The following is a 57671-nucleotide window of genomic DNA, read 5'->3' on the forward strand; positions in this document are numbered from 1 at the left end:
TGGGAATTACCGGGTTGCCGGCCAGCGGCCGGCACTATCACACCTCAGCCGCGCGGATCGTCCGGCCGCCGGAACGGAATCACCACGTAGTCCTGGCCTTCGCGCGGCTGCCACAACACCGGCACGCGCTGTGGCGACGGTGGCTCCAGCTCGTCGTCGGCCAGCGGTTCGGCCTCATCCTCTTCGTCTTCCCAACTGTAGCGCTGGCGCGGCGGCAGGGGGTCGGCATTGCGGAACAGCAGCGCGGCAATGATGCCGGCGAAGGCGCCGCCCATGTGCGACTGCCACGACACGCCGTCGGCGTGCGGCAGGACGGTCATCAGCATGCCACCATAGAACAGCATGCCGATCAGGCCGGTGGCGATCGCCGCGCGGTCGCGACGCAGCAGGCCGAGGCTGGCGAGCAGGAACATCAGGCCGTGGGTCACGCCACTGGCGCCCAGGTGCACGCTGCCCGGATTGCCCAGCATCCAGGCACCCAGGCCCGAGCCCAGCCACAGCAGGGGCAGGGCGCGCACGGTGGCTTTTGGATACACGCTGCCGGCCAGGGTGCCGAGGATCAGGATGGCGATGCTGTTGGCGGCGATGTGCTCGACCGAGGCATGCAGCATCGGGCCACCGACCAGGCCGAGCAGGCCCTTGGCTTCCAGCGGCGCTACCGCCCAGGGGCGCCAGTCGAACGTGCCCTGCAGGGCGAACACGGCCACCAGCACCAGCACGGCGGCCAGGCTGGCATTGAACGCCCGCAGGATGCGCGAGCGGTCATTGCGGGGGGCCGGTACGTCGCCGGCGGGCAGGGGCGCGTTGTTGTCCATACCTCAGCAATGGCGGTGGTTGCCGCGAAACCAAGGCCGCCGCGGCGGGAGAGTGGAGACGGCCGGCGGGACAATCCCGCCGGCCGTGCCGTTCAGCGATTCAGGTTCAGGCGTGGCCCGATCCTTCCTTGGGCGGGTACTTCAGGCTCAGCACCACGGTGGCGGCGATGATCACCGCGACCACGCCCAGCGACACCGGGGTCGGGATCTTGAACAGGTCGATGATCATCATCTTGATGCCGATGAAGCCCAGTACCAGCGCCAGGCCGTACGGCAGCAGGTGGAAGCGGTCGGCCATGCCGGCCAGCAGGAAGAACATCGCGCGCAGGCCCAGCACCGCGAACACGTTGGAGGTGAGCACGATGAACGGGTCGGTGGTGATCGCGAAGATCGCCGGGATGCTGTCCACGGCGAAGATCACGTCGGTGACCGCGATCAGGATCAGTACCGCGAACAGCGGGGTGAACCAGCGCACGCCATCGCGCTTCACGCTCAGCGCGTTGCCGGCGTAGTCCGGCAGCAGGCGCAGGTGCTTGCGCATCCAGCGCAGGGCCGGATTGGTCTCAAGATCGGGTTCCTGGCCGGCGGCGAACCACATCTTCCAGCCGGTGAACAGCAGGAAGGCACCGAACACGTAGAGCAGCCAATGGAACTGGCTGATCAGCACGCTACCAGCGAAGATCATGATCGTACGCAGCACGATCGCACCCAGGATGCCGATGATCAGCACCTTCTGGCGCTGCTCCTCCGGCACCGCGAAGTAGCTCATGATCATCAGGAAGACAAAGATGTTGTCGACCGCCAGCGCCTTCTCGACCAGGTAGCCGGTCAGGAATTCGAGGCCGACCTTGTTGGCCACGACCTGGCCGGCGGTCTCATTGAGGTAGTACCAGAGGCCGGCGTTGAACAGCAGGGCCAGCGCGACCCAGCCGATCGACCACCACAGGGCCTCCTTGAAGGTGACCTTGTGCGGTCCACCATGGCGCATCAACACGAGGTCGACCAGCAGGGCGATGACCACCACCGCTGCGAAGCCGCCCCACAACCACACGTTACCGATCGTCTGCATTGGGAATGTCCGTTGGAAAGATGAATGCCAGGCCGGACGGCGAGGATCTGCAACGGAGGATCGGGAGGGGATCCAGGGACAGAGCTTCGCCAGTACGGCGAAGGTCTCGCTCGCAGTTCCAATGGCTGGAACTGCCGTTGCACCGGAGCCTGCGGGCTCGAATTGACGGCGACAACGTCTGGGAGCTACTCCCCTTCTGGCGCCGATTCTGCCGTCTGGCCGGGCCGCCGTCAATTGCCGCGCCCGTGCTGGATTTCCGGCCCCCGCCGCCCCCCGGCTACAATGGGCGGATGAATACCCCCCTTCCGATTGTCCGCCTCAAGAATGCGTGGCGTTCCAGCCACCCGTGGATCTTCCAGAAACTGGTCGAGAAGCCGACCGTCCGGCCCAAGCCCGGCTCCATCGTCGACGTGGTCGGCATCGATGGCGAGTTCATTGGCCGGGGGTTCTACAACGGGCATTCGCGCATTGCCGTGCGCATCCTCGAAACCGACCCGAACGTGCCGGTCGATGCCGGCTGGTTCTCGCGCAAGATCGCCCAGGCGGTGTCGCTGCGCCGTGAGGTGCTGAAGCTCGATGCGGTGTCCGACGCCTGGCGCGTGGTGCACAGCGAAGGCGACGGTCTGTCCGGCCTGGTGGTCGACCGCTATGGCGACCTGGTGGTGGTCGAGTTCTTCGCCGCCGGCATGTTCCGCCACCGCGAGTGGATCTACGACGCCCTGCGCGAGCAGTTCCCGGGCTGCCGCTTCCACAGCTTCGCCGACGAGCACGTGCAGAAGCAGGAAAGCTTCGACTTCCACGGCAATACCACCACCGAAGCAGCGGTGATCACCGAGTACGGCATCAAGTTCCGCGCCGACCCGGCCGGTGCGCACAAGACCGGCTTCTTCGCCGACCAGCGCGAGAACCGCGAGTGGCTGAGCCAGCAGGTGGAAGGCAAGAGCGTGCTCGACCTGTGCTGCAACACCGGCGGTTTTGCGGTGTATGCGGCGGCGCGTGGCGCCTCGGAAGTGGTCGGCATCGACATCGATGAAGACGTCATCCAGATCGCCAAGGGCAATTCGCGCCTGAACAACGTGCGCCCGAAGTTCGTCCAGTCCGACATCTTTCCGTGGCTGCGTGATGCCGCCAACCGCGGCGAGCAGTACGACGTGGTGATCCTGGACCCGGCGAAGATGACCCGTGACCGCGACCAAGTGATCACTGCGCTGAAGAAGTACCTGGACATGAACAAGCTGGCGCTGGGCGTGGTGAAGCCGGGCGGCCTGTTCGCCACGTTCTCCTGCACCGGCCTGGTGGCCGAGGACCAGTTCCTCGACATGCTGCGCCGCGCGGCGTATTTCTCCGGCCGCACGATCCAGATCCTGAAGGTGGCCGGCGCCGGTCCGGACCATCCGTTCATGGCCCACGTGCAGGAATCGCGTTACCTCAAGGCCGTGTTCTGCCGCGTGGTCGACTGACCCGCGGCGCCTGCCCGGCCGGCCATGGGCTGGCCACTGTGGCATCGCCAGGAAAGGCCCATGCGCAAAGCCGACCGCCTGTTCCAGCTGGTCAACCTGATCCGTGTACGCCAGCCGGTGACCGCCGCCGTGCTGGCGGCGGAGCTGGGCCTGTCGGTACGTAGCATCTATCGTTACGTCGATGATCTGTCCGTGGCTGGTATTCCGGTCTACGGCGAGGCGGGTATCGGCTACCGGCTCGATGCGGGATTCGAACTGCCGCCACTGAGCCTGGATGCGGCCGAAGCCGAAGCGCTTCAGCTGGCGGTGGAGATGCTGGCGTGCAGTGGTGGTGGTCATCTGCAGCCAGCGGCACGTTCGCTGCTGCACAAGCTGCAGGCGGCGATGCCCCTGCGCATCGCACCCGCGCGCATCGCCCGCGCGCTGCGGGCCGTGCCGGTGTCGTTGCCCTGCTGGCAGCCGCTGCATGCCGCCATCGCCGACCGCCGCAGCGTCCAACTGCGCTACCGCAGCCTTCGGGGTGACATCAGTCAACGCAGCGTGTTCCCGCTTGGCTTGTTCCACTGGGGGCAGCACTGGACGCTGGGCAGCTGGTGCGCGCTGCGGCAGGACTATCGCGACTTCCGCCTCGACCAGATCGAGGCGATGGACGATGCCGTTGACGTGCCGTTGCCTGCCCGGGTCACGCTCGAAGCCTATCTGCAACATCAGCAACGGGCCTGGGAACAGCGCGCGCACTGACACCCCGGTGGCAGCAGGGCAAGCACAGACTGCCCGCTCATCCACAGTGGAATCCCTCCCATGCACGCACGTACGTCCGTCCTTGAACTGGCCGTGTTCACCGTCAAGCCCGAGGCACGCGCTGACATGCCGATACTGCGCATGCAACTGCGCGCGGTGATCGCACAGTTCCCTGGGTTGATCGATTACCAGCCGTTCTCGCCGATGGACGGTGATGATCGCTTCGTCGATATCGCGCACTGGCAGGACCTTGCCAGTGCACAGGCGGTGGCGCAGGCCTTCGCTGAAGGCGATGCCCGATTCGCGCCGTACATGGCGGCCATCGAGGAACTGCAGCTGATGCAGCACTTCCTGCCGGGCTGACCCCGGTGATGTGGAGCCGAGCCCATGCTCGGCCTCCACGCAGATCAGGCGGGCATGAATCATCTCCACTGCCCGGCGGCAAGCATCCCGCGCATTGCGATGCGTTCGTGAGAATGGCGCCCCATTGTTCAGGTGGCGCGGCCCGGCTCTACAAATCCGCGGGCCGCAGCGCTATGGTCGGGCTCTTCCCAATGCCGGTGAGAGCCCATGCCTTCGTTGCGCCACCTGTCCGTCGTGCTTGCCCTGGCGCTGTGCGCGCCGCTGTCCGCCCACGCCGTTGAGTTCAGCGCGCAGGAGCTGGCCCGTGCCAAGGCGCTGCAACAGCGCCTGGTCACCCTTGACAGCCATCTGGATACGCCGGCCAACTTCGGTCGCAGCGGCTTCGACATCGAGCAGCGCCACGACCGCAACGCGCTTTCGCAGGTGGACTACCCGCGCATGGTCGAAGGCGCGTTGGACGGCGGCTTCTGGGCGATCTACACCGATCAGGGCGATCGCAGCGCAGCGGCCCACCTGGCTGAGCGTGACCATGGCCTGCAGCGACTGATGGAAATCCGCGAGATGCTGGCGGCCAATCCCGAGCGCTTCGCGCTGGCGCTGACCGCCGATGACGCGGCGCGGATCAAGGCCGCCGGCAAGCGCGTGGTCTACATCAGCATGGAAAACGCCAGCCCGCTGGTGGAAGACCCGAGCCTGCTTTCGTTCTACCACCGCGCCGGCCTGCGCCTGCTCAGCACCGTGCACTTCGCCAACAACGAGTTCGCCGATTCCGCCACCGACCCCAAGGGCGCGGAGTGGAAGGGGTTGAGCCCGGCGGGCAAGGATCTGGTGCGGCAGGCGCTGAAGCTGGGCATCGTGATCGACCAGTCGCATGCCTCCGACGCGGTGTTCGACGACCTGCTGGCGATGATGCCGGTACCGTTCGTGCTCTCGCACAGCTCGGCCAAGGCGGTCTACGACCACCCGCGCAATCTGGACGATGCACGCCTGCGCAAGCTGGCCAAGGCCGGCGGCGTGATCCAGGTGAATGCCTATGGCGGCTACCTGATCGACACCGCCAAGACACCGGAGCGCAAGCAGGCCGAGGAAGCGCTGAGCAAGCAGCTGGGTGGCTGGGAAGGGATGGGCATCGAGCAGGGTGTTGCCCTGCTGAAGGCCGAGCAGGAGCTGGACCACGAGCATCCGGTGCGCCATGCCAGCCTGGACGACTTCTTCGCCCACTTCGAGCACATCCTCAAGGTGGTTGGCCCCGAGCATGTGGGCATCGGCCTGGACTGGGATGGCGGCGGTGGCCTGAGCGACCTGCCCGATGTCAGCCAGCTGCCGAAGATCACCGCGTGGCTGCTGCGCAAGGGCTACACCGAGCAGCAGATTGCCGGCATCTGGGGCGGCAACCTGCTGCGGGTGATGCGCCAGGCGCAGGATTACGCGGCAAAACAGGGCGTGTGAAACGCCCTGCGGTAGTGCCGGCCGCTGGCCGGCATTGCCCGTATCAACAGGATCCGGGTTGCCGGCCAGCGGCCGGCACTACCGGTGATCCATTTATTTCGCGATCAGCGCGTGCCGGCGGCTGTACAGGAAGTACAGCACCAGGCCGGCCACGTTCCACAGCAGGAAGTACAGCTGGGTGCGGTGCGGCAGGCTGATGAACAGGTAGATGCAGCCCAGCGCCGCCAGCGGGCCAACCACGAAGGCCAGCGGGGTGCGGAAGGTGCGCTCGCGGTTCGGTTCGCGCAGGCGCAGCACCACCAGGCAGATGCCCACCGCGGTGAACGCGGCCAGGGTACCGGCGTTGGCCAGCGCGGCGATCTCGTCCAGGCGCGCTACACCGGCCAGGGCCGAGACCACCACTGCGGTGAACAGCGTGGTCGCCACCGGCGTGCCGGTACGGGCGTTGACCTTGGACAGCCCGCGCGGCAGCAGGCCGTCGCGGCTCATCACGAAGAAGATGCGGCTCTGGCCGTACAGGAAGGCCAGCAGCACGGTCGGCAGCGCGATGATCGCGATCACGCCGATCACCATCGCCGCGGTCGGGTGGCCCAGCTGGCGCATGATCAGGGCCAGCGGCTCGGCGCTGTGGCCGAACACCGCGTAGCTCATCGCACCTACCGCGGCCAGCGCCACCAGCACGTAGACGATGGTGCAGCCGATCATCGAACCGATGATGCCGATTGACAGGTCGCGGCCCGGGTTCTTGGTTTCCTCGGCGGCGGTGGAGATCGCATCGAAGCCGTAGAAGGCGAAGAAGATGATCGCTGCCGCTGCCATCACGCCGTGTTCGACGCCATCAGGGCCGATCGACTTGGCGAAGCCGTAGGGCATGAACGGCTGCAGGTTGGCGCTGTCGAAAGCGGGCAGGGCGACGGCCACGAAAATGGCCAGCGCGATCAGCTTGAACACCACCAGGATGGCGTTGAGGGTAGCGCTTTCCTTGGTGCCGGCCATCAGCATGCCGGCCACCAGCCAGGTGATGACGATCGCCGGCAGGTTGATCATGCCGCCTTCCACGTGCGGGCCGGCGGCAAGCCAGGCCGGCAGGTGCACATTCCAGCCGAACTGGGTGTGCACCCATTCCAGGAAGCCGACGAAGTAGCCGGACCAGCCCACCGCTACCGTACTCACCACCAGCGAGTACTCCAGGATCAGGCTCCAGCCCACCACCCAGGCGAACACCTCGCCCAGCGCACTGTAGCTGTAGGTGTAGGCGCTGCCGGCGGCCGGCATCATCGTCGACAGCTCGGCGTAGGACAGCGCCGCGCAGGCGCAGACCGCGCCAGCGATGGCAAAGGAGATCAGCACGGCCGGGCCGGCCAGGTTGGCGCCGACGCCGATCAGCGTGTAGATGCCGGTACCGACGATGGCGCCGATGCCCAGCGCGATCAGGTGTGGCCAGCTGAGCGTGGGGATCAGACGCCTGCCGGCTTCGTGGACGGTGACGGAATCTAGGGACTTGCGCCGGAGCAGGGACATGCAGGCCTCGGAAGGGGTGACTAAGAACGACAAGTTCCCGAGTGTGACCGAACGCAGCGCAGCATTACCACTGACGGGGGTCGTGCATGGGTTGAATACGTCAGCGATGGTGGCTCGCCATCAGCTGAAGTGACGAAATCAGCACAATTGCAGGCAAAGATCGAATTCGTCCGAGGTCCCTCCGGTCGGCAGAGCCGATTCAGCGGGCGGCGTCCAGCGCAGTGGGGCCAATGGGTTGGCCCGCTCAACCATTCAGCCCCAGGCGGATACCAAACCCCACCAGGAACAGGCCGGCCACGCGGCGCAGCGCATCGCTGATTCGTGGGTGCTGGATGAGGCGGCGACGGGCCAGGTTGCCGACGCCGATCAGCATCGAGCAATAGGCGATGCTGACCACCAGGATGATGCCGGCCAGTGCCGCGAAGGTGGCGATGCCCTGGTGCGCCTTCGGGTCGATGAACAGCGGCAGGAACGCCATGTAGAACAGGATCGCCTTCGGGTTGAGCAGGCTGACCAGGATGGCCTGCTGGAAGTAGCGGCCCGGCTGCATGCGGATCGGGCCGGCTTCGCCCCCTTCGTGCTTCGGGGTCCGCAGCAGGCTGATGCCGACCCACACCAGATAGGCCGCACCGAGGTACTGCACGGCATGGAACACCAGCGGATTGGCCTTCAGCAGTGCGGCCACGCCGGCCAGGGCCAGCCACATCAGGATCTGGTCGCCGACCAGTAGGCCGACCAATGCGGTGTAGCCGCCACGCACGCCGCCACGGCCGGTGGCGGTCAGCAGGGTGAAGGTACCGGGACCGGGCAGGGCGAGGAACACCAGCACGGCGACCAGAAACGTCCACAGGTCCTGGATGCCCATCCACGGCATGGCGGTGTTCTCTTGTTACGGGGGGCCGCCATTGTCGGCCAGCGCCGCGATTGGCGACAGAGGGCTGGCGGGGCCGCCGGGCATGCCAGACAGCAGCGGTTGCAGGTGCTGGCGCAGCTGCGCGTGCAGCTGCCGCACCGCCGGCGAGAACTGCTTGCGATGCGGGCACACCAGCTGCAGCGGAATGCTGCTGCCAACGCCATCGAGCAGCAGCTGCAGGCGCCCGGCCTGCACATCCTCACGCAGGTCCAGCCAGGATTTGTAGGTGATGCCTTCGCCGGCCACGGCCCAGCGCCGCACCACGTCGGCGTCGTCGCAGACCAGCGGGCCACGCACCGGAATCACACTGCGGCGCCCTTCGACGTCGAATGACCAGCGATCGTAGGCGCGGCCACTGAGCTGGTAGACCAGGCAGTCGTGCTCACGCAGCTCGTCCAGGCGGGTGGGCGTGCCGCGCCGCTGCAGGTACCCGGGCGAGGCCGCGAGCACACGCCGGTTGCCTTCCAGCAGGGGCAGGGCGACGTAGCTGGCGTCGTCGAAGTGGCCGATGCGGATCGCCACGTCGACGGGATCGCGGAACACATCGGCCACTTCGTCGGACAGGCGCAGGTGCAGCCGCAGCCGCGGGTGCGCGGCACGGAACGCGCTCAGCCAGGGCAGCAGCAGGTTGCGGCCGAAGTCCGACGGCGCCGACAGCTGCAGGGTGCCGTGCAGTTCGGTGTCCTCGCCCTGCACGCGCGCCTGGCCCTCGCGCAGGGTGGCCAGCACCTCCTGGGCATACGGCAGGTACAGCGCACCTTCGCCGGTCAGGCGCAGGCTGCGGGTGGTGCGCACGAACAGGCGCAGGTCCAGCTCGCGCTCCAGCCGCGCCACCGCCGCAGCGACCTGGCCGGGCAGCAGATCGGCTTCGCGCGCGGCCTGCGAGAAGCTGCCCAGTGCAGCCGTGCGGACGAACAACTGCAGGTCGTCGAAACGGATCATTTTCATTACTGGAGTGAAAGTCCTGCCCGATTCTGCGCCTTTCTGCAGCGCCGCGCGCGGCGCAACCTGTGTGCTTCTTCCCCACTGGACCGCTGCCATGCGCGCCATTGCCTACACCCAAGCCGGCCTGCCGATCGATGATGCCCAGGCCCTGATCGACATCGAACTGGAGCTGCCGCAGCCCGGCCCGCGCGACCTGCGCGTGGCCGTGCGCGCGGTGGCGGTGAATCCGGTCGACACCAAGGTGCGCCGCAACATGGCTACCGACGGCCCGCGCGTGCTGGGCTGGGATGCGGTCGGCATCGTCGACGCGGTGGGCAGCGAGGTGACCCTGTTCCAGCCCGGCGATGCGGTCTACTACGCCGGCGTGATCGACCGTCCGGGCAGCAATGCCGAGTTCCAGCTGGTGGACGAGCGCAGCGTTGGCCGCAAGCCGGCCAGCCTGGGTGATGCTGCCGCCGCGGCGTTGCCGCTGACCGCGATCACTGCCTGGGAGCTGCTGTTCGACCGCCTGCGCATCGCCGAAGGCGGCGGCGAGGGCCAGACCCTGCTGGTGATCGGCGCTGCCGGTGGCGTCGGATCGATCCTGGTGCAGCTGGCGCGGAAGCTGACGAAGCTGACGGTGATCGGCACCGCCTCGCGTCCGGATACCCAGGACTGGGTGTACGCCATGGGCGCGCACCATGTGATCGACCACAGCCTGCCACTGGCCGAGGGACTGGCGCGGCTGGGCATCAGCGAGGTGCAGCACGTGGCCAGCCTGACCCACACCGACCAGCACTATGCGCAGATCGTCGAGGTGCTGGCGCCGCAGGGCCAGCTGGGGCTGATCGACGACCCGGGACAGCTGGACGTGATGGCCCTCAAGCGCAAGGCGCTGTCGCTGCACTGGGAATCGATGTTCACCCGCCCGCTGTACAAGACCGCGGACATGCAGCGCCAGCACGACCTGTTGAACCGGGTGGCCGAGCTGATCGACGCAGGCGTGCTGCAGACCACGCTGGGTGAGCACTTCGGGCGCATCGACGCGGCCAACCTGCGGCGTGCCCATGCGCTGCTGGAGAGCCATCGCGCCAAGGGCAAGATCGTGCTGGAAGGCTGGTAAGACCGGGTCGTTCCCGCGCCCCTGCCTCAGGCCACGCCGTTGTCGACGTGTTCGGCAAAACCGGGTTGCTGGCGCAGGCGTTCGAACCAGGCCTCCACGTTATGCAGCGTGGGCGTGCTGCCGGGCGTGCTGCGCCAGCGCTGGGTCGACAGTCCGAGCACGATGTCGGCGAGGGTGAACGCGCTGCCGGTGACATGGGCCCGGCCATCCGCCAACTGCGCGTCGAGCACGCCCATCAGGCGATTCCACTGCGCCAGGCTGGCCTCGGCGCGGGCATCATCCGGGTAGTCCGGGTGTTGCCGCACCCGGGCCATGAACACGTGGCGCCAGGCACTGTTGAGGTCGCTGGCCTGCCAGTCCATCCACTGCTCCACCCGCGCACGGGGCTGCGCCGCGGCGGGCAGCAGGTCGTCGCGGCCGGCGCGGGCGGCCAGGTAACGGCAGATGCTGTTGGATTCCCACAGTACGAAACCGCCGTCGCGCAGCACCGGCACCTGCCGGTTCGGGTTGAGCGCGGCCAGCAGCTCCGGCGCCGGTGCGGGATCGTGCTGCAGCGGCAGGTCGAGCCCGGCGCACAGCCACAGCACCTTGCGCACGTTGATCGAGGTCGGCTTTCCGTACAGTTCCAGCATGGCCCGGCGCAGCGTTTGAGACGGTGCCAGCCTACACTTGCCACATGCAAACCGAATTCCTGCTCATCGGCGGCCTTCTATTGGCCGTGCTCATCCTGCAGCTGGTCGCCCTGCTGCGCCGCCCGCCGCATGACCGCCTGGAACAGGCCGTACGCGAGGAGGCCCGCTCCGGGCGCAGCGAACTGCGCGAACAGCTGGATGGCTTCGCCCGCGCGCTGACCGACCTGTCGACCCGCACCGACCAGCGCCTGGATCTGCTGCGCGAAGCGCTCGGCGAAGACGCCCGCAAGGCACGCGCCGAGGCCGCCGACAGCCAGCAGCGTGGCGCGGCACTGATGGGGCAGCGCCTGCAGGAACTGCGCGGCCAGCTGGAAGCCTTTGGCCAGCAGCAGGAGGCACGCATCCACGCCTTCGGCCAGCAGTTGCAGGAGCTCACCGGGCGCACCGATACCCAGCTCGGTGCACTGCGCCAGACCCTTGTGGACGATGCGCGCAAGGGGCGCGAGGAAGGCGCGCAGTCGCAGCAGCGGTTGACCGAAAGCCTGGGCCTGCGCCTGCAGGAACTGACCCAGCGCAATGAACAGCGCATCGCCGAGATGCGCACCACGCTGGAAGAACAGCTGCGCGCGCTGCAGAACGACAATGCGCAGAAGCTGGAACAGATGCGCCACACCGTCGATGAGAAGCTGCAGTCGACGCTGGAAACGCGGCTGGGCAACTCGTTCAAGCTGGTCTCCGAACGGCTGGAGCAGGTGCAGCGCGGCCTCGGCGAGATGCAGCAGCTGGCCACCGGCGTCGGCGACCTCAAGCGCGTGCTGACCAACGTCAAGAACCGCGGCAGCTGGGGCGAAGTGCAGCTGGAAAACATCCTGGAGCAGACATTGACCCAGGAGCAGTACGCGCGGGCGGTGAAGGTGCGTCCGGACAGCGGTGAAATGGTCGACATCGCGGTGCGCCTGCCCGGCCGCAGCAACGACGACACGCCGGTGTGGCTGCCGATCGACTCCAAGTTCCCGCGCGAAGACTACGAACGCCTGCTGGATGCGCAGGAACAGGGCGATGCCGAGGGCGTGCGCCTGCAGGGTATCCAGCTTGAACGTGCGGTGCGCGTGCAGGCCAAGTCGATCTGCGACAAGTACATCGCACCGCCGCATACCACCGACTTCGCGGTGATGTTCCTGCCCACCGAAGGCCTGTATGCAGAGGTGATCCGGCGCCCGGGCCTGGTCGACCTGCTGCAGCGCGAGCATCGCGTGGTGGTGGCCGGGCCGACCACCGTCACCGCGCTGCTCAACAGCCTGCAGATGGGTTTCCGCACGCTGGCCATCGAACAGCGCTCCAGCGAGGTGTGGAGCCTGCTGGGCGCGGTGAAGAGCGAGTTCGGCAAGTTCGCCGGCATCCTCGAGAAGGCCGAAAAGCAGATCACCACCGTCGGCCGCAGCATTGGCGAGGCCAGCCGCAAGACGCGCACCATCGAACGGCGCCTGCGCGGCGTGGAATCGCTGGCTGCCGAACAGGCGCAGTCGCTGCTGGGCGACCTGGCCGAGGGGGACACCGCGGGAGAGGCCGAGGACGAGGGCAGCGACGGCGAGGAGGCCTGAGTCGCGCTGACACGCCGCCTGCATCGTCGGTGCGTATGCTGGCGGCCTGTCCGTTTCGATCAGGTATCGCCATGCGCCTGCGCCTCTGTACCAGTCTTGTCCTGACCGCGCTGCTTGCCGCCTGCAGCAGTGCGCCACCGGCCGTGGGTCCGGCAGGGCAGGCCGGGGCGGCCGCCACGCCCGAAGCCACCGAGGCCTATCGCGAGGCGCGCGACGTCGACTGCCAGGCTGCCGGCGGTACCCTGCAGCGGCTCGGCCGCCTGCAGCGCGAGCAGTGCGTGATTCCCCATGCCGATGCCGGCAAGGCCTGCAGCGGCAAGAGCGACTGCACCGGCCAGTGCCTGGCCGGGGGTGAGGTGGCCGCTGGCAGCACCACCACCGGTACCTGCCAGCGTGATGCCAGCCAGAACTTTGGTTGCCGCCAGCGCATCGAGAACGGCAAGGCGCAGGGCACGATCTGCGTGGACTGACGGAACTGCCGGCTAGCGGCCGGCACTACCGGCATCGCGCGGCGCTATGCTGGTGGGCCATTCCCCGCTGTAGCCGGAGCCCCCGCGTGAGCACTTCGATCCAGGACATTTCCCTCACCACCATCGACGGCCAGCCGTCCTCGCTTGCCGACTACCGGGGCAAGGTGCTGCTGCTGGTCAACGTCGCCTCCAAGTGCGGCCTGACCCCGCAGTACGAAGGCCTGCAGGCGCTGTATGCGGAAAAGCACGCACAGGGCCTGGAAGTGCTGGGCTTCCCCGCCAACAACTTCCTCGGCCAGGAGCCGGGCAGCGAGGCGGAAATCCAGCAGTTCTGCCAGCTCACCTACGATGTCAGCTTCCCGATGTTCTCCAAGATCAGCGTGGCCGGTGACGACACCCACCCGCTGTACCAGCAGCTGACCGCCGCGCAGCCGCAGTCGATCGGTGAAGGCCCGTTGCGCGAGCGCCTGGCCAGCAAGGAAATCCCGATCCATCCGGCACCGGCGGTGCTGTGGAACTTCGAGAAGTTCCTGGTCGGCCGCGACGGCAAGGTGATCGCGCGCTTCGCCCCGGACGTGGCTGCCGACGATGCGCGCCTGCGCGAGGCCATCGAGGCGGCGCTGGCGGCTTGAGGAACGCGTGCCAACCAAGGTTGGCACCTACCCGGAAAGAAACGCCTGCAGGCGCGTATCGCGCCTGCACTCGCGCTTGCGCGGGCACTACGCAGCGGCGAGGATGTCACCGCCGCGCTGCTCGCGGCATGCCGACAGGGGACGCGGCTTGGATCTGCTTACGCTTGAACACTTTGCCGGCTGCGTGGATGAAACCTTCGCCGCCGATCTGGATGGCATGCGGGTTGATTTCGTGCTGGTCGAGGCGCGTGCGCTGCCGGGGGCGCGCGCCGACGCACCACGAGCACCGTTCTCACTTCTGTTCCGCAACGCCGCGCCCATCCTGTTCCCGCAGCAGACCTTTCCCATGCGGCACGCACGGGTGGGCGAGGTCGGCATTTTCCTGGTGCCGATCGCACAGGAGCGCGCGGGCTTCCTCTACCAGGCCGTATTCACCTGATGCCGGCGTGGGCCGGCTACGCCAACGGATTCCAGCGCATCGCAACATGAAGGCTGCTGCCTGACGCGCCACTTGCGGTGAATCCCAGGCGCTCGTAAAGCCGGCGTGCCCCGGGGTTGTGAATCTGCACGTGCAGGCACAGCGCGCGCAGGCGTGCCGCCGATGCCTGCTGCAGGCAACGGATCATCGCGCTGCCGAGTCCGTTGCCCTGGCAGTGCGGCAGCAGGCTGATGTCGATCAGCAGATCATCGGCGCCGGTCGGGTCCAGGTAGACCCGACCGATCGCCTGCTCGTCCTTCTCGACCGCGAGGTAGTGCGCCTGCGGGTGGTGCTGCAGATAGTGCTGGTGCTGGGCCGCGAACTGCTGCGCCAGGAACTGTTGCTTGGCCAGGTCCGGCCATGGCACAGCCTGCAGTTCCTCCTGGCGGGTGCTGGCATACAGCGCCTGCAACCATGGCAGGTCGGCATCACCGAGCGCACGCCAGCGCCATGCCGCTGGCGTGGGTGCTTCGACGCATGGACGGAGCCGTTCCGTCGGGAATGGCGCCAATGCCTGCACCGGGATCATTCGAACTGCGGGAAATTGCCGCGCAGGGCAATGCAGAAGTTCACCGCCAGATACGGTTGCCGGTTCTCATGCGGCTGCCCGCCGCCGGCAGGGCCGAGCAGGGTCGGTGACATCGGCGTGGCCGGTGGCTCTGCGCTGAAAGGCTTGATCGCGTTTGATCCGGGCATCGACAGCGCACCGTTGGCCACGGGCGTGGCGGTGCGCTTGGCGGCGGGCTGCGCGTAGGCCACCAGGTCGTGGCGGTGTGCCGGGAGCATGGCCGTGGTCAACGAGACCGCAGCCTTACCGAAGGTTTCGCCGGTGGTGCGCGGGGTCAACCCCGGCCCACTGCCCTGGTGGGTGGCGCCGCGCGCGACCAGGTTCGGCAACTGGAAGGTGTTCACGCCATCGCCGCCGTACAGGGTGCCCAGCAGCGAGTACAGCGCAGGGTTCTGCCGGATGGGAATCAGCGCTCCGTTGCAGAACGCCCAGTTTGCCGGACTGTAGTTGAAGGCGAACATCTGGATTTCGCCGTAGAAGGGTTCGGTCATGATCGGGTCTCCGCCGGTTGCGAAAGGAAGGTCAGCCGCGTGACGGGAAAATGCCCGACCAGGCGATGCAGTACTGAACGGTCAGGGTCGGCATGCAGTTCTCGTGCGGCAGGCTGCTGCCGGTGGCGGAGACTGCAGCCGAATCCAGCACCATTGCGGTGGCGCCGTTGGTGTCGGTGACGTAGTAGGGTTCGCCGCTGGCCGAGCCCGGGACGGCGGTAGCCGAAGGTACGTCCGCCGTGGCGGCGGCGCTGGTGAGGTTCAGTGGGTGGTTGTGCGCTGGCAGCTGCGGCAGGGTCAGGGTTACCGATTCGGTGCCGCCGGATTGACCGATCACGCGCTGGGTCAATCCCAATCCCTGGCCCTGGTGAACAGGCAGGCGACCACGCAGGTCGGGCAGGCCGAAGGTGTTCCGGCCGTCCCCGCCGTAGGTGGTACCGATCAGGGTAAACAGTGCTTCCTGCCCGGCGACCGGCACAAGGCGGCCGTCGCAGGGAAACCAGCCAACCGGCAGGCGGCTGAATCCGAACATGCGGATCTCGCCGACAAAAGGCGTACTCATCTGTGCGTGCTCCTGGAAAGTAGGGCGGAACGGAGTGCGTTGGTGCCGGCGCGATCAGTCGCGCGGCGGGTACAGTCCGCCCTCGATGCAGATGAAGAAGTTGATGACTCCGAAGGGCTGCATGTTCGCGTGTGCCTGGTTGCTGCCGGACACGCCCACCGACCCGCCGGCCTGCGGCACGGCCGGGCTGGCCTGGGTGGCATACATCTTCGGGTTGCTGGCGGTGCCGGCGAAGGTGGCACCGGTGGGGTTGCGCACGGTGCCGGCGCTGGTCACGCCCAGCACCCCGTGCGTATGCGGCGGCATGTTGCCGACCAGCAGGGTGATCGACTCGGCGCCGGCGGCCGTGCCTACCGGCTGCGCCGGAGGCTGCCAGGCGGAGTCCACCGAGATGCCGGCCGATACCGGCACGCGGCCGCGCAGGTCGGGCAAGGCGAAGGTGGTGCGGCCATCACCGCCATACTGGACCCCCAACAGAGCGAACAGGGCCTGGTTGGCCTGGACCGACATCATCTGGCCGTCGCACAAGGCGAAGCCCCTGGGTGCAAAAGGAAAACCGGCCATGATGATCTGGCCGAGATAGACATCGCTCATCGAAATCCCCCTTGGATGCTGAGCGCGGGGCGCCGGACTGGCGCCCGCGTACTCTGAAGGCCATTCAGGTTGTGTACAAGTCCCTGCCTGTGCCCGCGCATCGCCAGACCCTTGTAGCTCTATCTTCTGGTCGGGGACTCTGTTCCAATGGCGCCACGGAGGGGCGTGGATGGCCTACCGCTGGCACCGCCGGGGATTGGCAGGGGAGAACCTCCCCGGAAGCACCGCCAGCTGGAACGCGCACCTCGATGTTGTTCCACATCCAGGTGGGATTCTTCTAAGGGGGAAGAGTCATGGCGTTCCTTTCCGGTACCGCGCGTTCCGCGCGTTCGTTCGCGTTCGTCCTGCTGCTGTCCTGCCTGGCCCTGCTGTGGCCCGGGCTGGCCTCCGCCGCCAATACGTCCACCCTCTGCGGCCCCTTCTCGGTGCACGTGCCGAGCGGAGGCAGCGTGCCGATCAACGTCACGGCCTGCGCCAGGAACATCAATTTCGCCGGTGATGGTCCCGTCGATGGACCCGCGCTCCCGCAGCGTGGCAGTGCCATCCTGCGCATCGCCGGCAGCAGCTGGTTCGTCGACTACAGCCACAACGGGCTCAATACCGTCGGCGATGTCTTTGAGTTCTCCGACACCGACGGCAATACGGTCACGGTGACGATGATCATCGACCCGCCGGCGTCGTCGATCGTGGTCAGTCCTGCGGTCCTCGATCCGATGACGGCCGGCACGGCCTTCAGCCAGACCTTGAGTGCTACAGGCGGAACTTCGCCCTACACCTACACGATCAGCGCTGGCCAACTGCCACAGGGCCTGACACTGAACAGCAACGGCACGCTCTCGGGCACCCCGACCCGGCGCGGTGCCTTCAGCTTCACCGTGCGCGCCACCGACAACCTGGGTGCCGTGGTCGACAAGGCGTACGCGCCCACGGTGCAGAATCCAAGCCTTTCGATCACGCCCACCGCCGCGACGGCAGTGATTGGCAATGCCTTCACGCTGGCCTTGAATGGCAGTGGCGGCGTTGCGCCGTACACCTATGCAGTGGAATCGGGCGCCTTGCCACCAGGCGTCACGTTCAACGGCGTGGACACCTTCAGCGGCACGCCCAGCGGACCCGCGCAGGCCTATCCACTGACCCTGCGGATCACCGACAGCAGTGCAGGCGCCGCGCCCTACTACGAGCTGAAGTCTTTCACGCTCACGGTCAGCAACGCGCCCACCGTCAGCATCACCGTATCGCCGAGCAGCGTGCTCGAAAACAGTGGCACGCCGATGGCGTACACGGTGACGCGCAGCGCCAGCCAGCCGACCGCGATGCTGGTGAACCTGACGCTTTCCGGGACGGCGACCAGCGGCACCGACTACACCGGCGCGGTGTCCAGCGTGACCATCCCGGCCAACGCCACCAGTGCCACGTTCAACATCGTTCCCGTCGCCGATACTCAGGTCGAATCCGATGAAACGGTGATCTTCACCGTGGCCGCGGGCGCCGGTTACACGGTGGGTGCACCGGCCAGTGCCACCGGCACCATCGTCAACGACGACTTCCCGGTGGCCACGGTCAGCGTCTCGCCGGCAACCGTCAACGAGAATGGCGGTGTGCCGCTGGTCTACACCATCTCCCTTGATCGGCCCAACCCGGTGCCGTTGTCGATTGCCTTCACCCTGGGCGGCACCGGAGCCAGCGGTACCGATTACACCGCGGTCAGTTCGCCGCTGGTGATCGGCGCAGGTGCCACCAGCGCGACCGTGAGCATCGCGCCCATCCCGGACGCGATTCCCGAACCCGACAAGACCGTGGTGTTGACCCTCGCCTCCGGCGCCGGGTATCAGATCGGCGTGCCGGCCAGTGCCACCGGTACCCTGCGCGACGATGACCTGCCGGGGCTGAGCATCAACGACGTCAGCGCCAACGAAGGCGACAGTGGCACCACCGGTTTCACCTTCACGGTATCGCTGAACGCGCCTGCGCCGGCCGGCGGGGTGAGCTTCGACATCGCCACTGCCAATGGCACTGCCACTGCGGGCTCGGACTATGTCGCACGCAGTCTGGTCGCGCAGACCATTCCTGCCGGCAGCCAGACCTATAGCTTCGTCGTGCAGGTCAATGGCGACACACTGCATGAGTTGAACGAGGACTTCTTCGTCAATGTCACCAATGTCAGCGGCGCGACGCTGACCGACGGCCAAGGCCGGGGCACGATCATCAATGATGACGCGGCACCCTCATTGTCCATCGCCGACATCAACGTCACCGAGGGCAACAGCGGCACCACGCCGGCGGTGTTGACCGTGACACTGTCCGCGGCAAGCGCGCTGCCGGTCCAGGTCCAGTACGCCACGGCCAATGTCACCGCCGTTGCGCCGACCGATTACACGGCCGCCAGCGGCACGCTCAGCTTCCCGCCCGGCACGACCACGCAGACGATCACCGTGCTGGTCAACGGCGATACCACGGTGGAGCCCGACGAGACCTTCCAGGTCAATCTGAGCAACCCGGTCAACGCCAGCGTGGCCGACGGCTCGGCCGTGGTCACCATCGTCTCCGATGACGCGCCGGTGGTGGTGGGGCCGGTGGCGCCGTCTTTGGCGAAGGCAGGCGTTGCCTACAGCCAGACGTTCTCGGCTACCGGCGGCACCGGGTCCTACACCTACGCGCTGTCGGGCACGCTGCCCACCGGCCTGACGTTCAACACCAGCACCGGGACACTGTCTGGCACGCCGACCCAGGCGGGCACGTTCTCGCTCAGCGTGAGTGCCACCGACAGCAGCCCGACACCGAACATGGGGACGGTGTTCTACGGGCTGATTGTGGCCGGGCCGACCCTGGCCCTGCCGGGCGCTGCGCTGCCAGGCGCAGTACGCGGCCAGCCGTTCAGCAGCAATCGTGGGCCGGTCAGTGGCGGCAATGCTCCCTATACCTTCAGTGTCACAGGCGTACTGCCGACAGGACTGGCGATCAGCCCCAACGGGGTGATCAGCGGCACGCCAACCGCGGTGGGCACGTTCAACTTCACAGTCGTCGCCCGTGACAGCACCAGTGGCACAGGTGCGCCCTTCGACGTTACCGAGAACCTGACCATCACCGTCGCGGAGTCACTGCCGCTGGCAGGCAACAGTACGTTGAGCGTGGGCTTCAATGCTCTGGCGGCGAACGTACCACTGATCCTGAGTGGCGGTCCCGCCACCTCGCTGACGCTGGCGGCGATGCCCACCCATGGCACGGCACTGGTGACCGGCCCGACCACGATCAGTTACCAGCCGGCAACCGGTTATGCCGGGCCGGACAGCTTCTCCTATACCGCCACCGGACCTGGCGGAACGTCCGCGGCAGCGACGGTGACGGTGACGGTCGCCGATCCGACCATCACCATCGGTGCCAGCGGCGGTTTCACCGCTGTGGCCGGTATGCCATACAGCCAGACGTTCACCTGGTCCGGCGGCAGCGCGCCCTTCAGCGGATACCAGGTGTCCAACCTGCCGGCCGGACTGTCGGTAACCGCGACTACCGCTAACAGCGCAACCGTCAGCGGCACACCGACTGCTTCGGGTACCTTCAACATCAGTGCATCGGCCAGGGACAGCAGTACCGGCAATGGCCCATATACGGTCGGCCAGCTGTTCAGCCTGGTGGTGGCGGGTCCGAGCCTGTCGGTGACACCGGCCGTGCTGCCGGCGGCAACGGCGGGCAATCCCTATCAGCAGGCGATCACTGTGACGGGCGGCATCGCGCCGTACCAGGTGGCACTGACCGGCACACTGCCGGCGGGCATGAGCTTCAACGCCGCCAGCGGCACGTTGTCGGGTACGCCGACGCAGTCGGGCACGTTCGCGCTGAGTGCGACGATCACTGACAGCACCGGCGGTACGCCGGCCAGCGTCACCCAGAGCTACAGCCTGGTGGTGGCCAGCCCGAGCCTGTCGGCGACACCGGCCGTGCTACCGTCCGCAACGGCGGGCAATCCCTATCAGCAGGCAATCACCGCGACGGGCGGCATCGCACCGTACCAGGTGGTGCTGACCGGCACACTGCCGGTGGGCATGAGCTTCAACACCGCCAGCGGCACGTTGTCGGGTACGCCGACGCAGTCGGGCACGTTCGCGCTGAGTGCGACGATCACTGACAGCACCGGCGGTACGCCGGCCAGCGTCACCCAGAGCTACAGCCTGGTGGTGGCCATCCCGAGCCTGTCGGCGACACCGGCCGTGCTACCGTCCGCAACGGCGGGCAATCCCTATCAGCAGGCAATCACCGCGACGGGCGGCATCGCACCGTACCAGGTGGCACTGACCGGCACACTGCCGGCGGGCATGAGCTTCAACGCCGCCAGCGGCACGTTGTCGGGTACGCCGACGCAGTCGGGCACGTTCGCGCTGAGTGCGACGATCACTGACAGCACCGGCGGTACGCCAGCCAGCATCACCCAGAGCTACAGCCTGGTGGTGGCCAGCCCGGTGCTGGCGGCGAACCCCGGCACGCTCGCTGGCGGCACCGCAGGCGCGGCCTATCAGCAGGCGATCACTGCGACCGGCGGCATCGCGCCGTACCACGTGGTGCTCAGTGGTTCGCTGCCGGCCGGTATGACCTTTGATGCGGCCAGCGGCACGTTGTCGGGTACGCCGACAACGTCGGGCACGTTCGCGTTGAGTGCGACGATCACCGACAGTACCGGCGGTACGCCGGCCAGCGTCACCCAGAGCTACAGCCTGGTGGTGGCCAGCCCGGTGCTGGTGGCGACCCCGGCGACGATTGCCGCAGGCACCGCCGGCACGGCCTATCAGCAGGCGATCACTGCGACGGGCGGCATCGCGCCGTACCACGTGGTGCTCAATGGTTCGCTGCCGGCCGGTATGACCTTCGATGCCGCCAGCGGCACGTTGTCGGGTACGCCGACGCAGTCGGGCACGTTCGCGCTGAGTGCGACGATCACCGACAGTACCGGCGGTACGCCGGCCAGCATCACCCAGAGCTACAGCCTGGTGGTGGCCAGCCCGGCGCTGGTGGCGACCCCGGGCACGCTGGCGGGCGGCACCGCAGGCAGTCCTTACCAGATGGTGTTCACCGCCAGCGGCGGCATCGCGCCGTATCACGTGGCGTTGTCGGGCACGCTGCCCGCCGGGCTGTCGTTCGATGCCGCCAGCGCCACCTTGTCCGGTACGCCAACGCAGTCGGGCAGCTTCACCGTCAGCGCGACGATCACCGACAGCACCACTGGCACACCGGCCCGTCTGGTACAGGCCTATACGCTGACGATCGCCGCGCCTGCCCTGTCGCTGACTCCGGTCGCCGGCGCGTTGCCGGCCTCGACGGCCGGCAGCAGCTACACGCTGGCTTTCGCGACCACCGGCGGTCTTGCGCCTTATCGCTACACGCTGGTCAGTGGTGCGTTGCCGCCGGGCCTGGTGCTGGATGCCAGCACCGGACGTGTCGCGGGTACCCCGAGCGTGGCGGGCAGCTTCGGCTTCAGCGTCGCTGTCAGTGATGCCACCACCGGTGGCGCAGGTTCGGCCACCCAAGCCTACACGTTGAGTGTGTCGGCACCCGTACTGACCCTGACCCCATCTGCCCTGCCGGCGGGACTGTTCGGCCACCGCTACGAGCAGCGCCTGACCGCTGCTGGTGGCACCGCACCCTATCGCTACATCCTCAGCGCCGGTGCACTACCGGATGGCGTGACGCTGGAATCGGCCGGTGGCCTGGCCGGCACGCCGACCGCCGCGGGTGCGTTCGCCTTCACTATCACTGCGACCGACGCGCTGGGCTTCAGCGGAAGCCACGACTACGTCGTGCAGATCGCCGCGCGGCCCGATCCGAGCCGGGATCCGGAAGTGCGTGGCCTGCTGTCGGCACAGCGCGATGCGGCCCGTCGATTCGCCAATTCGCAGATCGAAAACCTGCAGCAGCGCATGCAGCGGCTGCATGGCGCCAGCCGCAGCAACGGCTTCAGCAACAACCTGAGCCTGTCGTACGCGCCACGACGCTGTGAACCGATGGTGGGCAACGTGCCGGGCCCGGACTGCGATGCGCAACGTCGCCAGCCGTTCGATCGCGAACCGGCGCAGGCGGTGTCCGATCCAGCAGCAAACTCGCAGGCACCGTTGGGCCTGTGGGTGGGCGGCACGATCCGCTCCGGGCGCAACGAGGGCGGCCAGCGCAGTGGAGTCGACTTCGAGACCGATGGTGTCACCATCGGTGCCGACCGCCGGCTCAGTGACACCCTCGCGGTGGGTGCCGCGCTGGGATATGGACGCGATCGCAGCGATGTTGGCGAGCGTGGCAGCCGCAGCGATGGCCAGGCCTACAGCATGGCGTTGTATGCGAGCTACAGCCTGGGCCGCAGCCTGTTCGTGGATGCGCTGGTCGGCCACCAGCTGCTGGACTACACCCTGCGTCGCTACGTGACTGCAGATGGCAGCTTCGCGCATGCACGCCGCAACGGCAGCCAATGGTTCGGTTCGCTGGCCTTCGGCGCCGACCTGGCCCGCGGCGACTGGCAGTTCACACCGTATGCGCGCCTGGATGCCTCGCAGGGCTCGCTGGACCGTTATGCCGAACAGGGCAGCGATCTGTTCGCGCTGCGCTACGGCAGCCAGGACGTCGATGCCACCACCGGCAATGCCGGCCTGCGGATCGAAGTGCGGCGGGCGGCACGGTGGGGCGCGTGGACGCCGCAGCTGAAGGTGGAGTACCAGCATGACTTCAGCGGCAGCGGCGTGGCCACCCTGCAGTACGCCGACCTCGGCGAGCTGCCGTTCTACCGCACCACGCTGGATGGCTTCGACCGCAACCGCTGGGTGTTCGGCGCCGGAGTGATGTTCGACTTCGGCCGCAACTGGGGCCTGAAGGTGGACTATCGAGGTCTGGTCGGCAGCGGCGACGACCGCGACCACGGAGTGCAGATCAGCCTCGACAAGCAGTTGTAGTCCGTCACCATTGGCGGCAGTGGCTGCGGTGAGGCTCCCGCCTGGACTCAGGGCGGGAGCCCCGGAACGCAATCGAAGGCAAAGAAAAACCCCGCCGAGGCGGGGTTTTTCATGCAGCGATGAAAGGACTCAGTGGGTCCACTGCGGCATCGGCATCGCATCGACCGGGATCGGCGAATTGGCATCGTCGTGGCCACGGTCGCGCTTGCTGCGCAGGTCGTTCTCGATCTGGTAGTTGCGGCGCTGCATCCACGCATCGCGCACCAGCGAGTACTCGTCCACCACGGTGTCGCGCAGGTCGTCGATCGCCAGCAGCTGTGCGCGGGTATCGACCAGCTGCAGGCCCTGCAGGCCGATGCGGACCTTGTCCTCTTCGATGCGGCGGATCGGCGACAGCGGGATGTCACCGGCCAGGCCGAACACATCACGCACGGTACGCGGACCGAAGAACGGCAGTTCCACGTAGCGCGAGCGACGCCAGCCCCACACACCGAGGGTCTGGCCGAAGTCTTCATTGCGACGCGGCACCATCGCCTTGCTGGCCGGATCGAACAGGCCACCGATACCCAGCGTGCTGTTCATCAGGAAGCGGCCCAGGCTGTCCCACGCATCGGCGCCGCGGCCCTGCAGCAGCTGGTTGGTGATGGTCACCGGCGCGCGCAGGTTGCTGAAGAAGTTGCTGACACCGGTGCGGGCGAAGCGCGGCACCACGTGGGTATAGGCGGTCGCCAGCGGACGGGCGATGCCGCGGTCGACCGCGTTGTTGAAGGTATGCACCTTGCGGTTGAACGGTTCCCACGGATCGTAGGCCGCCACGTTGGTGGTGTTGCCGGCGCCGCCATAGAGGGCGTCGAAATCATCGTCGCCGCCGGGTGCGGTGGCTGCTGTGGACTTCGCTGCATTGCCATCAACGGGCGCTGCCGGAGTGGCCGGCGCTGCGGCCGTGGCAACCGGCGCCTGCGCCGCCGGAGCGGCCACGGCAGGGTCGACCGTTCCACTATCGGTGACCGCAGCGGGGGCGTCGGCAGCGGCATTGGCCGGAACCACGGTGCTGGCCGCCGGTGCATCACTGCGTGCGGGCTTGCCGGCGCAGGCGGTCAGGGCGGTGGCCAGGACGATCAGGGGGAGAGTGCGTACGACGTTCATGTCAGCTCGCAGCAGAAGTAGCGTTGAAATCCAGGTCGGGCGACAGCCGGTAGGCCGCGCTCAGCTCGTTGTAGCCGGCCGGCGCGCCGGAGATCGCCAGCGGGTGGCCGGCCTTGCGTGCACGTGCCGCCAGTTCGGCCAGCAGGGCCAGGCCGGCGCTGTCCACGCGCTCGACCTCGCCCAGCTCCAGCCGTGCCAGCTGGGCGGGCAGCGCCTGCAGCTGCGGCCACAGTGCGATCACTGCGGCACGATCCAGCACCCCGCGCAGGCGCAGGGTGTCGCCTTCCAGCAGTGCCAGTGCGTTACTTGCCATTGCCCGCGGGCCCGGCCTGCATGCTGCCGCTGTGCAGCTCGCTGGCCACCTGCTTGATGCCCTTCTGGCGCAGCGGGGTGTCGAACTGGTTGCGGAAGGTCTGCACGTAGGAGATGCCTTCGATGTTGACGTCGAAGATCTTCCACTGGCCGTTGACGTTGCGCATCCAGTACTCGACCGGGGTCGGCTCGCTGCCGGCACGCACCAGTTCGGTGCTGACGCGCACGCCGCGGTTGCCCGGCAGCGGACTCTCGCCCTTCAGGCGGAAGCTCGGCTTGCCCTGGATGTTGAGCAGGGTCGAGCCGTAACGCTGCATCAGGCTGTCGGCCATGGCATCAGCGAACAGCTTGATGTCGGCATCCGAAGCGCCGCGGGCGTGCGGGCCCAGCACCAGGCGCGCGGCATAGTCGCGGTCGAAGGTGCGGTTCAGTTCGCTGTCGATGTAGCTGCGCAGGCTGGCCGGGTTGCTGCTGAACTCGCTTCGGCGCTGCTGCAGGGTGGTGAGGATGCGCGTGCTGGCATCGATCACCACCTTGCCGGCCTGGCCCTGGGTCGCGGCTGCGGCGGGGGCGGCGGCCTGGGCCTGGGCGAGGAACGGAGTAGCTGCCAGCAGCGCCGAAGCGAGCAGGGCCGGGATCAGTTTCATCTTCATGGTTGCGGTTCCGTTGCAGGCGCCTGCGCGCCATCGTTGGGCTTCTGACCAGCGCCGCCACCGGCGCCGCCACTGAACATGTACTTGCCGACCAGCTGGATCAGGTCCACGGCGGGCTGGGTGAAGACGATCTCGTCGCCGGCCTTCAGCACGTCCGGATCACCGCCCGGCTGCAGACCGATATAGCTCTCGCCGAGCAAACCACTGGTGAAGATGCCGGCCGAGGTGTCTGCCGGCAGGTCCTTGACCTTGCTGTCCATGCGCAGGGTCACGATCGACTCGAACTTCACCGGGTCCAGGTCGATCGAGGCGACCTGGCCGACGGTGACGCCGCCGATCTTGACCGGCGCCTGCTTGCGCAGCTGGCCGACCTGGGAGAAGCGCGCCTTCAGTTCGTAGCCTTCGCTGCCCCAGCTCCAGCGCTGGTTGGTCGAGGCCACGGCCAGCACCATCAGCGAGGCCAGGGCCAGCAGCAGGAAGGCGCCGACGGAGAATTCGAGTCTGGGACCGCGGATGGCCATGTGGATTACCTGATCGAGTCGTGGTGGCCGCGCGCGCCTGCGCACCGCCGGTGGAGGGGTTAGGTGAACAACATTGCCGACAGCACGAAGTTGAACATCAGCACCAGCAGCGAGGCGTTGACCACCGCACGGGTGGTCGCCACCGAGGTGCCCTCGATGGTCGGCTCGGCGTGGAAACCAACGTAGGCGGCGACCAGCGCGGCGGTGCCGCCGAAGATCGCCGACTTCAGCATCGCCACGCCGAAGTCATCCCAGAAATCGACGCTGTTGCGCAGCGCCGACCAGAACACGCCGTTGTCCAGGCCCAGCACATGCACCGCTTCGAAGTAGCTGGCACTGATCGCCAGCGAACAGAAGATGCCGGTCAGCAGGGGGACGGTCAGCACCGCCGCCCAGAAGCGCGGCGCCACCGCCTTGGCCACCGGGTCGATCGCCATCAGTTCCAGCGCCTTGATCTGGTCGGTGGCACGCATCAGGCCCAGCTCGGCGGCGATGGAGCTGCCGGCGCGGCCGATGAACAGCAGCGCGGTCAGCACCGGCGCCAGTTCGCGGTACAGCGACAGGCCGAGCAGGGTCGACAGCGCGTCGGCCGCACCGAAGGTGGTCAGCGTGCGGTAGCCCTGAAGGGTCAGCACCAGGCCGACGAAGGCGCCACCGACGGCGATGATCGGCAGTGAGCGCGCGCCGATCTTGTAGATCTCGCGGGTCAGCTCGGCCAGGAAATCACGCGTGGGCAGCGAACCGCGCAGCACGGTCAGCGAGAACAGGCCGGCGCGGCCCAGCGAACGGGTGGCTTGCACGAACGGCATCAGGCGACCCTCGCGCGCGGCGCGGCATCGAACGGAATGGGACCATCGGGCTGGCCATGCAGGAACTGCCGCAGCAGCGGGTCCTGGCTGGACTGCAGTGCCTCGGGCGTGCCCTGGAACACGATGCCGCCATTGGCGATGGCGATCACCTGGTCGCAGATCGGCAGGGTCTCGTGCACGTGGTGGCTGACGATGATGCTGGTCAGGCCCAGGCTGTGGTTGAGGCGTTGGATCAGGCTCATGATCACCCCGGAGGCGATCGGGTCGAGCCCGGTCAGCGGCTCGTCGTAGATCATCAGCGGCGGGTCCAGGGCCAGCGCACGGGCCAGCGCCACGCGGCGCGCCATGCCGCCGGACAGCTCGCGCGGCCACGCATCGGCGGCGGCCAGCAGGCCCACCGCATGCAGCTTCATCTGTACCAGCTGGCGCAGTACGGCGGTCGGCAGGCGGGTATGCGTGCGCAGCGGCAGTGCGACGTTTTCGGCCACGGTGAGGTCGGTCAGCAGGCCATTGCCCTGCAGCAGCACGCCCACGCTCTTGCGCATTTCCAGCAGCGCGCTGCTGTCGTGCGGGATCGGCTTGCCGAACAGGGTGACGTCGCCGGCGACCGGGCGCAGTTCGCCGGTCAGTGCCGCCAGCAGGGTCGACTTGCCGCTGCCGGACGGACCCAGTACGGCGGTGATGCTGCCCTTGGGCACCTGCAGCGACACATCGCGCAGGATCGTGCGCCCGCTCCGGTCGATGCGGACGTTGGATAACTGCACCAGACTGGAGGCGGAAGCCGACATGGGCACCATTAACGTTTTTTAGACATCGAAGGATCGGGCCAGCCGGCTGAACATAAGCAGACTGGACGGTGCAGTATTGTTGCACGGCAAGGCCTTGGCCTGGCCGGGACAATCGACCGGGACGCCGGAACAATCCGTACCGGTGATGGGCCGACCATTGAATACTGCCTGCGCTCCTGCACACTGTGCATGATGAGTGACCCAGGCAGCGACTTCCGCCTCTACCATTCCAATTCCCTGGACGTGCTGGCCGCGCTGCTGGCACGCAACGTGCGTGCCCCTGTAGCGGGCCAACCGTTGCTGGCACCGGAAGTGGTGCTGATCCCGCAGGTGGCGATGCGGCGCTGGCTGCAAGCGACACTGGCCGCAGAGTTCGGCGTTGCCGCCAACCTCGAATTCCTCACCCCGGGCGAGTTCGTGGCCCGCGCGCTGAAGGCCAACGTCAGTGGCGAGCAGGACGATCTGGACGCGGCGGGCCTGCACTGGCGGCTGTACCAGGCACTGCGCGACCCGGCGCTGCTGGCACAGCCACCGATGCGCGCGCTGCAGTCCTACCTTGCCGGTGGCGACGCATTGAAGCCGTGGGCGCTGGCTGGCGAACTGGCCTCGGTGTTCGAGAAGTACCAGGCCTGGCGCCGTGACTGGCTGCTGCGCTGGGCGGCCGGTGCCGATCCGGCCGATCCGCAGGCGATCCTGTGGCGCACCATCACCCGTGGCCATGATTACCGTGCGCGCCGCATCCAGGAGTACCTGGACCGCTTCGAAGGGGCCGGCCAGCCGCTGCCGAAGGGATTGCCGCTGCGCATGTCTGCGTTTGCGACGCTCAACATTTCGCCCGACGTGCTGCGGGTGATGGCCACCCAGGCACGGGTGGGCGAGCTGCATTTCTATATGCCCACGCCCGTGCAGTCGTACTGGGGCGACCTGCAGACCCTGGCCGAGCGCCTGCGCACGGGCGCGCCCGATCCGTTCGGGGAAGCGGCCGGCGAGAACCGCCTGCTCGAAGCGTGGGGCGCCGCGGGCCGCGACTTCATGGCGGTGCTGGGCAGCTACGAGGTGGTGCACCCGGCCGGCGAGATCGCCGCCTATTCCGACCCGGAAGAAGACACCCGGCCGGCCCTGGATGAAGGCGGCCTGTCCGACAGCCTGCTGCATCGCCTGCAGCGCGACCTGTTCCATCGCCGTGCGCTGCCTTCGGGAGAACTGCGCGACGGACTGCGCAGTGACGATCCCAGCCTGCAGGTGCACGCCTGCCACACCCGCCTGCGCGAACTGCAGGTGCTGCACGACCAGCTGCGCAGCCTGCTGCAGGACGCGCGTTTCGACCCGCCGCTGCAGGCACGCGAGATCGCGGTGCTGGCGCCGGACATTGATCCCTACGTGCCGTACCTCGAAGCGGTGTTCGGCGGTCGTAGTGGCGAGGAAGAGCACATTCCCTATGCGCTGGCCGACAGCAGCCCGCTGGCCGGCGAGCCACTGGCCGATGTGTTCGTGCATCTGTTGGGCCTGCCGGTCTCGCGCTTTGGCCTGAACGAAGTGCTGGACCTGCTGGCCAGCGCACCGCTGGCCGAAGCGGCCGGCCTGGAAGCGGTGGACTTCGACCGCCTGCATGGTTGGCTGCAGCAGGCGGGTGCGCGCTGGGGCCTGGACGCGAAGCATCGCGACCAGCACCAGGCACCGGCCGACGATGCCTACACCTGGCAGTTCGCGCTGGACCGGCTGGTGCTCGGCCATGCCACCGGCAGCGAGGCCGACCTGGCCGGTGTGGCGCCGTGGATCGAGCTGGAGGGCGGTGCGTTGGAAGCGCTGGACCGGCTGCTGCGCCTGTTGCGTGTACTGGCGGTCTACCAGCGCCGACTCGGCGAACTGCTGACCCCGGCGCAATGGCGGCAGCGCCTGCTGTCGCTGCTGGACGCGCTGCTGCCGACCGCGCCCAGTTCGCCCAACAGCCAGCGAGCGCTGGAGCGCCTGCGCAAGCTGCTCAACCAGTTTGCCGAGGACGCTGCCAAGGCCGGCTTCAACGAAGGCGTGCCACCGGAGGTGGTGCGTGCGCACTTCGCCGGGGCACTGGGCGAGGCCGATACGCGCGCACCGTTGCTGACCGGTGGCATCAGCTTCGGCCGCATGGTGCCGATGCGCCTGCTGCCGTTCCGGGTGATCTGCGTGCTGGGCCTGAATGACGGCGATTTCCCGCGCCGTGATCCGGCCGCGGGCCTCAACCAGCTCACCGCCGAACTGGATACACCGCGGCGCCGGCCGGGCGACCGTTCCACCCGCGAGGACGACCGCTTCCTGTTCCTGCAGCTGTTTGCCGCTGCGCAGGAGGTGTTCTACCTGAGCTACCTCGGCGCCGATCCGCGTGATGGAAGCGTGCGCGAGCCATCGGTGCTGGTCAGTGAACTGATCGATGCCGCCGCTGCATATCACCTGGATCCGGAGGCGGCCGTGCGTGACTTCACCGTGCGTCACGCTTTGCAGCCTTTCTCGCCTGCTGCGTTCGGCGATGGCGATCCGCGCCGTTTCAGCTATCGGCGGCAGTGGCATCCGGCGGCCGGTCGCCTCACCGGCCAGCGGGGTGGCCTGCTGCCCTGGTTCGACGCGCCGCTGCCACCACCGCTCGACGATGCCGTGGAGAACGAGGTCGCACTCGATACCCTGCGCCGCTTCCTGTGTGACCCGGCCGGGCAGTTCCTGGCGCAGTCGCTGGGCCTGCGCCTGGCCGACGAGGTTGAAGAAGTGGATGACCTGGAGCCGCTGGTGCTGTCCTCGCGCGGCCCGGAAAAGCGCAGCGTGCAGGCAGCGGTGGTACGTGCCACGCTCAATGGCGACAGCGAGCCGCTGTATCCGCGGTTGCGTGCGCGCGGCCTGCTGCCATCGGGTGCATTGGGTGAGCGCCAGTTCGAAGTGGAGCAGCTGAAGACCCGTCCGTATGCCAGCGCGCTGCTGGGCTGGATGCAGGGCGAACCATTGGAAAGCCGCCGGTATGAAGTCGATATCGACGGCGTGCGCCTGCATGGGCGGGTGACCGATCGGCATCCCGAAGGGCTGGTGCGCCTGCGCGCCGGCACCCTCAACGGCAATGCGGTGATCCGCCAGGGCCTGGACTGGCTGTTGGCCAACGCCGCCGGCGATGCCCTGCCGTTGGTGCAGTTCCACGACGGCGGCGATGCCGGTCCGGGCCCGCATGTGCTGCCAGCACTGAGCGTGCCTGCTGCCCGCGCCGCGCTGCGCGCACTGCTGCAGCTGCGCCAGCGTGGCCTGCGTGAACCGCTGCGCTTCGCTCCCTATACCGGCTGGGTGCTCTACAACACGGCAGGCGAGAAGCAGCGCATCGAAGGCTGGAAGCAGTGGCATGGCAGCGACCGCAGCTGGGGTGAATCCAGCAGTGACGCCTGGCAACTGCTGCTGCGCGGCGCCGATCCGTTCGCCACCGATGCCAGCTATGCCGATCTGCTGCGCAACAGCCAAGTGGTCTTCAGCGCGGTGCGCGAAGGCCGCACCCTGGGTGTCGCGGCAGGCCCGGAGGGCAACGCATGAACACCGCCATCGCCGACGAGGAATCCCAGCGCATGGCGGGCGATCCCTATCTGACCCTGCCGCTGCAAGGCATCCGCCTGATCGAGGCCAGCGCGGGCACCGGCAAGACCTTCACCCTGGCCACGCTGTTCACCCGCCTGGTGGTGGAGCAGGGGCTGCGCATCGGCCAGATCCTGGCGGTGACCTTCACCGACGCCGCCACCCAGGAACTGCGCAAGCGCATCCGCGAGCGCCTGGCGCTGGCCGCGCGCCTGGTCGATCTGGAACCGGCCGAGGGCGAGGCGCCGGACGTGCGCTTGACGCGCGAAGTGCTGCAGCGCCATCTGCAGGGTGGCACCGAGAGCGCGGCCACCTTGAAGCGTCGCCTGCAGGTGGCCGCCGACGAGATCGACCTGGCTTCGATCTTCACCATCCACGGCTTCTGCACCCGCGTGCTGCGCGAGCATGCGCTGGAGAGCGGCCATACCTTCGACCCGCCGGAGCTGCTGGCCAGTGACCGCGAGCTGCTGGAAGAACTGGCCGCCGACCTGTGGCGCGTGCACGCCAATGATCCGGCCACGCTGGAGCCGCTGACTTGGCTGTGGTCCAGCCCGGATGCACTGGCCGCCGATCTGCGCGCGCTGCTGGCTGCGCCGCCGCTGCATCCGTTGCCACAGCCGGTGGTGTTGGCAGATCCACACCCGGCATTGCATCGCGCGGCTGAAGAACTGTCCGCGAGCGTGCGCGAGCATGGCGAGCCGTTCTTCATCGACCTCTGCGATGCGGTCGACAACAAGTGGATCAACGGCGTGTCCTACAAGCTGGGCTGGCTGCATCCGCTGGGCCGGCAGCTGCTGGCCTGGGCCGAGCGCGCCGACCCGCGCGAGCTGCTGGCCAACGAGCGCCTGCCGGCGCTGCTGCCGGAGGCGCTGGCCGCCAAGACCAACAAGAAGTTCGCCGAGCGCACGCCGTCGTCGCCGCTGCAGGCGCCGCTGGCCCGCTATGTGGCGCTGCTGGCTGAGCGCGATGCCTGGTTGCGTGCCACCGCGCTGAATTTCCTGCACCGCCTGCGCGACGAAGCCACGCAGCGCCTGCAGGCACTGAAGCGCACGCGCCGGGTGCAGACCTACGACGATCTGATCGATGGCGTGGCACTGGCCCTGGAAGGGCCGCAGCGCCTGGCGCTGGTCAGGCAGCTGCGCGCGCAGTACCGCATCGCGCTGGTCGATGAGTTCCAGGATACCGATGACCGTCAGTGGGGCATTTTCCACACCGTGTTCGGCGATTCGCCGGAAGTGCGCGAGCTGGGCCTGGCGCCCGCGCTGTTCCTGATCGGCGATCCGAAGCAGGCGATCTACGGTTTCCGCGGTGGCGACATCCATACCTACCTGAAGGCCAAGCAGGTGGCGCAGCAGGCGCCGGTGCTGGACCAGAACTTCCGTTCACGCCCGGCCGTGCTGCGTGCCCTGCAGGCGCTCTACGACAACGGTGGCGAAGACGCGTTTCTCGAGCGCGACATCCAGTTCGAACCGGTGCGCCCCGGTGGCGTGCGCATCGATGCGGATTACCTGCGTGATGGCCGTGCCGCCGTGGCACTGACCCTGCGCGTGCTGCGCAGCGGCGGCGACAAGGCGATGAGTGCCGACGCCTCGCGTGATGCAGCGACCCAGGCCTGCGTGGCCGCGATCCACCAGGTCCTGGTCGATGCGCGCGCGGGCAACGCCGTGTTGCGTGGGCGCCCGGTGCAGCCGGGCGACATCGCGGTACTGGTGCGCTCGCACCGCGAGGCGACGCTGGTGCAGCGCGCACTGGCAGCGGTCGGCATCCCCGCAGTGGCGGCGGGCAAGCAGAGCCTGTTCGCCACCCACGAGGCACGTGATCTGCGCGCGCTGCTGCTGGCGCTGCTGCAACCGGCCGATGAAGGGCGCCTGCGTGCGGCGCTGGCGACCGTGCTGCTTGGCCAGCGGGCGAGTGCGATCGCCGCAATGGAACGCGAGGGCGACCTGCAACGTGGATTCCAGGCGCAGCTGCTGCATTGGCGCGAGCGCTGGCAGCGCGGTGGACCGTTTGCGGTGATCGCCGATGTCTGCGCCGCACAGGGCGAACGCCTGCTGGCGCTGATCGACGGCGAGCGCCGCCTGACCAACTACCTGCAGCTGGGCGAACTGCTGCAGGAGGCCTCGGCGCAGGCGCTGGGCATGCATGGCCTGCTGGACTGGCTGCAGGGGCAGATGGCCAGCGCCGACCAGGATGACGAGCAGCAGCTGCTGCGCCTGGAATCGGATGCGCGCCGCGTGCAGATCATCACCCTGCACAAGAGCAAGGGCCTGGAATACCCGCTGGTGTTCCTGCCGTTCGTCGGCATCGACGGCGGTGCACCGAACACGGCGTCGCACTGCACCGTGCACGTGGCTGGCGAGCGCCAGCTGCACTGGAAGCTGGACAAGAACGAGGCCTGGGAAACGGCCAGTGCCCAGCGCGAGCGTGAGCAGCGCGCCGAGGATGCGCGCCTGCTGTATGTCGGCCTGACCCGCGCCGAGCATGCGCTGTGGATCGCGGTGGGCGATCTGGCCGGGCTGGCAAAGACGCGGATCGCGCCGTTGCTGGGCGACCTGCAGGCGCTGCGCGCCCATGCCGATGTGCATATCGATAACAGCGAAGTGCCCGCCTCACTGCCGCAGCTTGCCGCCGAAGTGGAAGGCGAACTGCCGGCGGTGCGTGCACTGACCCGGCGCGTGCCGCACGACTGGTGGGTCTACAGCTTCACCCAGCTGGCCCACGCCGATGCCGGTGCCGGCAGCGATATCGAAGCCGCCGCCACCGAGCTGCCGGCGCCCGCCGCCGACGAACCGGCGGGTCCGGAACTGCCGCTGGAACCGGCGCTGCCGGAACCCGCTGCGGCGGCCGAGGACAGCACCCCGATCGATCCGCGCTTCATGGGCAGTCGCTTCGGCAACGTGCTGCACGAAGCGATGGAGAACGTCGACTTCGCTGCCTGGGGTGGCTGGCAGCCGGGCCTGGAAGCCCCTGAGGGCCAGGCCGAGGTGCTGCGCAAGGCGCTGCACGACGAGGGCTACGCTGATGCCGACCTTGAGGATGGCGTGGCTGTACTGGTGCCGCTGGTCGGTCACACGCTGACCGTGCCGCTGCCGGAGGGCGGTGCGCTGCACAGCCTGGATGAAGGCGAGCGCCGTGCGGAAATCGACTTCCATTTCGCCATCGAGCCGACCGCGGTGCCGGCGCTGCTGCAGGTGCTGCACGCGCATGGGGTTTCCAGCGCGCGCCGTGGTTTTGGCCAGCGCCGCCGCCTGGAAGGGCTGATGACCGGCATGATCGACCTCACCTACGTGCGCGACGGGCGCTGGTACGTGCTCGACTACAAATCCAACCGCCTGCCCGGCTACAGCCCGGACCTGCTGGCCATTGCCATGCGCCACAGCGAGTACGACCTGCAGGCGCTGATCTACACGGTGGCGCTGCATCGCTGGCTGCGTTTCCGCCTGGGCGCGGCCTATGACTACGAGCGCGACATGGGCGGCATCCGCTACCTGTTCTGCCGCGGCCTGGATGCCGCCGGCAACGGCGTCCATGTGGACCGCTTCCCGCTGGCGCTGGTGGATGCGCTGGATGCATTGTTCGCCGGTGGCGAGCAGGCCCAGGCCGAGCTGGCCGCACGTGCCCGTGGAGCCAGCGCATGAGCCTGCTGAAGGAACTGCACCAGAAGGGCCAGCTGCGCACCCTCGACCACGCGTTGGCGACCAGCCTGCAGCGACTGCGCGACGACACCCCCGACAGCGTGGCGCTGGCCGCCGCCCTGGCTTCCCTGGCGGTATCGCAAGGCCATGCCGCGTTCGACCCCGCGCAACCGCAGCGGTTGCTGGAAGGCGTGCCCGAGTGGCCAGCCGCGCAGGACTGGCTGGCGCAGCTGCGTGCGTCGCCGTGGGTGGCGACGCCGGAGCAGGCCGATGCCATCGCCGCGGACGCGCCGCTGGTGCTGGAAAACGGATTGCTCTACCTGCGCCGCTACCGCGAGTACGAACGCCAGTTGGCCGCTGGCCTGCAACGCATTGGCCGGCATCCGCTGCCGGCACCGGATATGGCAGCGCTGGCACCGTTGTTCGCGCAGCTGTTCCCGCAGGCGTCCGGCAGCGAAGATCACCAGGCACGTGCGGCCGGCGTGACCCTGCGCCATCCGCTGGCGCTGGTCACCGGCGGCCCTGGTACCGGCAAGACCACCACCATCGCGCGCCTGTTGCTGCTGCTGGCCGCGCAGGCGCGGCATGCCGGCCAGCCGCTGCCCGAGGTCGCCTTGGCCGCGCCCACCGGTCGCGCCGCAGAACGGATGGCCGAGAGCCTGCGCGTCGCCGTGCAACGCCTGCAGGAACAGGGGCTGGACCCGGCGCTGTGCGCGGCACTGCCCAGCACCGGCACCACCCTGCATCGCCTGCTGGGGGTGATTCCCGATTCGCCACGCTTCCGCCACCATGCCGACAATCCGCTGCCGGTGGACGTGGTGGTGGTCGACGAAGCGTCGATGATCGATCTGCCGATGATGGCCAAGCTGGTCGATGCGATCGCCAGTGGCACCCGGTTGATCCTGCTTGGCGACCCCGATCAGCTGCCGTCGGTGGAGGCGGGCGACGTGCTCAGCGCGATCCTGCGTGCCAGCGGTGATGGCATCGGCACCCGTGCCGACGATGCGCAGGCGTTGCATGGCCTGCTGGCGCCGGCCACGTTGCAGCCGCAGGCCGCACCACGCGCCTTCGCCGGCCGCCGCGTGCAGCTGCAGCGCGGCTACCGGCAGAGCGATGCACTGGACCTGGCGCCGCTGGCGCATGCCGTGCGCGAAGGCGACAGCAGTGCCGCCTTGCAGCTGCTGCGCAGCGGTGAACTGGCGGGCGTGCACTTCCACGAAGGCGAAGCCGATCCATTGCGTGGCCAGCGCGAGCACCTGCTGGGCCACTGGCGCGCACTGGCCGACGCCGCCGATCCGGTACTCGCCCTGCAGCAGGCCGGACGCCTGCGCGTGCTGACCGCACTGCGCGAAGGCCCGCAGGGCGCACGCGGGCTCAACAGCCGCATCGAACAGCTGCTGGCCGGCAATACGCCGGGCTATTTCCAGGGCCGGCTGCTGCTGGTCACCGAGAACAGCTACCGTCATCGCCTGTTCAATGGCGATATTGGCATCTGCCTGCGCGATGGCAGCGGCGCGATGGTGGCCTGGTTCCCCGGCGACACCGTCGACCAGCCGCGCGCCTTCCACCCGGCCGCACTGCCCGCGCACGAAAGCGCCTTCGCGATGACTGTGCACAAGGCGCAGGGTTCGGAGTTCGACGAAGTGTGGTTGCAGCTGCCGCGCCAGGACAGCCGCGTGCTGTCGCGCGAACTGATCTACACCGGCCTGACCCGCGCCCGCCAGGTGCTGCATGTGGCCGGCAGCGCCGATGTGCTGCAGGCCGCTTTGAAACGTCACGCCAGCCGGTTGGGCGGGCTGGCCTGGCGGCTGGGTGCGGAAGCGGTGGTCGAACAACCAACGCGCATCGAGCAGCCCACGGTGCAGGGCACGCTGTTCTGACGTGAGCGTGATGCGCTTCCTGTAGAGCCACTCGACTGACAGGCCACGGAGTCGAGCATGGCTCGACTCTACACATTCGTCCACGCTTGGCGTGGATCTACGCGATCAGCACCAGGCCATCGGGGAACACGATCGCGGCTTCATCGGCACTTACATCGAAGAAGCCCACGCCGTGCTTCTCGGCCAGGTCCTGCACGCGGCCATGCGCGCGCTCGGCCACCGGGTACGCGAACGCGCCGTAGATCACCTGACTACCGATGCTGTACTCGGTCACCTCGGCACGATCATCGTCGTCATCGCTCAACGGCCCGTTCATTGGCGGGAATTCCTGTGCCATCTCTGCGAACCACGCCTGCAGTGCCGGGCTGCTGACAGTCGGGTCGTCGTACTCGTGGCGCTCGTTCCACTGCGTCTGCTTCTCGAACCAGGCGATGAAAGCCGCGGCCTCGCGCGGGGCCGCGCTCGCCTCGAACACCATCATGTCGTAACTCATTGAACCGTCCTGTTGCCATGGCGAAAGGCCGCCGGGAATGGCCCGGCGCTGCCGAGCATTATCAGGCCGATGCAACGCCGGCGTCCGCCCACCCTGGCGCCAATGCCTTCGCCTCCGGAAACAGCGCGAAGCGCAGGCCGATCAGGCCCATCAGTGCCTCGTCGCGCGCCTTGCAGGCCGCCACGCTGCCAACCCGGCCCAGCGAGGTATCCAGCCGCTCGCGCAGCGCCTCGGCCGCCACGATCGGCCTGCGCGCGGCAATCTGCCGCCGGTAGTGCGCGGCGATCTCCTCCAGGATGTGCTCGACCGCCTCGCGGCTGCGCTCGGGCAGTTCCAGGCGGGCGCGGCGCAGCTGCAGGATGTTCAGGCCGATGCGTGCCTCGTTGAGCATGTCCACCGAGGCGATGTCGCTGCCCTCCGGTGTCGCCGCCAGGCGCGGTGCGAGCAGACCCAGCAGGTCGAGCATGCGCGCGGCGAAGCGCTGGCGGTCCTGCTGGCCGCGGCCTTCGGCGGCTTCGGCCAGCGTGGTCCAGCCCTGCCGTACCAGCCGGCGTGCGGTCCACTCGGCACCCACCGAACGGAACAGGCGGGTCATCACCACTGCAAAGCCAATGCCGATGAACATCGCGATCGACGAATTGAGGAAGGTCTGGATGTTGGCGCTGTAGGTGTTCTGCAGGCTCAGCAGCGCGGCCAGGTTCACCGTCAGCGGCAGTGCGAACAGCGCGCTCTTCGGGTGATGGAGCATCAGTCCCAGCGGCAGGAACACCACCGCCAGCACCAGTGCCAGCAGGCCGAAGTCGTGCACGGCAGGGAACACGCCGAACAGGTATACGCCGGCCACTACCGAAGCGACCATGGCCCACACCAGGAACGACACCATGCTCGGCGCCGGGTCGTCCTGCGCGGCGAAGAATGCGGCCGTCACTGCGGCCATCATCGCGCCGTTGCCACCGCCTTCCCATCCCAGTGCGATCCACAGCACGCAGTAGCTCATCAATGCCACGCCGGCACTGAGCGCGGAGAACAGCGCCATGCCGTAGTCGACGTGCTTGTCGGCGGCCACCCGTTCGGTGCGGATGCGGTAGTGCGCGCGGTCGAGCGGCGCGGTGCCGTGGTCGATCGCATGCTGCAGGGTGCGGCAGTCCTGCCACAGGTCCACCAGTTCCTCCAGGCGCAGCAGCAGGCTGGCCAGCTGCAGGTGCTGCAGGTCGCGGTCCACCTGCGGCTTCAGCGCACTGATGCGTGCGCGCAGGCGGGCGTACTCGCTGGCACTGGTCGGCCCGTCCAGCCAGTCGTGGAGGTCGTCGATCAGTTCCGGCAGGCCCTCCGGCAGCGCCTGGCCGTCGCTGCGCAGCGCACTCAGCCGATCGGCGATCGACGACAGCACCGGCAACAGCAGCAGCATGCGCTCGCGCAGGCGCTCCATCGACACCGCCGAACCGGCATGGCGCGGATCATCGCGGCGCAGGAATTCGATCAATGCCTCGAACTGCACCAGGTCGGCGGCCAGCCGGTTGCGTGGCGCGTGCGCGCGGCCACGTTCAAGAATCTGGCGGCACCACTGCGCGGCGTCCTCCATCCAGGTGCCGATGCGTGCGCGCAGCATCGGCCGCACCGAGGCCGGGAACAGCAGCGAAGCAAACAGCACCGCCACCACCGTGCCCAGGATGATTTCCTCGCTGCGTGCCACCACGGTGTCGAAGATGGTCTCCGGCGAGGTCACGGCCGGGAAGCCGATGAAGGCGGTGGTGTAGCCGGCCAGCAGGAACGCGTAGCCGCGCGGGCCGCGGTTGAGCAGCGCCATGAACAGGCAGCCGGCCAGCCAGATCGACATCGCCGCGCTCAGCACCAGTGGTGTCTCCACCAGCGCCGGCAGTACCAGCAGGATGGCCACGCCGGCCACCAGCGTGCCGACGATGCGGTACACGCCCTTGGCCCGGGTCGGGCCCAGCAGCGGCTGGCTGACGATGTACACCGTGCCCATCGCCCAGTACGGGCGCGACAGGTTGCCGGCCATGGCGATGTACAGCGCGGCCACCGCGGCCAGGTAGGTCTTGATCGAGAACAGCCAGGCCTGGCGGTCGGTCAGCGCGTTCATGGCTTACTTCGCCGAGGCCTGTGCGGTGGTCGGAGCAGCCGGGGCGACCGTTGCCTGCCAGCCGCCGCCCAACACCAGGAACAGGTGGATCTGGTCGCGCGACACCTGCGCCTCGGCCGCGGCCAGGGTGGCATCGCTGGTGGCCAGGCTGCGGTCGGCATCCAGGCTGGACAGGTACGGCGTGCGGCCACCCTGGTACAGCCGGCGGTTCTGCTCGGCGGCCAATGCGGCCTGTTCCTGCGCGGTGCGCAGCGACTGCAGCCGGCGCAGGTCCTGCGCATAACGATCCAGCGCGGTCTGGGTCTCGCGCAGTGCCTGCAGCACGGTGTGGTCGAACTCGGCCAGCGCCGCATCGGCACCCGCCTCGGCGGCATGGATGCGGGCGTGGGTACCGGACGACGGCAGCGTCCACGAGATCAGCGGGCCGATCGACCACTGCTGGGTCATCGGCGTGCCGAAGTCTTCCAGCAGGCCGGCGGCACCGAGCGAGGCACCGAGGCGGATATCCGGGTACAGCTCGGCGGTGGCCACACCAATGCGTGCAGTGGCCGAGGCCAGCTTGCGCTCGGCCTGGCGCACGTCCGGGCGACGCTGCAGCAGCGCACGACCATCGCCCACCGGCAACGGCTGCGCCAGGGCGGGGGCGTGCGCGCAGTCGATCACGCCGGCCGGCAGCTGGCCCGGGGTCTGCCCGAGCAGCGCGGCCAGCGAATAGGCGGCCGCCGAACGCTGCGCCTGCAGCGGCGGCAGTGCAGCTTCCAGCACGGCCACCTGGGCATTGGCGCGGGCCAGTTCCGGCGGCGTGCCGCGGCCGGCATCGATCAGGCGCTGGGTGACCGAACGGCTGCGCTGCTGCAGCTGCAGGGAGTGCTCGGCAACATGCAGCTCGTGGTTGGCGTGGCAGATTTCCAGGTAGCTGTCGGCCACCTGCGCAACCACGCTGACCTGGGCCAGGTCGCGTGCCGCCGCCACCGACTGTTCGTCGGCGCGCGCCGCTTCGGCGCCGCGCTTGAGCTTGCCGAACAGGTCGAACTGGTAGCTGACCGCGAACTTGCCATCGGCCAGGTTGATCACCGGCAGTTCGTGCTCCTGCAGGAACGATTCGGCCGACAGCTGCGCGCGGCTGACGCCGGCCTCGGCCTCGTACTCGAAGCCGCCGGCGTCCAGTGCCTGTTCGTACACCGCTGCGGCACGGCGCAGGTGCGCATCGGCGGCCTTCAGTTCCACGTTGTCACGCAGTGCCTGGGTGATCAGGCCGTCCAGTACCGGGTCGTTGTACAGCGACCACCAGCGGTCGGGCAGCGCCTGGTTGGCGGCTACCTGCGGGTTCTGCGTATCGATGAAGGCCGCATTGGCCTGCGGCCGCTTGAACGCCGAGCCTTCCGGCAAGGCGTAGTCGGGGCCGACGGTCCTGCACGCGGCCAGGCTGGCCAGCGCGACGATCAGGCCGAGACGGGGCAGGGCGGCGTTCACAGGCCCGCCTGTGTCGGCGCGGTGCCGGCCTTGTCCGCGTGCTTCGTGCTGCTGGTCTGGACGGTTACCGTAGCGGTGCGGCCGGCGATCAGTTCCACGCCCTTGGGCACCTCGTCGATGCGGATGCGCACCGGGATACGCTGCGCCAGCCGCACCCAGTCGAAGGCCGGGGTCACGTTCGGCAGCAGGCTGCTGCCGTTGCTGCGGTAGCGGTCCTCGATGCCGGCAGCGATGCTCTCGACGTGGCCGCGCAGCGGCACCGATTCCCCCATCAGGCGGATATCGACGCTCTGCCCCGGTGCCACGCCGCGCAGGCGGGTTTCCTCGAAATAGCCATCAATGCGGAACGAGCCGGTATCCAGCAGCGCCAGCACCGGCTTGCCGGCCACCACGTAGTCGCCCACCCGCAGGGTGCGGTCGTTGACCCGGCCATCGGCCGGTGCGCGCACCTCGGTGCGGCCCAGGTTGAGTTCGGCCAGGTCGACCGCGGCCTGTGCGGTGGCCAGCGCCGCCTGTGCGGCCTGCAGCTTGGCGCGGCGCACTTCGGCGTCCTCGGCGGCGACCAGGTCCTGCAGGCTGCGGTCGCGGCCGATTTCGCGGCGCAGCTGCGCCACCGAGGCCTGGCGCTCGGCCAGGCTGGCCTTGGCCTGCTCCAGCGCGATGCGGTAGCGCGCGCGGTCGACCACGAACAACAGGTCGCCCTTCTTCACTGCCTGGTTGTCGGCCACGTCCACCGTTTCCACCAGCCCGGACACATCAGGCGCCATCTGCACCACGTCGGCGCCGACATGGGCGTCGCGGGTCCACGGCTCATCCATGTAATAGACCCACAGCTGGCGCAGCACCAGCAGGGCCACGATCACGGCTGCGCTGGTGAGCAGCACCGGCAGGGTCTTCTTCACGATCTTGTTCACGATTGCATCCAACGCAGGAGGTGGAACAGCAGGCCAAGCACGATCCCGTACAGCGCCAGGTTGAACAGCGCCGGGTGCCATACATGGCGGTAGGCGCCGGCACGCTGCAGCAGCGCGTGCAGGCCGCTGTTGACCAGATAGGCCAACACCATCAACCCGAGCAGGGTCGGGACGAACACTCCGTGGAGACTGAATTCACCGGGCATTGGTAGGGGTGGGGGCAAGGTGGGGGAGGGGAGGGACAACGAAACAACAGCAACGGGCAAAAGCCGCTGGCGTGTGCACGGCAGCGGCGGGGTTCGGGGGCAGCGGTCTTACGTAATGCGGTCGGCGGCCTCGGCCAGCAGGCGCCATGCCTTCAGCACGGCGTGCAGTTCATCCATGGAAAGCTCGCCGAACACGTCCTGGCGCAGGCCGATCAACTGGTCTTCCAGCTCGCTGACCAGAGCCTGGCCGGCGTCGGTCAGCCACAGCAGGTTGGCACGGCGGTCGCTGGCGTCGCTCTCGCGGCGGACCAGGTCGCTGGCGCACAGCTTGTCCAGCAGGCGCACCAGGGAAGGCCCTTCCATGCCCAGCTGCTGGGCCAGCGCCACCTGGCGGATGCCACCGCCGGAGCGGCCGATCATCAGCAGCGGCATGGTGCAGGCGGTGGAGATCCCGTAGCTGCCGAGCCGGCTGTCGGCCAGACGCTGCCACTGCCGCCCTGCGTACAGCAGGCCGGAGCTGAGCTGCATCTGCAGCACGGTGCGCTCGTCGAGGGGTCGGTCCATAAGATATAGATAGAATACTACTAATTTCATTCCTATCAATGGGTTTTTCTGAATGGGTGGGGGTGTAGTGAGGAAAAGCGCTGCGCCACGTTGCTACGGTGGGGCAGCGGGGGTCGGACGGGGCAGGACACGCCGTAAACCCGTCCCTGGGGGCTCGGCCGCGGCATCCATGCCGCGGACGGTCCTGCCCCGTCCGGCCCCCGCTGCCCGCCCATCACCCCGTGGGCGCGGTGGGTTGGCTCTTTAAAGCAGGAGCAGATGCAGTGCGGACCAAGGTCCGCACCCACCAAAGCAGAAAACGCCACGGCAGCAGCCTGCGCACTTTCCGAAGCCATGAACCCCAGCTTTTGACCCCGCTTTCGGGCGGTCTGGCCGCGTCCGCAGGAAACCGTCAGGGAGGGGGAGAGGGGGCTGTGCAGGACCGTTGGCGCCATGGATGGCGCCATCGAGCCCCCAAGGACGGGTTTACGGCGTGTCCTGCGCAGCCCCCTCTCCCCCTCCAGACCGATAGCAAGCACGCGCCGCAAGAACCCCCCGATGAACCGTCCCAACAGGACGACCCACCCCCCGGTCGGGTACGATGCTCGCCCCCCGTTCGGGACGCTGTACGCAATGAGCAAGAACAACGAAAAGGCCGCCCCGCAGGGCGACGTGACCCAGGACCAGGCCGAGGATGCCGTGCGCATCCTGCTGCGCTGGGCCGGTGAGGACCCGTCCCGTGAAGGCCTGCTGGATACCCCCCGCCGTGTCGCCGAAGCCTATGGCGACTGGTTCAGCGGTTACCGCGACGACCCGCGTGCCTACATGGAGCGGACCTTCGAGGAAGTGGCCGGCTATGACGAACTGATCGTCCTGCGTGACATCGAGTACGAAAGCCACTGCGAACACCACATGGCGCCGATCATCGGCCGCGTGCACGTCGGCTACCTGCCGGCCGGCAAGGTGGTGGGCATCAGCAAGCTGGCCCGCGTCGTCGAAGCCTACGCCCGCCGTTTCCAGGTACAGGAGAAGATGACCGCGCAGATCGCCCAGTGCATCCAGGATGTGCTGCAGCCGATCGGTGTCGGCGTGGTCGTCGAAGGCGCCCATGAATGCATGACCACCCGCGGCATCCACAAGCGCGGCGTCAGCATGGTTACCTCCAAGATGCTGGGCAGCTTCCGCGACGACGCGCGTACCCGCGCCGAGTTCCTGCGCTTCATCGAAGTGGGCGGCAAGCGCTGAGCCGCTTGCCCGCACCCCGCCGGCCCCTGCGGGCCGGCATGCCCACGGCTGCCCGCGCGGCAGCCGTGCGTGGCGGCTCGTCCCTGTCAGCCCTACAGACCTCTTTCGCTGCATGAAGCATCGCGAACGCATCTCCCGTTACCGTCATCTGCGCGAACAGCCCCAATGGAAGCTGCTCGCCGCCGACCACGCCCCGGAAATCATCGGCCTGCTGCAGGGGCTGCTGATGGACGGCGAGCGCACGCTGTCGTCGTCGGTGCTCAACGAGCGCCTGCAACGCGCGCTGGACCAGCTCAACGGCGACGAACTGTCGCGCGACCTGCCGCGTACCGCGCAGGCCTACATCGCGCACTGGCTGGCCCAGGGCTGGCTGGAACGCCGCCTGCCCGAAGGTGCCGACCAGGAGCAGTACGAGCTGTCGACCGCGGCGCTGCAGGCGATCCGCTTTGCCGATGGTCTCGAGCAGGCCCGCGTGGCTGCCACCGAGAGCCGCCTGGCGCTGGTCATCGAACAGCTCTCGCAGCTGGCGGCGCAGACCGAATCCGATCCGGACGCGCGCCTGTCGGCGTTGCGCGACGAGCGTGACCGCATCGACGCCGAGATCGCCCGCGTCGGTGCCGGCCGCGTGATCGCGCTGGACGGCAAGCGCGCGCTGGAACGTGCGCGCCAGATCATCGGCCTGGCCGACGAACTGACCGAAGACTTCCGCCGTGTGCGCGATGACTTCGAGCAGCTCAACCGCGATTTCCGCGAACGCATCATCGACGATGAAGGCGAACGCGGCGACGTGCTGTCGCAGCTGTTCGAGGGCGTGGACGTGATCGGCGAGAGCGATGCCGGGCGCAGTTTCCAGGCGTTTTGGCGCCTGCTCAACGACGCCGAACAGAGCGCGCAGCTCGACGCCGCGCTGGAAGCAGTGCTGGCACGCGGCTTCGCCCGCCGCCTGGACCGCAACGAGCGTAATTTCCTGCGTGGCTTCACCAGCACCATGCTTGAGCGTGGTGGCCAGGTACACGACGTGCTGCAGAACTTCGCGCGCAGCCTGCGCGGTTTCGTGCAGAGCCGTGGCTACCTGGAACAGCGCCGCCTCAACCAGTTGTTGAAGCAGGCGCAGTCCGAAGCGCTGGCGCTGCGCGACGAGTTCCCGGCACAGCGCGGCATCGGCCGTGACCTGCAGCTGACCACCAGCCGCCTGCGCTCGTGGTCGCAGTGGAAGCTGCACGATCCACGCAGTGCCCAGGTCGATGGCAACGTCGAATACAACGATGCGGCCGCGATCAGCCTGGAGAGCGTCGGCGATCTGGTCGCTTCGTCCGAGATCGACTTCCGCACCCTGCGCCGCGACCTGCACGATCTGCTCGATGCACAGCCGCGGCTCAGCATCGCCCAAGCCCTGGCGCAGCGCGAGGCGCCGCAGGGTCTTGGCAGCGTCATCGGCTACCTGTCGCTGGGCACACGCTTCGGCAACGTGGTCGCCGGCGAGCAGGAGCTTGCGCAATGGCGTGGTGGCGACGGTCAGGTCCGTCGCGCCCGCATCCCGCTGGTTTGGTTCACCCAGGAGAGACGCCATGAGCTGGCATGAAGATCCCATCGACGCACCACAGGCAGACGTGGCGGAAGACGCCTACGAGGCCGAGCTGGTGGCGAGCGTGGCGCAGCCCCGCCGTGGCAACGACGTGTACTACCTGGGCGATACCGGGCGCCTGCCGCTGGATGCACGCCGCGCGCTGTGCCAGCTGCTGATCGGCCCCAGCATCGACCAGCTGCGCCACGCCAAGCTGTGGCCGGCGCTGATCCGCAGCGAAGCCGCCATCCGCTCCGCGCTGGCTGACCTGTTCCTGGAACTGGTGCTGGACCGCGACAGCGGCGTGGCGTTCACCCGCCAGGCCGACACCGAGGATGTCGACGCCCCGGTGCTGCTGCGCACGTCGCCGCTGACCTTCATCGATTCAGTACTGCTGCTGTACCTGCGGCAGCAGCTGGCCGAGGCCGATGCGCGCGGCAACCGCGCGGTGGTCGCCGACGCCGAGATGGCCGAAGCGCTGGCCATCTACGAAAAGAACCTGTCCACCGACCGCGCCGGCTTCAACCGCCGCGTCGCCTCGGCGGTGCAGAAGATGAAGGACAACCACATCCTGACCCGCCTGAGCGGCCAGGAAGACCGCCACGAAGTCTCGAGGGCGCTGAAGCTGCTGTTCTCCGCCGAAGACGTGTCCCAGCTTTCGGCGGTCTACCGCCAGCTGCGCGAAACCCCGGCCGCCGAGGCCTGAGAGACCCGAACACCGCATGGCTATCTCCAAGCACACTCCCGCCCTGTTCAACGAAGGCCTGCCGGACCCGCGCCTGCAGCAGTTCCGCATGCGCCGCCTGCAGGTGCACAACTGGGGCACCTTCAACGGCCTGACCGAAGTACCGATCGCCGAGCGCGGCTTCCTGTTCGTCGGTCGTTCCGGCTCGGGCAAGTCGACCCTGCTCGACGCCATGTCCGCACTGCTGACGCCGCCGGCCATCGTCGACTTCAACGCTGCCGCGCGTGAAGCCGAGCGCAGTGGCCGCGACCGCAACCTGGTGTCCTACGTGCGTGGCGCATGGGCCGACCAGCAGGACAGCGGCACCGGCGAAATCGCCACCCAGTACCTACGCAAGGGCGCGACCTGGACTGCACTGGTGCTGGAGTACCGCGCCGGCGATGGCCGCGTGGTCAGCCTGGTGCGCCTGCTGTGGATCTCCGGCAACGGCACCTCGGCCGGCGACGTGCGCAAGCACTACATGATCGCCGAGCGTCCGTTCGACATCGCCAAGGACCTCGGTGGCTTCGACCTGGACCTGCGCAAGCTCAAGCAGAAGCTGTCCGACCTGCACCACTTCGACACCTTCTCCGGCTACGCCGAGCGCTTCCGCGATCTGCTCGGCATCGACAACGAGATGGCGCTGCGCCTGCTGCACAAGACGCAGTCGGCGAAGAACCTGGGTGACCTCAACGTCTTCCTGCGCGACTTCATGCTTGACACGCCGAAGACCTTCGACGCCGCCGAGCGCCTGGTCAGCGACTTCGCCGAACTCGACGGCGCACACCAGGCCGTGGTCACCGCGCGCCGCCAGGTGGAAACCCTGCTGCCGGCCCGCGCCTACTACAACGACCTGAAGGAAATGCACCGCCAGCGCGGCGACGACGAAGCGCTGAAGCTCGGCGTCGACAGCTTCCGCGAAAGCCGCCGCCAGGCGCTGATCGAAGCGCGCCTGCGCGAAATGGACGTGCGTGACCGTGGCCTGCTCGGTGAAGAAGCCCAGCGCCGTGCCGCACTCGACAACCACACCGAGCGCCTGGCCGAACTGGAACTGCAGCGCCGCCAGCAGGGCGGTGAGCGCATCGAGGAACTGGAACGCGAGCAGGGCCGCGCCGAAGCCGAGCGCGACCGCCGCCAGGCCAAGCGTGACCAGGCCCAGGAAGCGGCTCAGCAATTGCAGGCCGAACTGCCTGGCGATGCCCACGGTTTCGCAGAGCTGGTCGAGCGTGCGCAGAACGAACTGCAGGACCGCCAGCGTGCCTCGGCGGCACTGGATGATGCGATCAGCGATCGTCTCGGTGGCAAGCGCGACGACGAGCGCCGCTTCGGTGAAGTGCGCAGCGAACTTGAAGCGATGCAGCGCACACCCTCCAACATCCCGGCGCCGATGCAGAAGCTGCGCGCGCGCCTGGCCGAGGAAACCGGCATTGCCGAGGCGGCGTTGCCGTTCGTCGGCGAGTTGATCCAGGTCCGCTCGGAAGAGCAGGGCTGGCAGGGTGCCATCGAGCGCGTGCTGGGCGGTTTCGCGCTGTCGCTGCTGGTCGACGACAAGCACTACAACGACGTCGCCGAGTGGGTGAACCGTACCCACCTGGGCATGCGCTTCACCTACTATCGCGTGCGCCGCAACGACGATGCGTTTGCGCGCGAACCGTCGGCCAAGTCGTTGCTGCACAAGCTGGAACTGCGCGAGCACGTGTTCGAAAGCTGGCTGCGACGCGAGCTGGGCAAGCGCTTCGACTACGAGTGCGTGGACGCCAAGCAGCTGCGCAACGTCGACCGCGGCATCACCCGCGAAGGCCAGGTCAAGCATCCGGGTGACCGTTTCGAGAAGGACGACCGCAGCGCCGTCGGCGATCGCCGCCGCTGGATCCTCGGCTTCAACAACCACGACAAGGTGGGCGCCTTCGAGCGCGAAGCGCAGGAACTGGCCAAGCGCATCGCCAGCTGCGAGACCGACATCGCGCGCCTGCGCGGCCAGCGCGACCGCGACAACGAGCGCCGCCTGGCCTGCCACGAGCTGGTCAGCATCAGCTGGAACGAGATCGACATCGCCGCCCCGCAGCAGCGCCTGAGCGATATCGGGGCCACCCTGCGCGACCTGCGCGAAGGCAACGCCGATCTCGCCAAGCTGGCCAAGCAGATCGATGCCGTGCGCGCCGACATCGAGCAGTCGCGCCGTACCTATGAAGATGTCCGCGTCGAGCGTGGCCAGCTGGTCAAGGAACGCGATCGCCTCGACCGCGCGCGCCAGCAGAGCCGTGCACTGGTGCTGCCGAGCCTGGCCCAGGCGCAGGAGGCCGGCCTGGCCGAGCGCCTGCAGGAGCAGGGCCCGCTCAGCCTGGAAACGCTGGAAGCGCACATGCGCCAGGTCAGCAACGCGCTGAACGAACAGTTGTCGTCGTCGCAGCAGGACCTCAACCGCATCGAGAACCAGCTGATCGGCTGCTTCCGCCGCTTCATCCAGCAGTGGCCGGAGGAGTCGGGTGACTTCACCGTCTCGGTGGCTTCGGCCGAGGATTTCCTCGCCCGCCTCGAACGCCTGGAACGCGATGGCCTGCCGCAGCACGAAGAGCGCTTCTTCGATCTGCTGCAGAACCAGAGCAAGAACAACCTGCTGGCCCTGCAGCGCCACAGTGCAGAGGCCCGCAAGTCGATCGGCCAGCGCCTGGACGAAGTGAACGCCAGCCTGGAGCAGGTGCCGTTCAACCGTGGCACGCTGCTGACCATCGAGCTGAGCGACCGCCGACTGCCGGAAGTCGGCGAGTTCCACCTGCAGCTGCGCGAGGTGTTGTCGCAGCAGCAGACCGAGCAGCGTGAGCTGGCCGAATCGCAGTTCACCGTGCTGCGCCAGCTGGTCAACCGCCTGGGCTCGCAGGAAGGCGAGGACAAGCGTTGGCGCGAGCTGGTGCTGGACGTGCGCATGCACGTGGAGTTCATCGGCGTCGAGCTGGACGCGGAAACGCGCCAGCAGGTCGAGATCTACCGCAGCGGTGCCGGCAAGTCCGGTGGCCAGCGCCAGAAGCTGGCCACCACCTGCCTGGCGGCAGCCCTGCGCTACCAGCTCGGCGGTGCCGACAGCCAGTTGCCCAGCTATGCCGCGGTGGTGCTCGATGAAGCCTTCGACAAGGCCGACAACGAGTTCACCGCACTGGCGATGAACATCTTCGACAACTTCGGCTTCCAGATGGTGGTCGCCACCCCGCTGAAGTCGGTGATGACGCTGGAACCGTTCATCGGTGGCGCCTGCTTCGTCGAAATCAGCGGCCGCCACGACTCCGGCGTGCTGCTGATTGAGTACGACGAAGAAGGCAAGCGGCTGAAGCTGCCGGAGCGCAGCCGCCAGCAGGCCAACGAACCGGAAGAAGCCGAGGCCTGACCCGGCCGATTGAATGGGAATGCCGGCCAGCGGCCGGCACTACCGGGTCATGAACCCGTCCATGGGGTAGTGCCGGCCGCTGGCCGGCAACCACATTCACGCAACGCGGAACGTATCCCACGCCATCCGTGCGATCAGCACCACCACCAGCCCCACGAACAGCTTGCGGATGAACGGCGTGCCGCCCTTCAGCGCCAATCGCGTGCCGACCACCGAGCCGATGATGTTGGCCGCCGCCATCGGCAGCGCGAACAGCCACAGGATGTTGCCGGTCGGCACGAAGAACGAGATCGCCGCCACATTGGTCGCCAGGTTCACCACCTTCGATGCCGCCGACGCGCGCAGGAAATCCAGCCCGAAGAAGCGCACGAACAGGAAGATCAGGAAGCTGCCGGTGCCCGGCCCGAAGAAGCCGTCGTAGAAGCCGATCGCCGCACCGATCGCCAGCGCAATCACCAGCTCGCGGCGGCCGATCTCCTGCGGCCGGTGCAGCGCACCGAAGTCCTTCTTCCACAGCGTGTAGGCCAGCATCGCGATCAGCAGCACCAGCACCAGTGGGCGCACCGCATCCTTGGGCAGCAGGCTCACCGCCGTGGCCCCGGCGAACGAGAAGATGAAGGCGGTACCGGCCGCGAACAGCACCGGCTTCCACGGGAAGCGCACGTTGCGCGCATAGCGCCAGGCCGCCGCACCGGTACCGAACATCGAACTGAATTTGTTGGTACCGAACAGCATCGCCGGCGTCTGCTGCGGCAGCACCGTGAACAGGCCGGGCAGCTGCACCAGGCCACCGCCACCGACGGCGGCGTCCACCAGGCCGGCGATGAAGGCGATCACCACCAGCCACCACAACTCAGGGGGAACCAGTTCCAGCACGGCGGTCATTCAAGGTGGGGGCGCGACAGCATACGCCTGTCCAGCTGCAACTGAGCTGTGCCACGCGTGGATCAATCCGTGCAACCCGGCGACAATGACGGCATGAGCCGACAACCCGCCGATCCCTGTCCCTGTGGCCTGGCCGCCGACTACGCCGCCTGCTGCGGACGCTTCCATGCCGGCGAGGCCGCACCGGATGCCGAGCGCCTGATGCGTTCGCGCTACAGCGCGTATGTGCGTGGCCTTGCCGATTACCTGCGCCAGACCTGGCACCCGGACACCCGCCCCGCCGAGCTGTCACTGGACGAAGCACCCGGCCAGCGCACGCATTGGCTGGGCCTGACCGTGCACGAGCACACGCCCACCGGTACCGACAGCGCCGAGGTGCGCTTCACCGCGCGCTACCGCATCGGCGGCGGCAGTGCGGTGAAAATGGCCGAACACAGCCGCTTCCTGCGCATCGACGGCCGCTGGTATTACCTCGACGCGGTCTGAGCCTCAGCCGCCGCGCACGGCCAGCACGCGCTGGCCGGCATGCGCGTGCACCTGGTTGCGGCCGCCGTCCTTGGCCCTGTACAGCGCCAGGTCGGCGGCCTTGATCACCGCCGCCGGCCGTGGGTTCTCGCGGCTGTCGGCCAGGCCGATACTCACCGTCACCTGTACCACCTGTCCGCTGCCGCCGCGTCCGCGCTGCTGGCGGCCGGTGTCGTCATCGCGGCTGCGGGTACTGCGGTCGCGCAGCTGCATGCGGGTGTCCTCGATGCTCTGCCGCAACGCTTCCACGGCATCGACACAGGCCGCCGCTGGACGGTCCAGGAACACCACGGCGAACTCCTCGCCGCCATAGCGGAACGCGCGACCACCGTCGCCTACCCGCGACAGCCGCGAGGCCACCAGGCGAAGTACATCGTCGCCGGTGTCGTGGCCATGGGTGTCGTTGAACGATTTGAAGTGGTCCACGTCCACCATTGCGATGCTGTAGGTGCCGCGCGCCCGCTGCAGGGTCTCGTTGAACGCGCGGCGCCCCGGCAGGCCGGTCAGTTCATCGCGGAAGGCCATGTGGAACGACTCCTGCAGCATTGCACCCAGCATCAGCAGCAGGGCAGCACTGCTCAGTGCCGGCAACAGCACCGGCTGCAGGAAAATCCGCGGCAGCATCCACCACAGGCACAGCAGAGCCAGCAGCATCGCGGTGTGCAATGGCCGCGGATGCCGCCAGGCCTGCCAGCCCAGCGCAACGGTGGCCAGCAGGAACAGCAGGGCCGGCACCTGCGCCAGCGCGTTCCATTCGGCTGGAATCCAGCGCCAGTGACGGTCCGACAGCAGGCCGTGCATGCCGCCTGGCTGCTGTGCTGCCAGCAGCAGGAAGACGGCAAGCGCCAGGCCACAGACCACGCCGCGCAGCAACAGGTCCTGGCGTCGGCGCCCGCGCTCCGGCCACAACGCCAGTCCGGCGAACAACAGCGGCAACCAGGCCGAGATGGCATGGAAGCGCAGCGGGGTCAGGGCGGTCACATGGCCACTGCGCAGGTAGCCACCCACGTCCTGGTGCAGCAGCGCGAACACCGCCGCCACCAGCAGCAACGGGCACAGCGCACGCACCTGGTGGTAGAGCAGGGCCAGCCCGGCACCGAGGCTGGCCAGCAGCCACGGCAGGATGCGCTGGGCCGGGCTGGCAACGTCTTCGTTGCCCAGCGCCGTCCACAGCAGCAGTGCGACCAGCACGGCGGGCAGCACGAACAGGTAATGCGCAGGCTGGCGGAGCGGATGCAGGGGCAAGCAGGAATTCCAGCGCGGTGACGACGCGGCCGCAGCATTGCCGTTAGCGGCGTTCGGGCCCACTTCTCGAATGCGGGCGGGTCACCCATGTGAACGATGTGACGCCGAACCATGACGTCGCACTCACTGGCCTGCGCCGATGCTGCCTGCATGGACAGCGTACCTGCCGCCGTCGCTGCCCCGCAGCGCGATCTCGCCCACCAGTTCGCGCGGGTGCGGGCCCGCAGCCTGCAGCTGGCCGCGCCGCTCAGCGCCGAGGACGCCATGCTGCAGAGCATGGCCGATGCCAGCCCGAGCAAATGGCACCTGGCCCACACCACCTGGTTCTTCGAACGCTTCGTGCTGGCTGGCCTTGCCGCCGCGCCGGCGCACGATCCTGGCTGGGACTACCTGTTCAACAGCTACTACAAGAGCATCGGCCCGGCCCATGCGCGGCCACAGCGTGGGCTGCTGTCGCGCCCTTCGCTGCAGCAGGTACGCGATTACCGCCAGCAGGTGGATGCGCAGGTGCAGGCACGCCTCGCTGCCGGCGACCTCGACCCGCAGGCGCTGCAGCACCTGCAGCTGGGATTGCAGCATGAACAACAGCACCAGGAACTGCTGCTCACCGACATCAAGCATGCATTCTGGTGCAATCCGCTGCAGCCGGCCTACCGGCAGGACCTGCACACTGTGGCCAGCGTCGCCACTGCGCAGGGCTGGGTCGAATCGCCAGAACGCATCGTTACCGTGGGTGCCGCGGCGTGGCCGCAGCACGCCTCCTTCGCCTACGACAACGAATCGCCTCCGCACCGCGTGCTGCTGCCCGCCCACGCCCTGGCCGAGCGCCCGCTCAGCAATGCCGAGTACCTTGCGTTCATCGAGGCCGGCGGCTACCGCGAGCCGCGCTGGTGGCTCAGCGAAGGCTGGGCGCTGCGCGAAGCCGAGGACTGGCAGCACCCGCTGTACTGGGACGATGCCCTGCAGCGCGAATACACCCTGGGCGGTTGGCGCGAACTGGACCTGCACGCGCCGGTCTGTCACCTCAGTTATTACGAAGCCGACGCCTGTGCCAGCTGGGCCGGTGCACGCCTGCCCAGCGAGTTCGAATGGGAAGCCGCTGCCGCCTCGCAACCGCTATGCGGCCATTTCGCCGATGACGATGGCCTGCACCCGCAGGCCGGGCAGGGCAATGGCCTGCGACAGATGTTCGGCGATGTCTGGGAGTGGACCCAGAGCGCCTATGGAGCCTATCCGGGTTTCCGCCCGTTCGCCGGCAACCTGGGCGAATACAACGGCAAGTTCATGTGCGGGCAGTGGGTGCTGCGCGGTGGCAGCTGCGCCACTCCGCGCGGACATGTCCGTGCCAGCTACCGCAATTTCTTCATGCCGCCGGCGCGCTGGCAGTTCTCCGGGCTGCGCCTGGCCAGGGACCTCACATGAGTACGGTGGATGACGCACTGCAGGCGCTGACCGATCTCACCCCGGGGCGTCAGCAGATCCTGGCCGATGTGGTGGCCGGTCTGTCGCGCCCGTCGCGGCAGTTGCCCTCCAAGTACTTCTACGATGCTCGCGGCTCGCGCCTGTTCGAACAGATCACCCAGACCCCCGAGTATTACCCCACGCGTACCGAACTGGCCCTGCTGAAGCGCGTGCTGCCGGACATCGCCCGTACCGTCGGTCCGCGCCTGCACGTGGTGGAACTCGGCAGCGGCAGTGGCCGCAAGACCGCGCTGCTGCTGGCCGCATTGCACGATCCGGTGGCCTACACGCCGATCGAGATCTCGCGTGCCGCACTGCTGTCCAGCATCGATCATCTGGCACCGGCGCTGCCCGAGGTCGAGATGCTGCCGGTCTGCGCCGACTTCACCCGTCCCGTGGCCGTGCCCATGCCCGAGCGCGAACCGGCACGACGCCTGCTGTTCTTCCCCGGCTCCACGCTGGGCAACTTCGAAGGCGACGACGCTGTCGCGCTGTTGCAGGCGATGCGCCAGACCATGGGCCGTGAGGGCCTGGCCCTGGTCGGCATCGACCTGCACAAGGACCCGGCGCTGATCGAGGCGGCCTACAACGACGCGCAGGGCGTCACCGCTGCCTTCACCCTCAACCTGCTGGCCCGGCTCAACCGCGAGATCGGCAGTGACTTCGACCTCGACGGCTTCCGCCACCGTGCGCGCTACAGCACCGCGCGGCTGCGCATCGAAACCGACCTGGTCAGCCGCGGGGCGCAGGATGTCCATCTCGATGGCCGGACCTTCCACTTCGCCGCCGATGAGCCGATCCGCGTGGAATACAGTCACAAGTACACCGATGACAGCTTTGAAGCGCTGCTGCAGCAGGCCGGGCTGCAGGTCACGCAGCGTTGGGATGCCGACCGTCCTGCCTATGGCCTGCGCCTGCTGCGTGCGGTTTAGCCCGCCGGCGGTCCGGGTTCCCTTCAGGTTCGGCGGCATCGGTACCCCTAAGATGGCCCTGCAACGGCAACACGGAGGACGCCATGCCCATTCTCACCACGCTCGGCCTGGCGGCCGCCCTGGTTTCGGCCCCCACGCCTGCGGCAGCCGATGCCAGTGTCGATCCCGCCTTCAGCCGCTGCCTGGCGAACCTGCAGGCCACCGCCGCCAGCCAGGGCATCCGTGCCGAGCGCTTCACTGAGATCACCGCAGGCCTCACGCCCGACCCGAGTGTGCTTGGCCTGCTCGATGCGCAGCCGGAATTCACCACACCGATCTGGGACTACCTGGCCGCGCTGGTCGATCGCCAGCGCGTGGATGATGGCCGCGCGATGCTGCAGCAGCATCGTGACCTGCTCGATCGCGTGTCGGCACAATACGGCGTCGATCCGGCCACCATCGTCGCGGTCTGGGGCGTGGAGAGCGACTACGGCCGCGTGTTCGGCAAGCGCCCGCTGTTGCAGTCGCTGGCCACGCTGTCCTGCGCCGGCCGCCGCCAGGCCTTCTTCCGCGGTGAACTGCTGGCCCTGCTCACGCTGATCGACCGTGGTGACCTGCAGGCACAGGGCCTCACCGGGTCCTGGGCAGGCGCCTTCGGGCATACGCAGTTCATGCCCAGCACCTACGCACGCATCGCTGTGGATGGTGATGGCGATGGTCGCCGCGACCTGGTCGGCAGCATCCCCGATGCGCTGGCGTCCACTGCCAACTACCTCAAGCGTGCCGGTTGGCGCAGTGGCGAGCCGTGGGGCATGGAGGTGCGTGTCCCCGCCGGTTTCAATGCCAGCCAGGCGGGGCGTACCCAGCGCCGCGCCCTGGCCGAGTGGCGCGCGCAGGGAGTGACCGCGCTGGACGGCAGTGCGCTGGCCCCGGCCAAGCTTCCCGCCGACGCGCGTGCCGCCCTGCTGCTGCCGGCCGGCAGCAAGGGCCCGGCGCTGCTGGTGTTCCGCAATTACGACGCAATCTACAGCTACAACGCGGCCGAGAGTTACGCACTGGCCATCGCCACGCTGGCCGACCAGCTACGCGGCGGCGCCGGATTGGCCACGGCCTGGCCGACCGACGATCCCGGCATCGGCCGCGACGAGCGCCGTCAGCTGCAGACCCTGCTGCTCGCCCGCGGCCACGATATCGGCAGCGCCGACGGCATGATCGGTACTGCCACGCGTCGCGCGATCCAGGCCGAACAGCAGCGTCTTGGCTGGGCCAATGCCGATGGCCGCGCCGGGCAACGCATTCTGCGCGCGCTGCAGGAAGAGGCCGCTGCTGCCGCGCCCAGCGCGCAGAAGGCCTTGCCGGCGGCACGTTGACCGCGACATCATCGCCGCGGTCTTCAAGGAGCGTCATCGCATGCAGTCGAATCCGGACATCAGCAGCGGCCTGTATCACGGGCTTGAGGCCTGGCACGTGCGCACGTCCAGCGCCACGGCGGTCATCAGCGAGTTCGGCGGGCAGCTGCTGTCGTTCATTCCGCAGGGGCAACCGGACCTGCTGTGGTTGTCGCCCACGCGCGCCGAACTGCCGACACCGATCCGCGGTGGCGTGCCGGTCTGCTGGCCATGGTTCGGTCGCCAGGGCCAGGGCGCGGATGCTCCTGCACATGGCCTGGTGCGCACCGCACGCTGGGAACTGCTGCACGTGCACCAGGGCGATGACGGCGCAGTGGAGCTGCAGCTGGCCCCGTTACTGCCCGACCCACTCGGCCTGCGCCTGCAGATGGTGGTGCACGTCGGCCATCAGCTGCACCAGCAACTGATCACCGAGAACATCGGAACCGCCCCGGTGACGTTCACCCAGGCACTGCACAGCTACTTCAGGGTGGGTGATGCCAGCCGCGTGGACGTCGAGGGTGTCAACGGACTGCAGTACCTGGACAAGTACGAGGACTATTCCCACGCGCGGCAGCAGCAGGGGCCATGGTCGCTGCGCGACCCGCGCGATCCTGGCCGCAGCGACCGCATCTACACCGGGGCACAGGGCCACTATGTGCTGCGTGATCCCGTGCTGCAGCGGCAGATCGAGATCCACAGCGAAGGCAGCCAGACCCTGGTGGCCTGGAACCCGGGAGCCGAGGCCGCGGCGAAAATGTCGGATGTCGGCGAGGGCTGGCGCGACTATGTGTGCCTGGAAGTGGCCAATGCCGGTCCCGAGCCGGTCACGCTCGCACCGGGTGCGCGCCATCAACTGGCGCAGACCCTCTCCAGCGAACCGCTGCAGGCCGTGGCAGGGAATCCCATTTGAAGAAGCCGTGAGCAAGGAAGGACAGCATGCAGGAAGCACAGTGGTGGTATGCCAACAGCAGGCAGAGCGAAGGACCGGTCGATCTTGCCGGGCTGCGCCGCCTCCAACAGGACGGGACGGTAACGGCGCGCACGCTGATGTGGTGCGAAGGCATGCCGTCGTGGCGTCCGTTGTCCGAGCTGGAACAGGTGTCCGAGCTGGAACAGGCTGCAACGCCCGTCGAAGCCGCTCCGGCCGCGGAGTTCGACGCGGCCGCTGCCTCCGGGAGCAGCGCGCCCAGCGTCGGTGATCCTTCCGATCCCTACCGTGCACCGGCGGCCGCAACGGACACCGCCGTGACGGCGGGGCTGGAAGGCGAAATGGCACTGTATGCCGCCGTGGTCGGAGGCAACTTCCCGATCTATCGCCAGCGCTGGCGGCTGGATCAGGGCATCGCCACGGGCAGCGGCACCTGGCACTGGCCGGCGTTCCTGCTGGGCCTGGTCTGGATGATGTACCGCAGGATGTATCGCCTCGCAGCGATGTGGGCGGGCCTGCTGCTGCTGATCAGCGTGATCGAGACGTTGCTGGATGTGCCTGATGGCCTGTCGCTGGTCATCACCGTCGCGCTCAGCATCACTACCGGTGTCTTCGGCAACACCTGGTACCTGGCACATTGCCAGCGCCTGATCGCCCGGGCCCGTGCGGAGAGCCGTGGCGACGAGACGCGGCTGCACAGTGAGCTGAGCGCGCGCGGTGGCACCAGCGTGGTCGCCACCGTGATCGCCCTCGTCATCGCAGCGGTGCTGAGTACCGTCGGTGCCGGATTGGCCGGGTAGCCCGGGTCAGCGGCCCTGGCGGGGCCGCAGCACCAGCAGGCACAGCGCGCCGGCTACCAGGCCCCAGAACGCCGACCCAATCCCGGCCAGCGATACGCCCGAGGCGGTGACCAGGAAGGTGACCAGTGCCGCCTCGCGGTCACGCTCCACCGCCAGTGCACTGGCCAGGCTGTTGCCGATGGTGCCGAACAGTGCGATACCGGCCACGCAGGCCACCAGTTCCCTCGGGAACGC

The 57671-nt window shown here is 68.2% G+C and carries 47 protein-coding genes and 1 pseudogene (1 of these 48 only partly in view); 23 read left to right on the forward strand and 25 right to left on the reverse strand.

Annotated elements, in window-relative coordinates; all coding sequences use genetic code 11:
• Positions 1 to 44: 44 nt before the first annotated feature.
• Positions 45 to 815 (reverse strand): rhomboid family intramembrane serine protease, encoded by a 771-nt coding sequence (locus tag SSKA14_RS02040; protein ID WP_008268315.1) that lies wholly within the window; start codon positions 813 to 815, stop codon positions 45 to 47.
• A 106-nt stretch (positions 816 to 921) separates the two neighbouring features.
• Entirely contained in the window at positions 922 to 1884 is a 963-nt protein-coding gene (locus tag SSKA14_RS02045; RefSeq protein ID WP_005411722.1) for a TerC family protein, read from the reverse strand.
• A 290-nt stretch (positions 1885 to 2174) separates the two neighbouring features.
• Here SSKA14_RS02045 and SSKA14_RS02050 point away from each other — a divergent pair, with 290 nt between their 5' ends.
• The 4 genes from SSKA14_RS02050 to SSKA14_RS02065 all read left to right on the forward strand — a co-directional run bounded on the left by SSKA14_RS02050 (position 2175) and on the right by SSKA14_RS02065 (position 5897).
• Complete coding sequence (locus SSKA14_RS02050; RefSeq protein ID WP_008264547.1) at positions 2175 to 3344, forward strand: class I SAM-dependent rRNA methyltransferase; 1170 nt, start codon at positions 2175 to 2177, stop codon at positions 3342 to 3344.
• A gap of 60 nt (positions 3345 to 3404) precedes the next feature.
• A complete protein-coding gene (locus tag SSKA14_RS02055) occupies positions 3405 to 4085 on the forward strand; it encodes a WYL domain-containing protein (protein ID WP_008265388.1) in 681 nt (226 codons plus the stop codon).
• 60 nt (positions 4086 to 4145) lie between these two features.
• On the forward strand, positions 4146 to 4448 hold the full coding sequence (locus SSKA14_RS02060) for an antibiotic biosynthesis monooxygenase (protein WP_008265858.1): 303 nt from the start codon (positions 4146 to 4148) through the stop codon (positions 4446 to 4448).
• Positions 4449 to 4655: 207 nt separating this feature from the next.
• Positions 4656 to 5897 (forward strand): dipeptidase, encoded by a 1242-nt coding sequence (locus SSKA14_RS02065; RefSeq protein WP_008265378.1) that lies wholly within the window; start codon positions 4656 to 4658, stop codon positions 5895 to 5897.
• Positions 5898 to 5990: 93 nt separating this feature from the next.
• On the opposite strand, the gene SSKA14_RS02070 is transcribed toward SSKA14_RS02065, so the two are convergent.
• The 3 genes from SSKA14_RS02070 to SSKA14_RS02080 all read right to left on the reverse strand — a co-directional run bounded on the left by SSKA14_RS02070 (position 5991) and on the right by SSKA14_RS02080 (position 9279).
• Positions 5991 to 7418 (reverse strand): amino acid permease, encoded by a 1428-nt coding sequence (locus SSKA14_RS02070; RefSeq protein WP_008266562.1) that lies wholly within the window; start codon positions 7416 to 7418, stop codon positions 5991 to 5993.
• A 244-nt stretch (positions 7419 to 7662) separates the two neighbouring features.
• Positions 7663 to 8292 carry a leucine efflux protein LeuE gene (gene leuE, locus SSKA14_RS02075; RefSeq protein WP_008265178.1) on the reverse strand — a complete coding sequence of 210 codons (630 nt, stop codon included), beginning with the start codon at positions 8290 to 8292 and terminating at the stop codon, positions 7663 to 7665.
• 15 nt (positions 8293 to 8307) lie between these two features.
• Positions 8308 to 9279 carry a LysR family transcriptional regulator gene (locus SSKA14_RS02080; protein WP_040006803.1) on the reverse strand — a complete coding sequence of 324 codons (972 nt, stop codon included), beginning with the start codon at positions 9277 to 9279 and terminating at the stop codon, positions 8308 to 8310.
• A 91-nt stretch (positions 9280 to 9370) separates the two neighbouring features.
• Between SSKA14_RS02080 and SSKA14_RS02085 the strand changes: the two genes are divergently transcribed.
• Positions 9371 to 10378 (forward strand): zinc-binding alcohol dehydrogenase family protein, encoded by a 1008-nt coding sequence (locus SSKA14_RS02085; RefSeq protein ID WP_008265385.1) that lies wholly within the window; start codon positions 9371 to 9373, stop codon positions 10376 to 10378.
• Positions 10379 to 10404: 26 nt separating this feature from the next.
• Here the strand turns inward: SSKA14_RS02085 and SSKA14_RS02090 are convergent, their stop codons facing one another.
• Positions 10405 to 11010, reverse strand: coding sequence for a glutathione S-transferase N-terminal domain-containing protein (locus SSKA14_RS02090; RefSeq protein WP_008267398.1), 606 nt, complete (start codon positions 11008 to 11010; stop codon positions 10405 to 10407).
• A gap of 44 nt (positions 11011 to 11054) precedes the next feature.
• Between SSKA14_RS02090 and rmuC the strand changes: the two genes are divergently transcribed.
• From rmuC to SSKA14_RS02110, 4 genes are all read left to right on the forward strand, one after another.
• Entirely contained in the window at positions 11055 to 12611 is a 1557-nt protein-coding gene (gene rmuC, locus SSKA14_RS02095; RefSeq protein WP_008267559.1) for a DNA recombination protein RmuC, read from the forward strand.
• A 71-nt stretch (positions 12612 to 12682) separates the two neighbouring features.
• Entirely contained in the window at positions 12683 to 13081 is a 399-nt protein-coding gene (locus SSKA14_RS02100; RefSeq protein ID WP_040006805.1) for a hypothetical protein, read from the forward strand.
• Between the two features lie 86 nt (positions 13082 to 13167).
• Positions 13168 to 13713 (forward strand): glutathione peroxidase, encoded by a 546-nt coding sequence (locus SSKA14_RS02105; protein WP_008266870.1) that lies wholly within the window; start codon positions 13168 to 13170, stop codon positions 13711 to 13713.
• A gap of 148 nt (positions 13714 to 13861) precedes the next feature.
• The gene (locus SSKA14_RS02110) at positions 13862 to 14152 is read left to right on the forward strand and encodes a hypothetical protein (RefSeq protein ID WP_006478849.1); all 291 of its coding nucleotides are present in this window, start codon (positions 13862 to 13864) and stop codon (positions 14150 to 14152) included.
• A gap of 16 nt (positions 14153 to 14168) precedes the next feature.
• On the opposite strand, the gene SSKA14_RS02115 is transcribed toward SSKA14_RS02110, so the two are convergent.
• Genes SSKA14_RS02115 through SSKA14_RS02130 form a run of 4 tightly spaced genes read right to left on the reverse strand, consistent with a single transcriptional unit; the run spans position 14169 to position 16406 of the window.
• Positions 14169 to 14720, reverse strand: coding sequence for a GNAT family N-acetyltransferase (locus tag SSKA14_RS02115; RefSeq protein ID WP_008267429.1), 552 nt, complete (start codon positions 14718 to 14720; stop codon positions 14169 to 14171).
• On the reverse strand, positions 14717 to 15250 hold the full coding sequence (locus SSKA14_RS02120; protein WP_008265750.1) for a tail fiber protein: 534 nt from the start codon (positions 15248 to 15250) through the stop codon (positions 14717 to 14719). Before SSKA14_RS02120 ends, SSKA14_RS02115 begins: the two co-directional genes overlap by 4 nt.
• Positions 15251 to 15281: 31 nt before the next feature.
• A complete protein-coding gene (locus tag SSKA14_RS02125) occupies positions 15282 to 15812 on the reverse strand; it encodes a tail fiber protein (RefSeq protein ID WP_008264600.1) in 531 nt (176 codons plus the stop codon).
• A gap of 54 nt (positions 15813 to 15866) precedes the next feature.
• Positions 15867 to 16406 carry a tail fiber protein gene (locus SSKA14_RS02130; RefSeq protein ID WP_008264686.1) on the reverse strand — a complete coding sequence of 180 codons (540 nt, stop codon included), beginning with the start codon at positions 16404 to 16406 and terminating at the stop codon, positions 15867 to 15869.
• A gap of 293 nt (positions 16407 to 16699) precedes the next feature.
• On the opposite strand from SSKA14_RS02130, the gene SSKA14_RS02135 reads away from it, so the two are divergent.
• Positions 16700 to 23329 (forward strand): putative Ig domain-containing protein, encoded by a 6630-nt coding sequence (locus tag SSKA14_RS02135; protein WP_008266085.1) that lies wholly within the window; start codon positions 16700 to 16702, stop codon positions 23327 to 23329.
• 129 nt (positions 23330 to 23458) lie between these two features.
• On the opposite strand, the gene SSKA14_RS02140 is transcribed toward SSKA14_RS02135, so the two are convergent.
• The 6 genes and pseudogenes from SSKA14_RS02140 to SSKA14_RS02165 all read right to left on the reverse strand — a co-directional run bounded on the left by SSKA14_RS02140 (position 23459) and on the right by SSKA14_RS02165 (position 27558).
• The gene (locus SSKA14_RS02140) at positions 23459 to 24475 is read right to left on the reverse strand and encodes a VacJ family lipoprotein (RefSeq protein WP_008265213.1); all 1017 of its coding nucleotides are present in this window, start codon (positions 24473 to 24475) and stop codon (positions 23459 to 23461) included.
• Position 24476: 1 nt separating this feature from the next.
• Positions 24477 to 24788, reverse strand: a complete 312-nt coding sequence (locus SSKA14_RS02145) for an STAS domain-containing protein (protein WP_008266246.1) — start codon at positions 24786 to 24788, stop codon at positions 24477 to 24479.
• A complete protein-coding gene (locus SSKA14_RS02150; protein WP_040006809.1) occupies positions 24778 to 25440 on the reverse strand; it encodes an ABC transporter substrate-binding protein in 663 nt (220 codons plus the stop codon). Before SSKA14_RS02150 ends, SSKA14_RS02145 begins: the two co-directional genes overlap by 11 nt.
• Positions 25441 to 25496: 56 nt before the next feature.
• Positions 25497 to 25961 (reverse strand): annotated as a pseudogene (gene mlaD / locus SSKA14_RS02155) (outer membrane lipid asymmetry maintenance protein MlaD); the annotation flags it as partial.
• A 59-nt stretch (positions 25962 to 26020) separates the two neighbouring features.
• The gene (locus SSKA14_RS02160) at positions 26021 to 26770 is read right to left on the reverse strand and encodes an MlaE family lipid ABC transporter permease subunit (RefSeq protein ID WP_005414955.1); all 750 of its coding nucleotides are present in this window, start codon (positions 26768 to 26770) and stop codon (positions 26021 to 26023) included.
• The gene (locus tag SSKA14_RS02165) at positions 26770 to 27558 is read right to left on the reverse strand and encodes an ATP-binding cassette domain-containing protein (RefSeq protein ID WP_040009260.1); all 789 of its coding nucleotides are present in this window, start codon (positions 27556 to 27558) and stop codon (positions 26770 to 26772) included. Before SSKA14_RS02165 ends, SSKA14_RS02160 begins: the two co-directional genes overlap by 1 nt.
• Before the next feature lie 189 nt (positions 27559 to 27747).
• Between SSKA14_RS02165 and recC the strand changes: the two genes are divergently transcribed.
• The 3 genes from recC to recD are packed head-to-tail and all read left to right on the forward strand — an operon-like array spanning position 27748 to position 36649.
• Positions 27748 to 31095 carry an exodeoxyribonuclease V subunit gamma gene (gene recC / locus SSKA14_RS02170; RefSeq protein WP_040006817.1) on the forward strand — a complete coding sequence of 1116 codons (3348 nt, stop codon included), beginning with the start codon at positions 27748 to 27750 and terminating at the stop codon, positions 31093 to 31095.
• Entirely contained in the window at positions 31092 to 34772 is a 3681-nt protein-coding gene (gene recB / locus SSKA14_RS02175; protein WP_008264539.1) for an exodeoxyribonuclease V subunit beta, read from the forward strand. The genes recC and recB overlap by 4 nt, the downstream gene beginning before the upstream one ends.
• Entirely contained in the window at positions 34769 to 36649 is a 1881-nt protein-coding gene (gene recD, locus SSKA14_RS02180) for an exodeoxyribonuclease V subunit alpha (protein WP_008267622.1), read from the forward strand. Before recB ends, recD begins: the two co-directional genes overlap by 4 nt.
• A 97-nt stretch (positions 36650 to 36746) precedes the next feature.
• On the opposite strand, the gene SSKA14_RS02185 is transcribed toward recD, so the two are convergent.
• From SSKA14_RS02185 to SSKA14_RS02210, 6 genes are all read right to left on the reverse strand, one after another.
• Positions 36747 to 37142 carry a hypothetical protein gene (locus SSKA14_RS02185; RefSeq protein WP_008266018.1) on the reverse strand — a complete coding sequence of 132 codons (396 nt, stop codon included), beginning with the start codon at positions 37140 to 37142 and terminating at the stop codon, positions 36747 to 36749.
• 61 nt (positions 37143 to 37203) lie between these two features.
• A complete protein-coding gene (locus SSKA14_RS02190) occupies positions 37204 to 39243 on the reverse strand; it encodes an FUSC family protein (RefSeq protein WP_008268005.1) in 2040 nt (679 codons plus the stop codon).
• 3 nt (positions 39244 to 39246) lie between these two features.
• Positions 39247 to 40716 (reverse strand): efflux transporter outer membrane subunit, encoded by a 1470-nt coding sequence (locus tag SSKA14_RS02195; RefSeq protein WP_008264917.1) that lies wholly within the window; start codon positions 40714 to 40716, stop codon positions 39247 to 39249.
• On the reverse strand, positions 40713 to 41630 hold the full coding sequence (locus SSKA14_RS02200; RefSeq protein ID WP_040006821.1) for an HlyD family secretion protein: 918 nt from the start codon (positions 41628 to 41630) through the stop codon (positions 40713 to 40715). Before SSKA14_RS02200 ends, SSKA14_RS02195 begins: the two co-directional genes overlap by 4 nt.
• Positions 41627 to 41836, reverse strand: a complete 210-nt coding sequence (locus tag SSKA14_RS02205) for a DUF1656 domain-containing protein (protein WP_025875651.1) — start codon at positions 41834 to 41836, stop codon at positions 41627 to 41629. The genes SSKA14_RS02200 and SSKA14_RS02205 overlap by 4 nt, the downstream gene beginning before the upstream one ends.
• Positions 41837 to 41944: 108 nt before the next feature.
• Entirely contained in the window at positions 41945 to 42400 is a 456-nt protein-coding gene (locus SSKA14_RS02210; RefSeq protein WP_008265191.1) for a MarR family transcriptional regulator, read from the reverse strand.
• A gap of 612 nt (positions 42401 to 43012) precedes the next feature.
• Between SSKA14_RS02210 and folE the strand changes: the two genes are divergently transcribed.
• From folE to SSKA14_RS02230, 4 genes are all read left to right on the forward strand, one after another.
• Positions 43013 to 43624, forward strand: a complete 612-nt coding sequence (gene folE / locus SSKA14_RS02215; RefSeq protein WP_008267997.1) for a GTP cyclohydrolase I FolE — start codon at positions 43013 to 43015, stop codon at positions 43622 to 43624.
• Between the two features lie 112 nt (positions 43625 to 43736).
• Positions 43737 to 45206: a DUF3375 domain-containing protein gene (locus SSKA14_RS02220; RefSeq protein WP_008267287.1), complete on the forward strand. Its 1470-nt coding sequence runs from the start codon at positions 43737 to 43739 to the stop codon at positions 45204 to 45206.
• Positions 45193 to 45894, forward strand: coding sequence for a DUF4194 domain-containing protein (locus tag SSKA14_RS02225; protein WP_008265166.1), 702 nt, complete (start codon positions 45193 to 45195; stop codon positions 45892 to 45894). Before SSKA14_RS02220 ends, SSKA14_RS02225 begins: the two co-directional genes overlap by 14 nt.
• Before the next feature lie 16 nt (positions 45895 to 45910).
• The gene (locus SSKA14_RS02230; protein ID WP_008267131.1) at positions 45911 to 49291 is read left to right on the forward strand and encodes an SbcC/MukB-like Walker B domain-containing protein; all 3381 of its coding nucleotides are present in this window, start codon (positions 45911 to 45913) and stop codon (positions 49289 to 49291) included.
• A gap of 96 nt (positions 49292 to 49387) precedes the next feature.
• On the opposite strand, the gene SSKA14_RS02235 is transcribed toward SSKA14_RS02230, so the two are convergent.
• Positions 49388 to 50167: a TSUP family transporter gene (locus SSKA14_RS02235; protein WP_040009262.1), complete on the reverse strand. Its 780-nt coding sequence runs from the start codon at positions 50165 to 50167 to the stop codon at positions 49388 to 49390.
• A gap of 102 nt (positions 50168 to 50269) precedes the next feature.
• Between SSKA14_RS02235 and SSKA14_RS02240 the strand changes: the two genes are divergently transcribed.
• Positions 50270 to 50662: a YchJ family protein gene (locus tag SSKA14_RS02240; protein ID WP_040006825.1), complete on the forward strand. Its 393-nt coding sequence runs from the start codon at positions 50270 to 50272 to the stop codon at positions 50660 to 50662.
• Between the two features lie 3 nt (positions 50663 to 50665).
• Here SSKA14_RS02240 and SSKA14_RS02245 read toward each other — a convergent pair whose 3' ends face one another.
• Positions 50666 to 51946, reverse strand: coding sequence for a GGDEF domain-containing protein (locus SSKA14_RS02245; protein WP_040006827.1), 1281 nt, complete (start codon positions 51944 to 51946; stop codon positions 50666 to 50668).
• Positions 51947 to 52096: 150 nt separating this feature from the next.
• On the opposite strand from SSKA14_RS02245, the gene egtB reads away from it, so the two are divergent.
• The 5 genes from egtB to SSKA14_RS02270 all read left to right on the forward strand — a co-directional run bounded on the left by egtB (position 52097) and on the right by SSKA14_RS02270 (position 57437).
• Positions 52097 to 53368, forward strand: a complete 1272-nt coding sequence (gene egtB, locus SSKA14_RS02250) for an ergothioneine biosynthesis protein EgtB (RefSeq protein ID WP_008267233.1) — start codon at positions 52097 to 52099, stop codon at positions 53366 to 53368.
• The gene (egtD, locus tag SSKA14_RS02255) at positions 53365 to 54339 is read left to right on the forward strand and encodes an L-histidine N(alpha)-methyltransferase (RefSeq protein ID WP_008266957.1); all 975 of its coding nucleotides are present in this window, start codon (positions 53365 to 53367) and stop codon (positions 54337 to 54339) included. Before egtB ends, egtD begins: the two co-directional genes overlap by 4 nt.
• Before the next feature lie 83 nt (positions 54340 to 54422).
• On the forward strand, positions 54423 to 55688 hold the full coding sequence (locus tag SSKA14_RS02260; RefSeq protein WP_008267837.1) for a lytic murein transglycosylase: 1266 nt from the start codon (positions 54423 to 54425) through the stop codon (positions 55686 to 55688).
• Between the two features lie 40 nt (positions 55689 to 55728).
• Positions 55729 to 56619 carry a D-hexose-6-phosphate mutarotase gene (locus SSKA14_RS02265; RefSeq protein WP_008265605.1) on the forward strand — a complete coding sequence of 297 codons (891 nt, stop codon included), beginning with the start codon at positions 55729 to 55731 and terminating at the stop codon, positions 56617 to 56619.
• A 26-nt stretch (positions 56620 to 56645) separates the two neighbouring features.
• On the forward strand, positions 56646 to 57437 hold the full coding sequence (locus SSKA14_RS02270; protein WP_008266324.1) for a GYF domain-containing protein: 792 nt from the start codon (positions 56646 to 56648) through the stop codon (positions 57435 to 57437).
• Positions 57438 to 57443: 6 nt separating this feature from the next.
• Here the strand turns inward: SSKA14_RS02270 and SSKA14_RS02275 are convergent, their stop codons facing one another.
• Positions 57444 to 57671, reverse strand: partial view of a benzoate/H(+) symporter BenE family transporter gene (locus SSKA14_RS02275; protein WP_040006829.1) — the 3' end only. Its footprint extends 960 nt past the window's final position; the window shows 228 of its 1188 coding nt (coding positions 961–1188); its start codon lies off the right edge, out of view; the stop codon is at positions 57444 to 57446.

This window comes from Stenotrophomonas sp. SKA14 (assembly GCF_000158575.1).
GTDB classification, from domain to species: domain Bacteria; phylum Pseudomonadota; class Gammaproteobacteria; order Xanthomonadales; family Xanthomonadaceae; genus Stenotrophomonas; species Stenotrophomonas forensis.

Bases quoted from the DNA above. Each gene is read 5' to 3' on its own strand.
- SSKA14_RS02040 (WP_008268315.1), bottom strand. From the start codon at position 815: ATGGACAACAACGCGCCCCTGCCCGCCGGCGACGTACCGGCCCCCCGC.
- SSKA14_RS02045 (WP_005411722.1), bottom strand. From the start codon at position 1,884: ATGCAGACGATCGGTAACGTGTGGTTGTGGGGCGGCTTCGCAGCGGTG.
- SSKA14_RS02050 (WP_008264547.1), top strand. From the start codon at position 2,175: ATGAATACCCCCCTTCCGATTGTCCGCCTCAAGAATGCGTGGCGTTCC.
- SSKA14_RS02055 (WP_008265388.1), top strand. From the start codon at position 3,405: ATGCGCAAAGCCGACCGCCTGTTCCAGCTGGTCAACCTGATCCGTGTA.
- SSKA14_RS02060 (WP_008265858.1), top strand. From the start codon at position 4,146: ATGCACGCACGTACGTCCGTCCTTGAACTGGCCGTGTTCACCGTCAAG.
- SSKA14_RS02065 (WP_008265378.1), top strand. From the start codon at position 4,656: ATGCCTTCGTTGCGCCACCTGTCCGTCGTGCTTGCCCTGGCGCTGTGC.
- SSKA14_RS02070 (WP_008266562.1), bottom strand. From the start codon at position 7,418: ATGTCCCTGCTCCGGCGCAAGTCCCTAGATTCCGTCACCGTCCACGAA.
- leuE (WP_008265178.1), bottom strand. From the start codon at position 8,292: ATGCCGTGGATGGGCATCCAGGACCTGTGGACGTTTCTGGTCGCCGTG.
- SSKA14_RS02080 (WP_040006803.1), bottom strand. From the start codon at position 9,279: ATGAAAATGATCCGTTTCGACGACCTGCAGTTGTTCGTCCGCACGGCT.
- SSKA14_RS02085 (WP_008265385.1), top strand. From the start codon at position 9,371: ATGCGCGCCATTGCCTACACCCAAGCCGGCCTGCCGATCGATGATGCC.
- SSKA14_RS02090 (WP_008267398.1), bottom strand. From the start codon at position 11,010: ATGCTGGAACTGTACGGAAAGCCGACCTCGATCAACGTGCGCAAGGTG.
- rmuC (WP_008267559.1), top strand. From the start codon at position 11,055: ATGCAAACCGAATTCCTGCTCATCGGCGGCCTTCTATTGGCCGTGCTC.
- SSKA14_RS02100 (WP_040006805.1), top strand. From the start codon at position 12,683: ATGCGCCTGCGCCTCTGTACCAGTCTTGTCCTGACCGCGCTGCTTGCC.
- SSKA14_RS02115 (WP_008267429.1), bottom strand. From the start codon at position 14,720: ATGATCCCGGTGCAGGCATTGGCGCCATTCCCGACGGAACGGCTCCGT.
- SSKA14_RS02120 (WP_008265750.1), bottom strand. From the start codon at position 15,250: ATGACCGAACCCTTCTACGGCGAAATCCAGATGTTCGCCTTCAACTAC.
- SSKA14_RS02125 (WP_008264600.1), bottom strand. From the start codon at position 15,812: ATGAGTACGCCTTTTGTCGGCGAGATCCGCATGTTCGGATTCAGCCGC.
- SSKA14_RS02130 (WP_008264686.1), bottom strand. From the start codon at position 16,406: ATGAGCGATGTCTATCTCGGCCAGATCATCATGGCCGGTTTTCCTTTT.
- SSKA14_RS02135 (WP_008266085.1), top strand. From the start codon at position 16,700: ATGGCGTTCCTTTCCGGTACCGCGCGTTCCGCGCGTTCGTTCGCGTTC.
- SSKA14_RS02140 (WP_008265213.1), bottom strand. From the start codon at position 24,475: ATGAACGTCGTACGCACTCTCCCCCTGATCGTCCTGGCCACCGCCCTG.
- SSKA14_RS02145 (WP_008266246.1), bottom strand. From the start codon at position 24,788: ATGGCAAGTAACGCACTGGCACTGCTGGAAGGCGACACCCTGCGCCTG.
- SSKA14_RS02150 (WP_040006809.1), bottom strand. From the start codon at position 25,440: ATGAAGATGAAACTGATCCCGGCCCTGCTCGCTTCGGCGCTGCTGGCA.
- SSKA14_RS02160 (WP_005414955.1), bottom strand. From the start codon at position 26,770: ATGCCGTTCGTGCAAGCCACCCGTTCGCTGGGCCGCGCCGGCCTGTTC.
- SSKA14_RS02165 (WP_040009260.1), bottom strand. From the start codon at position 27,558: ATGTCGGCTTCCGCCTCCAGTCTGGTGCAGTTATCCAACGTCCGCATC.
- recC (WP_040006817.1), top strand. From the start codon at position 27,748: ATGATGAGTGACCCAGGCAGCGACTTCCGCCTCTACCATTCCAATTCC.
- recB (WP_008264539.1), top strand. From the start codon at position 31,092: ATGAACACCGCCATCGCCGACGAGGAATCCCAGCGCATGGCGGGCGAT.
- recD (WP_008267622.1), top strand. From the start codon at position 34,769: ATGAGCCTGCTGAAGGAACTGCACCAGAAGGGCCAGCTGCGCACCCTC.
- SSKA14_RS02185 (WP_008266018.1), bottom strand. From the start codon at position 37,142: ATGAGTTACGACATGATGGTGTTCGAGGCGAGCGCGGCCCCGCGCGAG.
- SSKA14_RS02190 (WP_008268005.1), bottom strand. From the start codon at position 39,243: ATGAACGCGCTGACCGACCGCCAGGCCTGGCTGTTCTCGATCAAGACC.
- SSKA14_RS02205 (WP_025875651.1), bottom strand. From the start codon at position 41,836: ATGCCCGGTGAATTCAGTCTCCACGGAGTGTTCGTCCCGACCCTGCTC.
- SSKA14_RS02210 (WP_008265191.1), bottom strand. From the start codon at position 42,400: ATGGACCGACCCCTCGACGAGCGCACCGTGCTGCAGATGCAGCTCAGC.
- folE (WP_008267997.1), top strand. From the start codon at position 43,013: ATGAGCAAGAACAACGAAAAGGCCGCCCCGCAGGGCGACGTGACCCAG.
- SSKA14_RS02220 (WP_008267287.1), top strand. From the start codon at position 43,737: ATGAAGCATCGCGAACGCATCTCCCGTTACCGTCATCTGCGCGAACAG.
- SSKA14_RS02225 (WP_008265166.1), top strand. From the start codon at position 45,193: ATGAGCTGGCATGAAGATCCCATCGACGCACCACAGGCAGACGTGGCG.
- SSKA14_RS02230 (WP_008267131.1), top strand. From the start codon at position 45,911: ATGGCTATCTCCAAGCACACTCCCGCCCTGTTCAACGAAGGCCTGCCG.
- SSKA14_RS02240 (WP_040006825.1), top strand. From the start codon at position 50,270: ATGAGCCGACAACCCGCCGATCCCTGTCCCTGTGGCCTGGCCGCCGAC.
- egtB (WP_008267233.1), top strand. From the start codon at position 52,097: ATGGACAGCGTACCTGCCGCCGTCGCTGCCCCGCAGCGCGATCTCGCC.
- egtD (WP_008266957.1), top strand. From the start codon at position 53,365: ATGAGTACGGTGGATGACGCACTGCAGGCGCTGACCGATCTCACCCCG.
- SSKA14_RS02260 (WP_008267837.1), top strand. From the start codon at position 54,423: ATGCCCATTCTCACCACGCTCGGCCTGGCGGCCGCCCTGGTTTCGGCC.
- SSKA14_RS02265 (WP_008265605.1), top strand. From the start codon at position 55,729: ATGCAGTCGAATCCGGACATCAGCAGCGGCCTGTATCACGGGCTTGAG.
- SSKA14_RS02270 (WP_008266324.1), top strand. From the start codon at position 56,646: ATGCAGGAAGCACAGTGGTGGTATGCCAACAGCAGGCAGAGCGAAGGA.